The organism is Gemmatimonadota bacterium (assembly GCA_040882465.1).
In the GTDB taxonomy this organism is placed as follows: domain Bacteria; phylum Gemmatimonadota; class Gemmatimonadetes; order Longimicrobiales; family Gaopeijiaceae; genus JBBEBG01.
In genome coordinates this window covers 1-44,885 of record JBBEBG010000003.1, presented here as the reverse complement: position 1 = coordinate 44,885, position 44,885 = coordinate 1, and the positions used below count along the sequence as shown (strand labels likewise).

At 64.2% G+C, this 44,885-nt stretch carries 38 protein-coding genes and 1 pseudogene; 24 read left to right on the top strand and 15 right to left on the bottom strand.

Annotation, left to right across the window (positions count from 1 at the left end):
* On the bottom strand, positions 1-302 hold a 302-nt coding region (locus tag WEG36_01270), incomplete at its 3' end, for a PadR family transcriptional regulator (protein MEX1256222.1).
* A gap of 222 nt (positions 303-524) precedes the next feature.
* On the opposite strand from WEG36_01270, the gene WEG36_01265 reads away from it, so the two are divergent.
* From WEG36_01265 to WEG36_01240, 6 genes are all read left to right on the top strand, one after another.
* The gene (locus tag WEG36_01265; protein MEX1256221.1) at positions 525-1,397 is read left to right on the top strand and encodes an alpha/beta hydrolase; all 873 of its coding nucleotides are present in this window, start codon (positions 525-527) and stop codon (positions 1,395-1,397) included.
* A gap of 35 nt (positions 1,398-1,432) precedes the next feature.
* Positions 1,433-1,984, top strand: coding sequence for a DinB family protein (locus WEG36_01260; protein ID MEX1256220.1), 552 nt, complete (start codon positions 1,433-1,435; stop codon positions 1,982-1,984).
* Positions 1,985-2,390: 406 nt separating this feature from the next.
* Positions 2,391-2,957 (top strand): OsmC family protein, encoded by a 567-nt coding sequence (locus WEG36_01255; protein ID MEX1256219.1) that lies wholly within the window; start codon positions 2,391-2,393, stop codon positions 2,955-2,957.
* A gap of 86 nt (positions 2,958-3,043) precedes the next feature.
* A complete protein-coding gene (locus WEG36_01250; GenBank protein MEX1256218.1) occupies positions 3,044-3,763 on the top strand; it encodes a sigma-70 family RNA polymerase sigma factor in 720 nt (239 codons plus the stop codon).
* Positions 3,760-4,014, top strand: coding sequence for a zf-HC2 domain-containing protein (locus WEG36_01245; GenBank protein MEX1256217.1), 255 nt, complete (start codon positions 3,760-3,762; stop codon positions 4,012-4,014). Before WEG36_01250 ends, WEG36_01245 begins: the two co-directional genes overlap by 4 nt.
* 79 nt (positions 4,015-4,093) lie before the next feature.
* Positions 4,094-4,879, top strand: coding sequence for a methyltransferase domain-containing protein (locus tag WEG36_01240; GenBank protein MEX1256216.1), 786 nt, complete (start codon positions 4,094-4,096; stop codon positions 4,877-4,879).
* 665 nt (positions 4,880-5,544) lie between these two features.
* On the opposite strand, the gene WEG36_01235 is transcribed toward WEG36_01240, so the two are convergent.
* The 7 genes and pseudogenes from WEG36_01235 to WEG36_01205 form a co-directional block, all read right to left on the bottom strand.
* Entirely contained in the window at positions 5,545-6,015 is a 471-nt protein-coding gene (locus WEG36_01235) for a hypothetical protein (GenBank protein MEX1256215.1), read from the bottom strand.
* Positions 6,016-6,082: 67 nt separating this feature from the next.
* Complete coding sequence (locus WEG36_01230; protein MEX1256214.1) at positions 6,083-9,271, bottom strand: CusA/CzcA family heavy metal efflux RND transporter; 3,189 nt, start codon at positions 9,269-9,271, stop codon at positions 6,083-6,085.
* A gap of 6 nt (positions 9,272-9,277) precedes the next feature.
* Positions 9,278-10,597 carry an efflux RND transporter periplasmic adaptor subunit gene (locus tag WEG36_01225; protein MEX1256213.1) on the bottom strand — a complete coding sequence of 440 codons (1,320 nt, stop codon included), beginning with the start codon at positions 10,595-10,597 and terminating at the stop codon, positions 9,278-9,280.
* Entirely contained in the window at positions 10,594-11,943 is a 1,350-nt protein-coding gene (locus tag WEG36_01220; protein MEX1256212.1) for a TolC family protein, read from the bottom strand. Before WEG36_01220 ends, WEG36_01225 begins: the two co-directional genes overlap by 4 nt.
* Before the next feature lie 174 nt (positions 11,944-12,117).
* A complete protein-coding gene (locus WEG36_01215; GenBank protein ID MEX1256211.1) occupies positions 12,118-12,513 on the bottom strand; it encodes a hypothetical protein in 396 nt (131 codons plus the stop codon).
* Between the two features lie 120 nt (positions 12,514-12,633).
* Positions 12,634-12,921, bottom strand: a complete 288-nt coding sequence (locus WEG36_01210) for a hypothetical protein (protein ID MEX1256210.1) — start codon at positions 12,919-12,921, stop codon at positions 12,634-12,636.
* 134 nt (positions 12,922-13,055) lie between these two features.
* A pseudogene (locus WEG36_01205) lies at positions 13,056-13,843 on the bottom strand (multicopper oxidase domain-containing protein).
* 314 nt (positions 13,844-14,157) lie between these two features.
* Here WEG36_01205 and WEG36_01200 point away from each other — a divergent pair.
* Positions 14,158-14,667 carry a hypothetical protein gene (locus WEG36_01200; GenBank protein ID MEX1256209.1) on the top strand — a complete coding sequence of 170 codons (510 nt, stop codon included), beginning with the start codon at positions 14,158-14,160 and terminating at the stop codon, positions 14,665-14,667.
* A 496-nt stretch (positions 14,668-15,163) separates the two neighbouring features.
* Positions 15,164-16,195 (top strand): transposase, encoded by a 1,032-nt coding sequence (locus tag WEG36_01195; protein MEX1256208.1) that lies wholly within the window; start codon positions 15,164-15,166, stop codon positions 16,193-16,195.
* A gap of 680 nt (positions 16,196-16,875) precedes the next feature.
* Here the strand turns inward: WEG36_01195 and WEG36_01190 are convergent.
* The 7 genes from WEG36_01190 to WEG36_01160 all read right to left on the bottom strand — a co-directional run bounded on the left by WEG36_01190 (position 16,876) and on the right by WEG36_01160 (position 25,837).
* A complete protein-coding gene (locus WEG36_01190) occupies positions 16,876-17,430 on the bottom strand; it encodes a hypothetical protein (GenBank protein MEX1256207.1) in 555 nt (184 codons plus the stop codon).
* 444 nt (positions 17,431-17,874) lie between these two features.
* Entirely contained in the window at positions 17,875-19,431 is a 1,557-nt protein-coding gene (locus tag WEG36_01185) for a nitronate monooxygenase (protein MEX1256206.1), read from the bottom strand.
* 269 nt (positions 19,432-19,700) lie between these two features.
* A complete protein-coding gene (locus WEG36_01180; protein ID MEX1256205.1) occupies positions 19,701-20,162 on the bottom strand; it encodes an Rrf2 family transcriptional regulator in 462 nt (153 codons plus the stop codon).
* Between the two features lie 161 nt (positions 20,163-20,323).
* Positions 20,324-21,838 (bottom strand): B12-binding domain-containing radical SAM protein, encoded by a 1,515-nt coding sequence (locus WEG36_01175; GenBank protein MEX1256204.1) that lies wholly within the window; start codon positions 21,836-21,838, stop codon positions 20,324-20,326.
* A 1,371-nt stretch (positions 21,839-23,209) separates the two neighbouring features.
* The gene (gene ric, locus WEG36_01170) at positions 23,210-23,893 is read right to left on the bottom strand and encodes an iron-sulfur cluster repair di-iron protein (protein ID MEX1256203.1); all 684 of its coding nucleotides are present in this window, start codon (positions 23,891-23,893) and stop codon (positions 23,210-23,212) included.
* 9 nt (positions 23,894-23,902) lie between these two features.
* Positions 23,903-24,541 (bottom strand): TetR/AcrR family transcriptional regulator, encoded by a 639-nt coding sequence (locus WEG36_01165; GenBank protein ID MEX1256202.1) that lies wholly within the window; start codon positions 24,539-24,541, stop codon positions 23,903-23,905.
* Positions 24,542-24,730: 189 nt separating this feature from the next.
* Positions 24,731-25,837 carry a ferrous iron transporter B gene (locus WEG36_01160; protein ID MEX1256201.1) on the bottom strand — a complete coding sequence of 369 codons (1,107 nt, stop codon included), beginning with the start codon at positions 25,835-25,837 and terminating at the stop codon, positions 24,731-24,733.
* Between the two features lie 89 nt (positions 25,838-25,926).
* Here WEG36_01160 and WEG36_01155 point away from each other — a divergent pair, with 89 nt between their 5' ends.
* The 16 genes from WEG36_01155 to WEG36_01080 all read left to right on the top strand — a co-directional run.
* Complete coding sequence (locus WEG36_01155) at positions 25,927-26,349, top strand: hypothetical protein (GenBank protein ID MEX1256200.1); 423 nt, start codon at positions 25,927-25,929, stop codon at positions 26,347-26,349.
* A 534-nt stretch (positions 26,350-26,883) separates the two neighbouring features.
* Entirely contained in the window at positions 26,884-27,381 is a 498-nt protein-coding gene (locus WEG36_01150; protein ID MEX1256199.1) for a DUF4149 domain-containing protein, read from the top strand.
* 155 nt (positions 27,382-27,536) lie between these two features.
* Positions 27,537-28,826 (top strand): TIGR04053 family radical SAM/SPASM domain-containing protein, encoded by a 1,290-nt coding sequence (locus tag WEG36_01145; GenBank protein ID MEX1256198.1) that lies wholly within the window; start codon positions 27,537-27,539, stop codon positions 28,824-28,826.
* Positions 28,827-28,914: 88 nt separating this feature from the next.
* On the top strand, positions 28,915-29,772 hold the full coding sequence (locus WEG36_01140; GenBank protein MEX1256197.1) for a c-type cytochrome: 858 nt from the start codon (positions 28,915-28,917) through the stop codon (positions 29,770-29,772).
* A 97-nt stretch (positions 29,773-29,869) separates the two neighbouring features.
* Positions 29,870-33,487 carry a nitrate reductase subunit alpha gene (locus tag WEG36_01135; protein ID MEX1256196.1) on the top strand — a complete coding sequence of 1,206 codons (3,618 nt, stop codon included), beginning with the start codon at positions 29,870-29,872 and terminating at the stop codon, positions 33,485-33,487.
* A 29-nt stretch (positions 33,488-33,516) separates the two neighbouring features.
* Positions 33,517-35,079, top strand: a complete 1,563-nt coding sequence (gene narH, locus WEG36_01130) for a nitrate reductase subunit beta (protein ID MEX1256195.1) — start codon at positions 33,517-33,519, stop codon at positions 35,077-35,079.
* Positions 35,080-35,081: 2 nt separating this feature from the next.
* Positions 35,082-35,801 (top strand): hypothetical protein, encoded by a 720-nt coding sequence (locus WEG36_01125; protein ID MEX1256194.1) that lies wholly within the window; start codon positions 35,082-35,084, stop codon positions 35,799-35,801.
* Positions 35,798-36,541: a respiratory nitrate reductase subunit gamma gene (gene narI / locus WEG36_01120; GenBank protein ID MEX1256193.1), complete on the top strand. Its 744-nt coding sequence runs from the start codon at positions 35,798-35,800 to the stop codon at positions 36,539-36,541. The genes WEG36_01125 and narI overlap by 4 nt, the downstream gene beginning before the upstream one ends.
* 32 nt (positions 36,542-36,573) lie before the next feature.
* A complete protein-coding gene (locus tag WEG36_01115) occupies positions 36,574-38,157 on the top strand; it encodes an MFS transporter (GenBank protein MEX1256192.1) in 1,584 nt (527 codons plus the stop codon).
* A gap of 37 nt (positions 38,158-38,194) precedes the next feature.
* Entirely contained in the window at positions 38,195-39,565 is a 1,371-nt protein-coding gene (locus tag WEG36_01110) for a nitrate/nitrite transporter (protein ID MEX1256191.1), read from the top strand.
* An 81-nt stretch (positions 39,566-39,646) separates the two neighbouring features.
* Entirely contained in the window at positions 39,647-39,964 is a 318-nt protein-coding gene (locus WEG36_01105; GenBank protein MEX1256190.1) for a carboxymuconolactone decarboxylase family protein, read from the top strand.
* Positions 39,945-41,066, top strand: a complete 1,122-nt coding sequence (locus WEG36_01100; GenBank protein MEX1256189.1) for a sensor histidine kinase — start codon at positions 39,945-39,947, stop codon at positions 41,064-41,066. The genes WEG36_01105 and WEG36_01100 overlap by 20 nt, the downstream gene beginning before the upstream one ends.
* Complete coding sequence (locus WEG36_01095; GenBank protein MEX1256188.1) at positions 41,063-41,761, top strand: molybdenum cofactor guanylyltransferase; 699 nt, start codon at positions 41,063-41,065, stop codon at positions 41,759-41,761. Before WEG36_01100 ends, WEG36_01095 begins: the two co-directional genes overlap by 4 nt.
* The gene (locus WEG36_01090; GenBank protein MEX1256187.1) at positions 41,754-43,010 is read left to right on the top strand and encodes a molybdopterin molybdotransferase MoeA; all 1,257 of its coding nucleotides are present in this window, start codon (positions 41,754-41,756) and stop codon (positions 43,008-43,010) included. The genes WEG36_01095 and WEG36_01090 overlap by 8 nt, the downstream gene beginning before the upstream one ends.
* 43 nt (positions 43,011-43,053) lie before the next feature.
* The gene (locus WEG36_01085) at positions 43,054-44,334 is read left to right on the top strand and encodes an alginate export family protein (GenBank protein MEX1256186.1); all 1,281 of its coding nucleotides are present in this window, start codon (positions 43,054-43,056) and stop codon (positions 44,332-44,334) included.
* 249 nt (positions 44,335-44,583) lie between these two features.
* The coding region (locus WEG36_01080) for a PadR family transcriptional regulator (GenBank protein ID MEX1256185.1) at positions 44,584-44,885 on the top strand (302 nt) is incomplete at its 3' end.

Here is a 44,885-nt window from a genome sequence, read left to right as displayed (position 1 = left end):
GACAGGTGGGTCCGCGCAAGGCGCGCCAGCCGCTCCAGCCGCGCCGCTTCCGCCCACAGCACCCGCCGACCCTCCCCCGTCAGCGCGTAGTATTTCCGCCGGGGATCATCGCCGACGCCTCCGGGACTCGCCGTCTCCTCGATCAGCCCCGTGGACGTCAACTCCGACAGCGTGCCGTACAGCGTCGCCGGCCACAGCCGCAGCTCCCCCTCCGTCCGCGCCTCCACCTCCTGCCGGATCGCATATCCATGCATTGGCGCGGCCGCCAGAGAAACGAGGATCTGGAACGCCTTGGGGTCCATCGGGTCGGCTCCGTTGCTGGTCGGGTCAGGCTAGGTATTAAGAGATATATATACCCACGGAGATACAGCGAGCAAGGGGAACGCCACGCCTCCCCCGCCCCAGCCCCGATTCCTTGCCCCCGCGAAATCGGCTCCCCCACCTTCGCTCTAGGGTCAAAGGGCGCTTCTTTTTCCTAACCGCAGGGGCAAGGCTCCCCCCGATCAGGAGGCACCAGGATGCGAATGCCATCCCCTCTCCTCGCGGCCATCATGGTGCCGTTGGTCGGCCTGGCGGTTGCGGAGGCCGGTCAGGCCCAATCCGCCGCCGATGCCGAACACCACACCTTCGCGACGACGGACGATTGGACGCTCCACTATGCGACGATGGGCGACTCCGGCTCCCCGGTCTTCCTGATCCATGGATCCGGAGGGGCGGCCGCGACCTGGCTCGAGAACGGCGTCGCGCACCGGCTCGCGGAAAACCATCGGGTCATCGTCCCCGACATGCGCGGCCATGGCCGGAGCGAAAATCCCCGCGAGGGCGACATGCCGCTCGACGTGATCGAGCTCATGGACTACCTGGACATCGAGCGCGCGCACGTCCACGGGTTCTCGATGGGCGGGAGCATCGTGGCCCAGCTGATGGCCCGAGTTCCGGATCGGTTGATCACCGCGTCCTTTGGAGGGTCCGGAGTTCGCGAGACGGAGGAGTGGGCCGACCGCGTGCCGGCGGACGCCGAGGGAACGAGCCCCGTCGCGGCGGAGGCGAGCCGGATCTACCGCGAGCGCCTCGAGTCCCGTGAGGAGACGCAACCCACGGAGGCCGAGAGCCGGCGTCTCGCGGCGATGGAGGCCGGAACCTGGACGGAGCCCGCACGCCCCGGCCCCGAACGCCGGGACCTCGATCTCAAGACTATCGAGTTCCCGGTCCTCGCGATCGTGGGTGAGTACGACGGCTTCTATTCCCGGACGCATCGCCTTTGGAGGGAAGTCCCCAAGTTCCAGAGCATCATGCTCCCGCAGCGCGGACACCTCGATTCGTATTATCCCAGGGTGATCCACGACTGGTATCTGAACGGGCTCCAGACGTTCATCGACAGCCACGACGAGGGGTAGGGGATCTAAGAAAGTGAATCTCAGGGGAGAAAGGGTTGGCATCCTACACCAGCGGTGAGCTCGCGAAGGCTTTCAAACGTGTCCGGGGGAATACGATTCGAGTGGCCGAGGAAATTCCCGGGGAGGAGTACTCCTTCCAACCGACCCCCGAGTCCCGAAGTATCGCGCGGCACCTGGCGCACAACGCAGTAGCCCCTCGCATGCAGGAGCACATTCATCGGCATGAGATCAGAGATTTCTCGAAGGTGGATGTGCCGGCGCTGCTTCGGGAGATCATCGAGCTCGAGCTGGTGCCGCGCACAAAGGCCGAGGTGCTCGCACTCTTGAGAGAGGAGGGCGAGCGCTTCGGCTCCTTTCTCGACGGCCTGAGCGACGAGTTTCTGGACCAGCGGGTGATGACTCCCGGCGACCCGTCTCCCACAAAAAGCCGCCTGGAGATGCTGATGGGGGTGAAGGAGCACGAGATGCACCACCGCGGCCGGCTCATGCCGATTCAGCGGATGCTCGGAATCGTGCCGCGTCTGACGCGGCAGAGAGAGGAACGGCTCGGCCCCGAGATCGCTCATGCGCCTAAGGAAAGGGCGTAACCCGGGCGGGACCCCGATGATGCACGCCGATGCCGGAACGAGTCTTTCCGACCCCGGCGGCGCTGGTGCAGTAGAACGGGGGGCGATGCGGCGGCGTTCGACAAGGTCGACGCGAAGAATGAGACGTTCCGCTTCAGCCTGAGGGCCAAAAACAAGCAGGTCATCGGCACGAGCCGGAACTACGAATCCGCGAAGGCACGGGACAACGGAATCACCGCCGTCGACCACATTCTCCGCGACCGCTTGAAGCACTCGTCGCTCGGCGTGCGCCCCCGTGCAGTGCTGCGCGAGAAGGAGAATCGGGCCCCCCGGGAACTATTTCGGCCCTCACTGCGTCGCCCCCTCGAACGCACGATGAGTCCGCTCCGGGAAGCGGACCGGAACCCTGAAGATCGAGGAGGCCATCATGTCGGTCGCGACGCAGCAGCACCCCAACGGAGTCAACGTCGAGCAGCTCGTGCAGACGGTCGAAGCCATTCAAGCGCAGCCCGAGCTCGCCCAATTCCAGTTTCGCGCCCGGTCGCGGTGGATCACGGGCGGAAAGTCGGAAACCCGCATCCGGGGATTCTATGGAGCGGGAGGCGAGGACTCCTCCAGGCCCGAGTCCTTCGTGCTCGTCGGCGACGAGCCGCCGGTCCTTCTCGGCACGAACGAGGGCCCGAACGCGGTGGAGGTCGTGCTCCATGCGCTCACCTCCTGCCTCACGGTGGGCCTCGTATACAACGCCGCGGCGCGCGGGATCACGGTACACGCCATCGCCTTCGAGGTCGTGGGTGCCCTCGACCTCCGGGGATTCCTCGGGCTCTCCGACATGGTGCGCCCCGGATTCGAGGAAATCCAGCTCCGGGTCCACCTGGAGACCGACGCTTCCGAAGAGGCGCTCGCCGAGCTCTGGACACATGTTCTGCGTACGTCTCCGCTCCTCGACATCCTCAGGAACCCCGTCCCGGTGACCATCGGGCTGGCGGCCTGAGCAAGTCCGGGAACTATTTCGGAACCCGCTGCGTCCCCCCGGTGAATGGATCGCCGAGAGGACGCGGGACGAGGGAGACGAGAGAGATGTCGGCAGCCGCGACGATCGAGAGAGCCGAGATGACCGAAGAGGCCGCACAGGTGGAAGAGGCCGGGCCGGTCGGAAAGACCGGGGCCGCGAAGGAAGCGGGATCCGTCGGGGAGGTTGGCAATGCCTGGTTCGAAGGCGAGATCACGGCGCTTCTTCCGGGACTCCTCGCCACCGCGCGGCGGCTCACGAGGAACGACGCGGACGCCGAGGATCTTGTGGCTGAAGCGATGGTGAAGGCGCTCGGGTCGCTGGAGTCGCTCCGCGATCGGTCGTCCTTCCGCGGATGGATGTGCCGGATCCTCACGAACACCTTCCTCAGCCAGAAGCGGAGTGCCGCGGCGAAGGCGGAGACGCAGGAGTACGAAGAGACGGACGGCAGCGACGAGACTTTCTCGATCTTCGAACGGCTGCACCAGCCCTTCCTCCTCTGGCAGGCCAATCCGGAGCGGGACTTTCTGAATCGCCTCCTCCAGGAGGACGTCGCGTGCGCCGTGGACACGCTCCCGGAGGCCTTCCGGGTCGCCGTCGTGCTGGTCGAGATTCAGGGGCTTTCGTATCAGGAAGCCGCGGACGCCCTGGACGTTCCCGTGGGTACCATTCGCTCCCGCCTCGCGCGGGGACGGTCCCTGCTTCAGAAGTCGCTGTGGGACCAAGCCATCGACATGGGCCTGAGAACCCCGCGCAACCGGGCTCCCGAGGAGGAGGCCGAGTCATGACAAAGGAAATTCTGACCTGCAAGGAAGCGATCCGGATGCTCGTCGAATATCTGGACGAGGAGCTGGACCGGAACAGGAGCGGCGCGCTCGAGGACCATCTCGAAGCCTGCCGGAGCTGCAAGTCGCGGCACGAGTTCGAGAAGGGACTACGAGACCGCGTCTCCGCCCTCGGCCACGCCCCGGTGCGGCATGAATTCCATGACCGCATCCGTGCCCTGGTCGCACGATTCGAGAAGGAAACCGGCGAGTAGTAGATCGGCGCCGGCGCCAGGATCACGCATCGAATAGTCGCACGTTCCACGATTCACCGAGACAGGGAGCCAGTGAACCATGGTCGTCATCACCTCCGAGAACCGGGACGTCATCATCGACGCCGTGCGGGGCATGTATTCGCACCTCGCGCGGCAGCCACAGGACGAATTCCACTTCGCGACCGGGCGCTTCGCCTGCGAGTACGTCGGCTACTCCGCCGACGAGCTCGACCCGATCCCGCCGGGCGCCCTCGAGTCCTTCGCCGGAGTCGCCCACCCCTTCATCGCCGATGTGATCCGCCCCGGCCAGACCGTCCTCGACGTAGGCTCGGGCTCGGGCACCGACGCGCTCATCGCGAGCCGGATCGTCGGATTGGAGGGTGAGGTGATCGGGCTCGACATGACCTCCGCGATGCGCGAGAAGCTGGAGAGGAATGCGAGGGAGATGGGCGCGACGAACGTCCGAACCCTCGACGGAAACGCGGAAGAGATCCCCCTCCCCGACACTTCCGTGGACGTCGTCACGAGCAACGGCGTGCTGAATCTCGTCCCGGACAAGGAGTCCGCGATCCGCGAGATCTACCGGGTACTCCGTCCGGGCGGGAAGATCCAGATCTCCGACATCGTAGTGGAGATTCCGCCGTCGGAGGCGTGCCGCGCGAAGCCGGAGCTCTGGGCCGAGTGCATCGTCGGCGCCGTGACGAAGGACCAGTATCTCGAGACGCTGGCGAAGGCCGGGTTCGAAGATCTGGAGATCCTGCAGCGCGTGGACTACTTCTCGGCGAGCCCCAGTGACGAGACGAAGAAGGTCGCGTCGGGCTTCAACGCCCATGCGATCGTGATCACGGGGGTGAAGCCGGCCTGAGCCGGACTTCCGAGGAGGCGAACCGAGCCGCACGACCCCGAGGCGCACGGCAACGGAACCGGCCCTCCGGCGATCCGCCGGGGGGCCGCTCTTCGTCCTGCCGGCTCTGGCCGTCCTGCCGGCATGCAACCCGATCTACGTCGAGGATGAACAGTCGAATAACGCCACCCTCCTCGCTCCGGCGCGCCTCTCCCGAGGCGCCCAGCTCTCCTTCAGTCAGACTCCCGCATTCGATCCCACGCTCGCCGATCCCGTGCCGGCGTTACCTCCGCTCGGCGTTCGCCCTCTCCCGTGCATGCACGCGGCGCGCACGCACTTCGCGAGCAACACCGGACCCGCAGCTGTGGCAAGCGCGGCCTCATGACATGGAACATGAAAATCTTGTCCTATGGGGCCGGCTCCCCACTCTCAGAAGTAGAAGCGTACGCTGGTCTGGAGATAGTCGTCCTTCCGAAACCGGTACAGGGGATCGCCGTCGTCATTCGAGCTGAAGATCCGACCGACGAGCTCCAGCCTCCATCGGTCCCCAAGCCGCCAACTTCCCTCCAGGGTCCCCAGAAGAGTCCCTCGGGGTAACCGCCAATTCCCTTCGCCTCGCCCGGATGAAGTCTTGACGGCCACGGGTCTGGAACTGACTGTGGAACTCCGACGCTCGGAGGCTCCTGCTACATTCCCATGCGTCCCATCATCCCGCGGTGCATCTCCATGAGGCGCATGACCCGCTGACGGTGTTCGGGCATGAGGGCGAGAAGTTCCTGGGGACTCATCTCGGGCATTCGGACGAGGTCCGCGCGGAGCGCTTCCACGGTCGCGTTCCACTCCTGATCGGTCGCCATGTTCATTTCCCGCATCTCGCGGTTGAACTGCGAGATCAGGTTGGCGACCATTTGGCGATGCTGGGACATTACGGCCATCATCTGCTCACCACTGGCGCCCTCCACCTGCCGCAAGTGGGCCTCCATCTCCTCCATCATCTGACCGCTCATCTGCGTCCCGCCCATTCCCGGCATTCCCGGCATTCCATCCGTCGGCTGCGTCGCGGCCCCTTCTCTTTCTGGATCCGGCTGCTCTGGGGCACACGCTGCCATCGCGACCATCACCAAGGAGAAGGCTGTCATTTGCTTCATCGAAACCATCTGAAGTCCCTCCGTTTCGCGGCGAAGGCGACACTCCGCGCACGCCCGTACCGGGGCGCCTTCGCGTTCAGTCTGCACCGCCGACTCGCACCTCCGTGAGCACTGGCATCTGATCGAGGAGAGCGTCCGAGCGACGGCCGTTTCGCTTGACCTCCCACTCCTTCCAGAGCGAGTAAATTGCGGGAATCACCACGAGCGTCAGGATCGTCGACGATACCATCCCGCCCACCATCGGAGCGGCGATCCGCTTCATGACGTCCGCCCCGGCCCCGTGTCCCCAGAGGATCGGAAGGAGACCCGCGATGATCGCGGTCACGGTCATCATCTTTGGACGAACCCGCTCGACCGCGCCGTACTCCACCGCGGCGTCCACGTCCCCGCGGCCCCTGAGCGCGCCCGTCTCACGCCGTTCACGGTACGCATGGTCCAGGTAGATCAGCATGACTACACCCGTTTCGGCGGCCACCCCCGCCAGGGCGATGAATCCGATGGCCGTGGCCACGCTCAAGTTGAAGTCCATCAACCACATGAGCCACACGCCTCCGACCAGCGCGAACGGGAGTGAGAGCATCACCAACGCGCTCTCGGCCACGCTCCCGAACTGGAAGAAGAGGAGCAGGAATATGATGGCGAGCGTGATCGGAACGACGTAGCGGAGCTTTCGATTGGCGCGCTCCATGGCCTCGAATTGTCCCGACCACTCCAACCGGTAGCCCACGGGAAGGTCGAGCCGTTGCTGAAGGAGCTCCCGTGCCTCCTCCACATAGCCGCCGATGTCGCGTCCCCGAACGTCCACATAGACGACGTTATTCAGGTAGGCGTTCTCAGACTTGATGAGCGGTGGGCCCTGCACCACGCGCAGGTTCGCCAACTCACCGAGCGTCACCTGCGCGCCCGCGGGCGTCGCCACCAGCGTGGACGCGATCCTCTGCGGGTCGTCGCGGAGCTCGCGTGGATAGCGGACCAGCACGGAGTAACGCTCGCGACCCTCGATCACCTCACCCGCGTACATTCCGCCAACGGCAGCCATCATCCCCATCTGTACCTCGGCGACAGTCATCCCATACCGGGCAGTCGCGTGACGATCGACTTCAATGTCCAGGTACCGTCCCCCCAGCGCGCGCTCCGCGAACACCGAATTGGTCCCTTCGACCTGCGGCAGGAGGCCCTCGATCTGCTGGCCGATCCGGTCGAGGGTGGCGAGGTCCGGCCCGAAGAGCTTGATCCCGACCGGAGTCTTGATGCCCGTCGCGAGCATGTCGAGTCGGTTCTTAATCGGCATCGACCACATGTTCGCGACTCCGGGGGTCGTTACCGTGGCATTCATCTCCGCCTGGATCGAATCGAAGGTGACCCCCGGGCGCCACTGCTCCTCGGGCCTGAGGATGGCGACGGACTCGATCATCGACAGAGGTGCCATATCGGTCGCGCTCTCGGCCCGCCCGATCTTTCCCAGCACCATCTCCACCTCGGGGATCCTGGCCATCGCGGCATCCCGCTGCTGGAGGATCTGCCTGGCCTGCGCCGTCCCGGTTCCTGGGAACATCGAGGGCATGTCCATGATGCTCCCCTCGTTCAGGGGCGGCATGAATTCACTGCCGAGCTTCTTCCAGGGGAGGATGGTGATCCCCAGGACCGCCAGCGCCGCGCCGATGACCGGCCAGCGATGCCGCAAGACAAAGTGGATGACCGGCCGGTAGGCGCCGATGAGCAAGCGGCTGACCGGGTTTCTCCGCTCCGACCTGACTCCACCCCGAATGAAGAGCCCCATCAGGACCGGGACCAGAGTGATCGAGAGGAGCGCCGCCGCCGCCATGGAGAGCGTTTTCGTCCACGCGAGCGGCTTGAAGAGCCGACCCTCTTGTGCCTCCAGGGCAAAGACCGGGATGAAGGAGACGGTGATGATCAGAAGAGAGGTGAAGAGCGCCGGGCCGACCTCTTTGGACGAGTCGGCCACCATCTGCCAGTGCGTCCTGCGGCCGCCTTCGCGCCGATTCCGTTCCATGTGCTTGTGAAGGTTCTCCACCATCACGATCGCCGCGTCGATCATAGCGCCGATCGCAATGGCGATCCCTCCGAGGCTCATGATGTTGGCGCCGATCCCCAGGAAGCGCATGGCGACGAATGCGATCAGGATCCCGAGCGGCAGCGTCACGATCGCCACTAGCGCACTGCGCGCGTGGAGCAAGAAAATGACCGTGACCAGCGCCACGATCAGCGACTCTTCGATCAGCTTTTCGCGCAGGGTCTGGATGGCGCGTCCGATTAGTCCCGAGCGATCGTACCCAACCACGAACCTTACTCCCGCGGGAAGGGCCGATTCCAGCTCGGCCATCTTCTCCTTCACCCCGGCAATCACGTCGAGCGGGTTCTCGCCGAAGCGCATCACCACGAATCCGGTGACGATCTCACCCTGCCCGTTGAGGTCGGCGATCCCGCGGCGGATCTCGGGGCCGAGCTGGACGCGGGCCACGTCACCTACCGTGATCGGCACTCCCCCCGGTCCGGCGCCGAGCGACACCGATCGGATGTCTTCGAGAGAGTCAAACCGTCCCCTTCCCCGGACCACGTATTCGCTGCCGCCCAGCTCCAGCACCCGCCCGCCCACGTCGGCGTTCGACTCGCGCACCGCCTGGATCACCTTGGCCATCGGGAGGTTGAAGGCGAGAAGTCGAGACGGATCGACCTCGATCTGGTACTGCTTCTCGAAACCGCCTAAGCTGGCGATCTCGGCCACGCCCTGGACGGAAGTCAGCCCGGGCCTCACGGTCCAGTCCTGCAGACTGCGAAGCTCGGCCAGGTTCAGCCGGCCCGTGGTATCCGTGAGGATGTACTGCATCACCCAGCCGACGCCGGTAGCGTCGGGGCCGAGGATGGTCATTGCCCCCTCGGGGAGCCGGTCTCTTACGCCATTCAAGTACTCGAGAACCCGGGAGCGCGCCCAGTACAGCTCCACATTGTCTTCGAAGACGACATAAACGGCCGATCTCCCGAACTGGCTCATCCCGCGGACGAACCGGGTGCCGGGGACCTTCAGCATCTCCGTGGACAGCGGGTAGGTGACCTGGTCCTCGACCAATTCGGGTGCCTGCCCCGGCCATTCGGTCATGACGATCACCTGCACGTCCGAGAGGTCGGGAATGGCATCGACGGGAGTCTGGAGCATGGCCCAGACTCCGGCTACGGTCGCCGCGGCGGCGCCCAGCAGGACGAGGAATCTCTGACGGATGGACCAGTCGATGATTCGCTTCAGCATCGTCCGTCACTCCCTGTTAGGGGGCATGGGCATCCCGTCCATGGAGTCGTCGGACATGTCCATGCCCCCCATGTCCAAGTTTCCCATGTCTCCCGCGCCGATCATCCCGATCATGGACCTCATCACCTGGGCCATGTTACTCTCGGAGTCGAGGAGGTACTGCGCGGAGGTGACTACTCGCTGACCGGGTTCGAGCCCGGCGAGGACCTCCGTGAGATCCCCCGCCGTCAGGCCGACCTCGACCTCCTGCGGAATGAGCCTGCCGCCCCCCATCTCGATGAACACGAGTTGCCGTTCGCCGGTGTCGATCACTGCCGACGTTGGAACGGAAAGGGCCGTGCGCGTAGGTGTGCTGAGACTTACGGTCGCGTACATGCCCGGCTTGAGCCGCCCGTCGGGGTTCGGAACGGCCACGCGGGCCCTGAGCGTACGCGCGTCCTCCTGGAGCGTGGGATAGACGTACTCGATGCGGCCCCGGATGGGCCGACTCGGGAACGCGGACAACTCCACGACGGCCTCCGATCCCTCGGCAACGCCGCCACCGTTCGGCTCGCGCACCTCCGCGTTCACCCAAACCACGGAGAGGTCGGCGATCATGTAGAGGTTCGTTCCCGGCTGGAAAGCCTGGCCCTCGAGGACGTCCTTCTCCAAAACGACTCCGGAAACGGGCGCGTGGATCGTCAGCGTCCGCCGAGGCTCGCCGGATTCCAGGACAGCTTCGATCTGGTCCTCTGAGATGTCCCAGTAAGTGAGCCGCCTCCGCGCCGACTCCACGAGTTCCCGGGCTCCATCGGCGACGGCCGCTACCGGACTCCGTCCAATGGACTCGGCCATCCGAGTGGCGAGAAGCAGCTCTTCCTGCGCGGTGACGAGCTCCGGCGAGTACACGTCGAGGAGCGGCTGACCCTGCCGGACCGGCTGCCCCGTGAAGTTCACGTGCAACCGTTCCACCCAGCCGCCGAACTTCGGGGCCAGATAAGCTACGCGAGTCTCGTCGAAGGCGACGATCCCCACGGTCCGGGTGGTCCTCGAGAGGAGCCGGACCTCGGCGCGATCGAAGGTGATGCCGAAGCTGGATATCTCTCCGGGGGTGAGAAATACCGACCCATCGGGGGCCATGCCCTCAATTCCCGCACCGCTTGTACCCATCCCCCCCGTTTCCATCCCGCTCATCTCCGCGGCACCCGCTCCCGGCGCCGCCGATTCCTGGCCTGCAATTCCCACCGCCCGCGACGCCGCACCCGCCCAAAACGCGGCTGCCGCGACCACGACAGCCAGGGCTGCCGCTCCCGAGGCCATGACGATCGTCTTTCTGTTCCCGTTCATCGGAGCACCTCCGTGCCCACGGCCCGCTCGAGCCTTGCCACGTCGCGGGCGAAGTCGGCCAGAAGCCGGTGGTAGTCGAGTTCGTGTTGGTAGAGCGTGACTTGGGCATCCAGCAGCGTGAGGAAGTCCACCCTCCCCACCCGGTAGGCGGCCGTCGCGGAAGGGAGCGACGCCCTTGCCTGCGGAAGGATGCCTTCGTTCAGGAGGAGGATCTGTTCACGCCCACGCACGAGTCCGGCCACGAGGGATTCGATTTCGGCGTTCAGGTCGTTCACCATCGCATGGTGCCGGGCCTCCTCCTCCGCGAGGACGGCGGCTTCCTCAGCGACCCCCTGGTCCTGCTTCCGTCCCGCGAAGAGGGGGAGCGGCGCCGAGACCATGAGGTCCACGAAATCTCCGAAATCGGGACGCCGACTGTATGCGATTGAGACCTGGAAGTCGGGAAGCTCAGCCTTCCTGGCCAGCGAAACGGCTTGTTCCTGCGCGGCCACTCGCTGTACGTGCGCCTGGATCATCGGGTTGTGCTCGAGGGCCAGGCGCTGGAGATCGGCCGCGGAAGGGATCGTCGGGTCCTGCTCCGGTCCCCCGCCTTGGGACAGGCCGGACAGCGCGGACGACACAAATCGCGCCTCCTCACCGCCGCCCAAGACGGCTGCAGCTCCGACGTTCTCTGGGATGTCGCCTGCGAGAAGCGGCGTGTCGGTCGGCCTGGCGAGCAAGGCATTCAAGCGAGCCACCGTGCTTCGGCGGCGTTCGTGGAGGGCTACCACCTGGTTAGCGAGCCGTGTCCGTTCCACCTGAGCCTTGAGCACGTCGGACTGGGAGCCTGTGCCCACTCCGTACTGCGCGGACGTGAGTTGGGCGAAGGCGGCAATCAGTCCCTCGTTCCTGGAGGTGACCTCGATGGCCCGGTCCACAAAGTAGACCTCGAAGTAAGCGGATTTCACCTCGGCGACGACCTCGTCTCGCACCCGCGCGACCTCCCACTGCGCCGCCTCGGCCCGGAGGCGGGCGACCTCCTCCTGGAGCCCCAGCTTTCCGGGCCACGGAAACTGCCCCTCGAGCTGGAGGCGGGTCATGGTCATCATCTCACGGCCGAGGCTCGGATCCGTGATCGGGACGTTCATGAACCCCACGCCGACCATGGGATCGGGAAGCGCTCCCGCCTGGGGAACGCGCGCCCTGACAGCCTCCGCCGCTCGCTCGGCGGCTCGGATCTCGGGGTTGTTCGCTACGGCCTCGGCCAGAAGCGCCGTGAGGTCAGAAATCGGCTCCTGGGCCTGAAGCGCTGCCGAAGCAGCCAGGGAGAGGAAAGTCGCAAGTCCCAGAGAAAGGTGGTTGCGCATGATGAACGCTCTCCGTTGAGTCCTTTGCGGCGACCCGTCCCGCTTCCTTCGCGAAGGGGCGGATGATGGAACGTCGGGACGCCGGGCTCTCCCGAACGCCATGGGCGTCCGCGAGCCTGAGTCAATTCAGCTGTTCGAGAGAAAAGGACCCGGAAAACCCGGGCCCCCAACGGACTATGCGCGGGGAGGGCGGAAGAGCGAGGCTTCCAGAAGGAGGTCGTGCGAGGCGACCGTCGCCGTGACGAGCTGCGTCGGCTTAGGCGGGATCGGAATCGTGGGGGGCAAGGGCGCGATCGTCGCAACGGATACGCAGCCTCCAAAGGAGGCGCTCGCCGCGAAGGGACACGGGGCGCGATCCTCCGCGTCGGCGTGTGCCTGATCGTGCCGACCGTACCCCATCCCCATCTCTGCTGGCGAATTCATCGCGGTGGCTGGGGCGTGAGCAGCCATGGCGGCGCCGTCTTCCTCCATGGGCGCACATGTGGCCGCCCAGAGCCTCTCGGTCATGGAGGCGGACATCGCTACGAGCGAAAGGAGTCCGGCGACTCTGCGGAATGATCGCGTAGTCATGCCACGAACCTCGCCGCGGCCTGTCATCCGGTCAACAGCGTTGCGCCGCAGGGTGCTGTACGTGAAGGGCGACTCGAGCCGCGACGCCTCAGCGATCGTGAAGTCACGAGGTATCCAGCATCATCGTGGCTTCGCCGTCGTGCGCATCGGGAGACCGAAGAGCGCGGGCATCCGCAGGTACCGGCGGAAGTCCTCCTCGACGCACGCCGGAGCGCCCCATCCCGTGGGATCCGCCTCTTCGGCGCCGGCGAGGAACGTCTCGAGGTGATGCTGGACCACGGGGAAGAGTGGCGTGGCGGTCGGGCGCCTCGGGCGGTAGACGGCACCGGCGGCACGATTTCCCGGCGCGACGGCCGCGGGGGCCCAGCGGCGGGTGGTGCGCGAAGGGGGTGGGATGAGCCCGGCCATCTCTCAACCCGCGGGACCACCGCGCGCCATGCCATGGCTGGATCGGCCATGCGCACCTCGCCCGGCTCAGCGACTCAGAGAGCGGTTCGGATCTCGACCATTGCTGCTCCGCCGGCCGGGACCATCGTAATCTAGACGTTCTGGTTGACCATGGCACCGCCTTGGTGCCAGACGCGGTCGAAGATCTCTCCGATCACGTGGAAGGACGAAACGAAGTTGGGTCCGCCGTTCCCCACGAAGAGGCGAACCACATCGCCCGTTTCGGCGGTCATCGCCGCCGCACTCATGAGGGATCCCACGGATCCGTTGAAGACCACGTACGTAGGATCTTCGGCCAGCGCCCTCCGCATGTCGAAGGGTTGATGTCCCGGCTGACCGTATTCGCCGGCCGTGTAGGCCTCTCCCTGCATCACGTAATACTAATGATCCACGGCCGGAAGGCCGCCCGCGGGCTCCACGAGGATCAGTCCGTACATCCCGTTCGCCACGTGGGGGTCCCCACTGGAGCGGTCGCGCAATGGTACACGTAGAGGCCGGGGTTCAAGGCCGTGAACTTGAAGGTGGCCGTCTGGCCCGGTGCCACGACGGATGAATGCACTCCCCCGCCCGGGCCGTTGACGGCGTGGAGGTCCATGTTGTGCGGATTCTGGCTGGACGGATGGTGGCTGAGGTGGAACTCTACCAGGTCTCTCTCGCCGACCCTGAGGAGGGGTCCGGGAACGCTTCCGCCGAGGGTTCAGAACGTGTAGTCCACTCCCTCGGTCACCGCCCAAGTCTGCTCATTGGTCTCAAGTTCCACCACGATCCTTGCCGGCTGGTCCCTCGTGAGCGTTGGTGGGACCGTCGGTGGCGGAAGCAAGAGCGCCGTCTCCCGCTCCATCTCGGTCGTTGGAGCGCTCCCCGTCGACTCGCAGGCCGCCAGCGCGAGGCCGAGGAGGAGGACAACGGCGGTTCCGGGTGCCCCGTGAGTTGCCTTGGGCGGTGGACACGAGGGGATCATCGGCAGAACCTCCCGCTGCGGGGATGGACCAACTGGGGGAAAGCTAGCGCAGACTGTGCCCTTGCATAGCGGAGCGTCAGGCAGACCCCGAGGTCTTTCGGGTCGCGCGAGCCCCGGCCCGCCGCCGCCGCGGATGATATACTTGTATTTTGGATCTACAATTATTAAACTACCACTACGGCCCATCTCGTTTGGTGTAGTTGGGCTCAATTCACCTACGTTTCATGGAGGCGACGATGTCCACTTACGGAAGGTCTCGGATCATCGCGGCGATGTTCGGCTTCGCTCTGTCCATCCTGCCTGCGGTGGCATACGCTCAGTCTCCTGCACAGGCGGCGGTGGAGGCCAATCGCCTGCACGCTCAGGCCGAAGCCCTGGCCAATGCTGCCTCCGCGGACATCGGCAAGGCACTTCCGGCGGTCGCTCGGCTACACGGTGAAGCTTTGGCCTTGCGGCAGTCGGGCGATCCTCGCCACGCGGAGTGCACCGAGTTTCAGGCCAGCCTCCTCTTCCTGATCGGAGACTACGAGCAGGCCCAGGGTCTCATGGAGTGGGCGGCATGGCTACGGATCTCCGAGGAGGAGTACGTGGAGGCGGCGGTCGATTACGTCGCCGCGGCCGAGGCGGCGCAGGTCCAGGGTCGGCCCGAGGAGACCGTGAGACTCGCTAAGCAGGTGGCGCGGATCCCGGAGGCGCATCGGTTGACGCCGGAGGACCGGGCGGCCATCTACACGCTGGTGAACTGATCTGTGGGGTGGTCGTAGTCGCGACGGTGAAGCCCCGCGTTCCACTCGGAGCGCGGGGCCTGTCTTAGGAGCGGGGGACTCCGCTTAGCGCGGGTCGGTGCCTGCGGCCCTCCCGGGTGCGGTCAGCGCCAGTGGTGCTCGAGACCGGAGAACGCAAGGATGCCCGGGCTGCAACAGGTTTCACTCAACGGAAAGGCATCATAGGGGCAGCGCGTCCGTAAGCGGAGGCGGTGCGATGGGACGGCTGGCCCGGGAACAGAGGTGGCGTTCTCCCGAGGGGCGGGACAATCTGGGATTTGCGAGTGTCCAGGAGGTCACACCCCAACAGGAGAACGCGCATGGACAGGTATATCGGGCTGGACGCGCATGCGTCGAGCTGCACGTTGGCGGTCCTGAGCCCGAGCGGAAAAACAGGTCGGAACGCAGATGGTGGAGACCAACGCGGGGTGCCTGATCGAGGCGGTGCGGCAGATCCCGAAGCCCCGGAACATCTGCCTTGGAGGAAGGGACGCTATCGGAGTGGCGGTACGAGATGCTGTCGCCCCACGCCCAGAACGTGGTGGTGGCGGCGGTGCGAGAGAGCTGGGGGCCGAAGGACAACCGGCGCGATGCCTTCGGGTTGGCGGAGGGCCTCCGGCTGGGGGTGATCAAGCGGAAGGTGTACAAGGAGCGGGGCGGGTTCGGGGCCCTCGGCTACCGGGCGAAGGGGTACCGATGGGCGAGTGGCGATGTGGTGCGGGTGAAGGACCGACTGAAGAGCCTGTACCGCTCGCGGGGAGTGCCGGTGGCCGGACCATCGGTGTACGCGGCGTCGAAGCGGGGGAAGTTCCTGGGTCGACTTCCGAGGCCGGCAAAACCTCTGGCCGAGCTCCTGTACGAAGAGCTGGACGCCTTGGAGGCACTGAAGAGCCAGGCCAAGAAGGCGATGCTGGCCGAGGCGCAGCGGCATCTGGAGTTCCGTCTGGTCAAGAGCTGTCCCGGCCTGGGTCCGGTGCGCACGGCCGAGCTGCTTCCCATCGTGGTGACCCCGTATCGGTTCCAGAGCAAGCGCGGGTTCTGGTCGTACTGTGGACTGGGGATCGTGACCAGGAGTTCGTCGGACTGGGTGAGAACCCGGACGGACGAGTGGGTGAAGGCCGAAGTGAAGCGGACCAGGGGCCTGACCCGGAACCTCAACCACACGCTGAAGGCAATCTTCAAGGAAGCGGCGACGCCGGTGATCGGTCGGGCCGAGGACGAGCCGATCTACCGGCACTGCCTGGGGCTCCTGGATGGGGGCACGAAACCGAACCTGGCGAAGCTCACGATCGCCCGGCAGATCGCTTCCGCCGTGCTGGCGGTGTGGCGAACGAAGGAGGTGTACGACTCGAAGAGACTCGAGAGCGCCTCGAAGAGCGGTCCTCGATCGGTGAGGTGGCGAGGGAGGATGACGGCCTGCGATCGATCGCTTCGGATCGCCGAACGGTTCAGGGGAGCGCCTCCATTGGAATTCCGGTCCGGGCCTCCGGGTCCGAGTCCCCCGGGATAAGCTATGCCCTCCTTGGAGAGCCGAACGAAGCAATGGGCCTCAGAGCTTCCCGATAGAAGGATGGCTCCCCCTCACCTCGGGAGAACGCGCCGGCTGCACCGGGATCTGTACTCTGGCCGACGTTGGCCGGAGAGCGACGATCGAGCCCCCAAGCCCCTGCCCAGAAATGCCGATCGAGGCGTCAGAAACAACGGACGCTGGTCGCCATGGATGTGGTTGCCGTGGGTCGGGACGAGGGTGGGCCCAAGCGCCATGGCGGCCGGAGCCGGACGGATGCGAACGGGGGCGGGTTAGGTTTCCCAGCAATCCGGCAGGGATTGGTCGAGGGAGAACTCAGCCCGAGGTGGAATCCGTGCAAACGTTCTCCACCCGATGCCGGAACCATGTCGAGAGGTACACAGCCGTCCCTTCTTGGGACCGACGGGGGTGGAGAACTCACTACTTCCTCGTAGGGCGAACGGCACCGCCCTCTGGAGCTCACCGCGGTGCCCTTGTTCTGGGTCTGGTGTGCCCGGCGGAGTTCGAGCCGGGCCGAGAGGAGACCGGGAACCCCATGATGCGCTCTCCCGGACTGTCGGTCCCAGATTTCCCCTGATCCTTCCCAGTGCTGCCGCAAGGCGGCGGGGGAGGGGACCAGGTGACGGGGAGCGCATCAAGGGGAAAATTCTGCCCCTTTCGCCTTACCAGGCGGCCGCCACTCTTTCGGGGCCTCCGATCCTACTTAGAACCGTCGCCCGTTCCTCGGCGTTCAACGACGGCGACCGCGCCATCATGCGTGCCACATCAATCAGGTTCACCGCTTGAGCATTGCGTTCGGGCGCCTGGGCCAAGAGGACCGCCGCGTCGATGTAGCCATTGGCTGCACTGAGGGCGTCCCCCGTAATGCGGGCATGATTCGCTGCTCGGATCGAGTACTCCACAGCCCCTTCGAGATCTCCGATTCCCTCGAGCAGCGCCGCCTGCGTCGAAAGGCATGCGAACGTCATGGGATCGCTTTCGGTTCGGAGGTCGGCTACCGCGCCATGCTGGGCGGCGGCCACGATCAATTCGTCAAAAAACCGGCCCGTGCTTCCCACGACCGCGATCGACTCGTCATGCATTCGATTCAGCTCCAACTCCGACGCTTCCGGGCCCGGCTGCTGGGCCTCGACACCACTCGGAAGGATCGCCGCCAAACTTAGCAGGGCCCCGGTGACCAGGGCGGTCGGTCGAGCGACTTCGATTGAGTGTCTCATGGCATGTCCCTCCTCTCCCATCCGAGTGAAAGCCAGCCTACCCTTCGGGCGAGCTATGGACCTCGAAAGCTCGCCGGGTCTCCAAAACCAGTCGGATGCTCCCGAGGTCTAACAAAAAGTAATTTAAGACTAACAACTATGCAATACCTTCGTTCGACGGATCGTTCGCGTTGAGTCGAGCTCCACGGTGGGTGCGCGGGGCGACCTTTAGATCCGGCCCCCTCGCCAGTCGGGTCGGTGTTTCTGGAACGGCTATCGGGGCCCGTACATGGCCATGATTGGTTGCGGGGATCGGCATCGACGGCCGGAACCATCCCACACCTCTCAATGCGCCAAGCGACTCGCGGTGTCTGGGCCCTACCCCTGAGGGAGCTCGGCCTCACCGACGGGGCCGGACCTCGGACGGGACGTTCGAGAGGTCGATTCGAAGCGTTCGGGCTCCATCTACCCCTCCCGAAATCCGGATACGCTATTCCCAGGTCCCGAAAGGAGAAATCGTGTCGCGTTCGGCCATCTCCCTTCCAACTGTGCATCCCGATGCTCGGAGTCTTGCGTGCGGGCGGGATTCGACGATAGCAGGTAGTCGACCGCCTGAGCCGCCGTGAAACGCGCTCGGCCGTTGAGAAAGACACCGAGCTCCTCCAGCTGATCTCCACTGGTTACGAGCGGGGGCTCCAGGATACCGCCGTGGAGCTGAGCGAGCCCGATCGTAGACAGCAGGCTATTGCAGAGACAGCGACGCCCCTTCGTGTCTTCCTCCAGCCCCCCCTTCCTGGCAAAGGTATTCACGGGTTCGGCTGGACATCTGTACTGTATCCGTCCGTCCTCGCTCCGGAACGGAGTGCGCAGGTAGCCCAGGTCGCACTTTCTTCGTTCCCGTGTGCCCGACGCCACCCCGTCTCCAGGCCACTCGACGATCTTGAAGGGGAATCCTGTCGGAGAGGCCCTCGAGTCGGTGCGGACCGCCACTTCCCCGCGTGCCACCGCGGCCAACACGCAGCGCTTGAGCGTCTCGTCCATCCCGGACTCCTCGCAGTACGCGAACAGAGTCCCGACCTGGATACCGACGGCTCCCAGGCGCTCTGCTAGAGAAAGCGATCCGGGTCGACCCATCCCTCCCGCCAGCCAGAAGGGCAAGCCGAGCGCGGCCAGCTTCTCGAGATCCGCCTCGTCGCGGGCATCATAAATCAGCTCACCGCTAAGCTCGGCCCATCCCTTGTTTCGCGGCGGGGCATTGTGTCCCCCCGAGACATGGCGTTCGACGATGAAGCCATCCACGCGGCCTGTCGCCTTTCGCGCGAGGGCGGTGGCCAGCGTGTCGCTCGCTACGATGGCCAGGAAACGAGGACGATCGACGAATGGCGGGGGCCCGCTCCAATACTCGGCGGGGTCGAGGTCCAGTGTCGCTGTCTCCGGGGATCGGACTCCCTCCGAATCGAACCGCAATGACGCGCGCTCATGCGCCGCGAGGCGGTCCAACGCCCCCGGGATCTCTCGGGGGATGCCCGCGCCCATCAGAATGACGTCGACGCCGGCCAGCATCGCGCCGTAAAGGGCCGACAAGTTCGGAAGCTGGACCTTGGTCAGGAGGTTCATGCCCACCTGGCCGCAGTGACCCTCTTTCGAAAGGGAGACCTCCACGAAGGCCGCCAGCATGTTGATCGCCTTTCGGGCCTTGCCAGACCGGTAGGTCCACATCGGGAGGAGCGCATACCCCTCTCCCGGGCTGCGACCTTTGCTGCGGAAGTATTTCCTCAAGACCTCCGCCGCGACGTCTGCGAAAGGGAATCGCGCCATTGCCCGACGAACATGGCCCCCCGGATCCCCGTCCTGAAGTCGCCGCACCATCACCGTATCGATCAGGGTTCCGGATACGACTCCGAGTTGGCCGGTCTGCGAAACTGCCCGCGCCAGCTTCCACCCGGAGACTCCAACGCCCATCCCTCCCTGAATGATTCTGGGAACCGGCATCACTTCGACCATGAACAGCCCCTCAGTCATGGAAACACCGAGGAGGCTCGGCCTCGGCACCGGAATGAAGGCGAATTAACGATCATAAACTACTCTTTAAAACGCGGCAACCGGCCGGGCCACGAGTCTGAGGTAAGGATTGGTTGTCCGAGGGGCCGCGCGTCCTCGACCGGAGGGAAGACAAGCACTCCTCGTGGTCAAGCGAAGCCGGGGCTCCGACAAAGGCTCGAGTCCCACGAATGTAGGGCGGCGGCCTCCGAATCGGGTGTCCCCCGATCCGCGGCCTGGGTAAAACTTGTCTAACGCCTGCGAACCACCGGACGTTGTCCAGAGCGAGCGAGCATCTCTCGCTTGGCAGTGAGGGCCACGGCCATGTCCTGGAGTGTCGTCCGGCGGAGGTACTCCTTGATTTGTGCTCGGATTGGTTTCCATGTCTCGTGCAGTGGGCAGGGCATATCGTCCGAACACTTGCCGAGTCCCACGCCACACTCATCGAGTTCCGCAGTTCCGTCGATGGCGGCCTTGATGTCGTGCAGACTGATTCCTTCGGGAGGACGCGCCAGGGAGTAACCGCCCGTGGGCCCGCGGGCGGATCGAAGAAGACCGCTCATGACGAGTCGTTGCAGGATGGAAGAGAGGAACGGTGCCGGAATGTCTTCTTCTCGCGAGATGTCTCGCAACCTCACCCAATCCTCGTCCTTATGGAGAGCCAGGTGCGTGGCGGCCCGGATGGCGTACTCACACGCTGAGGAATAAACCATCTCACCTATCCGGTTTTCTCATGATCATATCTAGAACCTGTTCCTTAACCTGCCCAGGAGGCCGAAAGAGGTCAATACAAAGGTGGGATTTGCCCTCCAGGGGGACTTGGGGGAATTCCCTCGAATCAGGAGTGCCCTTCGGGCCACAGCGGCTGACAGATCTACCGATCGGTGGGCATCGCGGAGGCCACCGCCGCCTCGCCCAGGAGACTCTCGGATACCCTGCGAAAGTGGTGTCCATAGATGGCGAGCGTGACTGCGGTAGGAAGCAGGCGCGGTCGGCTGAAGAGCGTCGAGAACAGCAGGAACCAATACTGAACTCTCTCCTCTCCTCGAATCCCCAAGCGATAGATCGACCTGAGGAAGGGAAGGAGGCGCGGCTGCCCACCGGCTTTCCGGAGCGGTGGCTGCCGATACTCCCGTAAGAACGTCCGGACGCGTTCATAGAAGTGTTGAGGGGCATAGATGTGCTCCAGAATGCGACGGTATCCTTGGCACAGAGTTCGCCCATCCATCAGCGGCAGAATATTGGACGTTCCATCCGAGTTATCCCCGGTGATGCGGCCGAGCAGCCGGCCCTCGCGCTTCAGTCGCTCGAAGAGTCTCGTGCCTGGCGGCGCCTGGAGAAGTCCCACCATGGCAGTCACGATTCCGCTCTCCTGGATGAACCGGATCTGCCGATCGAAGATGGAGGCATCATCGCTGTCGAATCCCACGATGAATCCGCCCTGTACCTGGATCCCGGCCCTATGTATTCGCTTCACGTCCCCAATCAGATCTCGGTTAAGATTGTGCTTCTTGTTGGATTCCATAAGCCCCCTTTCGTCCGGGGTTTCAATCCCTACGAAGACGGACTCGAAGCCGGCGGCAACCATCATTTCCAACAACCCGTCGTCATCGGCCAGATTCACGGAAGCCTGTGTGTAGAACCGAATCGGTCCTCGGAGACGCTGCCAGCGAATCAGGGCGGGAAGGAGCTCCGTCTTAACGCTTTTCCGGTGACCGATGATGTTGTCGTCCGCGAAGAACACAGGCCCTCGCCACCCCTCGGCGAGCAATGCGTCTAGTTCTCCAACGACCTGTTCCGCGGGCTTGATGCGGGGCCGGTGACCGAAGAGGGCGGTCACATTGCAGAACTCGCAGTCGTAAGGGCAGCCCCTTGAGTACTGCACGCTCATGGACTGGTAGCGGTCGAGCCTCGCGAGTGACCACATGGGCACCGGACTTTCCGTAAGGTCGGCGAAGCCGGATGCCTCATAGAGGCGCGCGGGAGTTCCCTTGGCGAGATCGGATAAGAAACGCGGAAGGGTCAGCTCCGCCTCGTTGAGGAGGAGGTGTTCCACCTCCGGGACATCGCCGGGATCGCTTGTGAAAAGGGGTCCGCCCGCGACCACCGGCACTCCGGCTGCTCTGCAGCGCGCCACGAGGTCGAGGGCAGACTTCCTCTGAACCGCCATCCCCCCGAGGAAGGCGTAGTCTGCCCACTCCAGGTCCTCCGGCGTCAGGTCCTCGACATTCAGGTCCACGAGACGCTTCTCCCACGTGTGAGGAAGGAGGGAAGCAACCGTAAGGAGCCCCAGCGGCGGCAAGGCCGCTCGTTTCCGCACGAATGAAAGGGCATGTTGGAAGCCCCAGAATGTGATGGGAAACTTGGGGGAGAGAAGGAGAGCGTTCATAACCTATGCTTAAGGGAGTGCACGGAATGGGATCCATCGCGGGGGTGGCATAGGTGCCCATCCAGTATCGGCCGGAGTGCATGCCCGACCGCAAGCTGGCCGACCGGCGGGTCGGCCTCTGCGATATTCGCCTGCACGGCACCGGACTTGGGAAGACCTCCTTCCACCTCAGGCGACCGATGCAAAGCGATCGATCTTGAAGGGCGCCCACGGGATGGGGGATATCCCTTCTGCCATGAGGTCCGCCACGAGGTGTGCCGTGAGCGGTGCGAGAACGATCCCACTGCGCCCGTGGCCGGTCGCGTAAAACAGACCCTCGAGCTCCGGATCGGGACCGATGGTCGGCAAAGGCGCCCCGGAAAAACCAGTCTTAGGATTTGACCCTTCACTGGACGAACCGGGATTGCCCGGGGGAGGCCGGCGATCGCTCCGATCCATGCGCCAGGCGCCAGCACGATCGCTTCGGCGCGGATCTTTCCGCCGTCCTCTAGGCGAACGCCCTCCAATCGTCCACCGGTGTGGATAATCCTCGTCACGCGGCGCCCGTTCACGAGCTCGACGCCCGACGACCTCAGGGCTGGATTCAGCGATCGAGCAAGGAGTTGCGCGTCTACCTGGGCTTCGTCCGGAAACCAAAGCCAGAACGGCACTGCGGGGGAAAGGCCATGATGCACCTTCACCGCTTCGTGAAAGTCCAGGACCGCCGCCCGGATCCCGCAGCGGGCATAAACGTCAGTGAGACGGGGAGATCTCTCCGCGGTCGACGGGGTCAGGTCGGCAATCAGCATCCCATCGCGTCGGAATCCGACCGACATTCCCGAAAGCCGCTCCATTCGCCGGGCAAAACCCTCGACGATTTCCTCGCTCCGGAGACCAAATCCCACAACCTCGGGATCGGGGTCCAGCGTGTGCCCCGCTGACAGCATCCCCGCGGCCGCGCCACTGGCACGTGTCCCCATGCCCGTAGCCTCCACGATGGCCGCTCGGAAGCCTCGCGCAGAGAGCTCGATTGCGATCGAACACCCTACCAGACCACCACCGACTACGACAACTCGCGCCCGGAACGAACGCCCACGCACTCCGGGGGCATGTCCCATCGATTTCCTCGTCTTTCCGCGGCGGATGGGGCTTCCCCGTCGAGAGTCTCCTCAACCGCTGGACTTCAGTCGTAATCGCGGTGGAGCGGTACTCCGCGCATAATATAATGGAAGTTTACCATGAACTACACAATATGGCCAGCACCACGAATCGGCCGTCCCTGTGCCACTTCCTGTGAGGTCAACCCCGAAAGGCGCTTCGGGGCCTGGCGGAAGGCCACGACGAACTCGAACCGGGACTTCTTCCCCGCGATCGCGCCGGCCTGAAAACTCCTCAGCTGGCCAGGGCCCTCGGAAAGAGAATGTTGTTCTCGAGGTGGATGTGCTCCTGCATGGATTTCTCGAGGGATGCGAGCCCGTGCCACAGCGCACGCCACGTCGTGCATGCGCCCTCCGGGGCCTCATAATCATCCGTAAGCGCACGGAGGCGGCGAAGCGCCGAGGCTACATCGTCGTGTTCGTGCTCCATGACGGAGATGGGGGAAGCTGCAACGCCTCCTGCTCCATTCGCGATCATGGGAAAGAGCACGGTCTCTTCCTTCGACATGTGATCCTCGAGCTCGGCCCGCAGTTTCAGGACGATGGACACCAACTCGGCGAGCCGCTCCGGGTCTCTTTCACCGTGGACCTTGTGGACTTTGCGCGCCATGGTCTCCAGGCGCCCAAGCTCCTCGGTAAGAGGATCATGGTAAGTCTGGATGATGTGCCCGATGAGATCGACCAGCGGCGCGTCGCCCCAGTTCACACCCGGATCGCGGGGCTCCCGAATCTCCGCGTGGACCTCGTCAATCACCTGGTCGAGGTCGAGCCCCTTCTTCTTACAAACCTCCCCAAGGGGTCGTCCCCCGCCGCAACAGTAATCGATGCCGTACCGAGCGAAGACTCGGGTTGTCGCGGGATACTCGGCGGCGAGCTGGCCTACTCTGGCCTCAGCGAGATTATTGGTGTCAGTGTCCATTGTCCTTCATTACCTCGGGTTGGGACGGCGGATCGCGGGCTTCCCGCGGGGTCGTCGGGATTGAGTTGCCACATGCGGCGTGGCGGGAGCGAACATCATCTTCAACGTAGCGAGCACGTCCGTTGGTCCGGTCCTTACTTTGGCGCCTGCAGCGCCATGGGCGCCGGGCAAGCGCACGAGGGCATGGATGGTGCCCATGACGATGAGGAGGAGGGCGTCGGGGTCGAGGTCGCCGCGAAGGCTTCGCTCGGAGATGCCGTCCCGGATGGCTTCCTGCAGATATCGCTTCGACCGCCCGATCACCTCCCGAAGCTCCTCAACGGCCTGGGTCGGTAGACTCAGATGGGCTTGGTCCGAGCGAAGAAGCCAGGCGAGGCCGGGATCGGAGCGAAGCAGATCGACTCGATCCGCGGCCAACCTGAAGAGCCGGTGACCGGCTGGCTCGGATCGACTCGGGAAGGTTGACTCCACGCGCCTGATGGCGTGGCGCACCGCCTCCAGCAGAATTGCATCGAGGGATTCGAAGTGCCTGAAGAGGGCGCCAGGCGTGAGGCCTACCTCTCGCGCCAGACGGTTCGTGCTCAACGATTTGAAGCCCTCGATCCCGATGATCTTCAGTGCCGCCCTCGCGATCTCCTCTCGGCGCACCGCCGTTGACTTCCGAGTTCCTGGGCTCATGGCCTAAAGTAAGTAACCGTTTACTTACTTAGCAAGTCCTGTGAAGCAAGCCGTCGGCTCAGATGAGCCAGTTTGCCACGAATGCTCCCATGTAAGCGGGGGCCAGCATGTACCCAAACTGCAGAGCGGGCCACCGCCAGCCCGCAATCTCCCGGCGCATCACGGCGACCGTGGACATGCACTGGAGCGCGAAAGCAAAGAAGACGAGTAGAGCCCCACGGCCCCACCAAGGTCGAGATCCGCCTTGAGCGCGTCTTGGAGCTCGAGGGACCTCGCGCGCGCGTCCTCAATTCCGTGGATCGTGCCGAGCGTCCCGACGATGACCTCGCGAGCCGCGAGTGAAGAGACGATCCCCAATCCCACCTTCCAGTTGAACCCGAGGGGGCGAATGACCAGCTCGATCATCTGCCCCGCCCGGCCGAGTGCGCTTTCCGCGATCGGAGGGCGAGATCCGTCGACGCGGGGAATCTGCGTGAGGAACCAGAGTGCGACGGTGACGGCGAGGATGACCCGTCCGGCCCTTCGCAGGAAGACCTTGCGCCTGTCGAGCAGCCGGAGACCGAGAGAGCGGAGGGAGGGAACGCGGTACGACGGCAACTCCATGACGAAGGTCGAGGGCGGGCCTCGAAGAATCGTCCGCCGGAGCAGCAAAGCGGTCCCGACCGCGGCAACAATGCCCAAGGCATAGAGTCCGAGGAGTGTCGCGCATCGTGTCCCAACAAGCGGGCCGAGCAGGGGGCGCTCGGGGATGAACGCCGCGATGAGTAGCGCGTATACGAGAAGCCACGCAGAGCACGTCATGAACGGCGTCACGAAGATCGTCGTGAGGCGATCGCGCTCGTCCTCCACCGTGCGTGCCGCGAGAATCGCCGGTACGGCACAAGCATAAGCGGAAAGTAAGGGGAGAAAGGCGCGGCCCTGCAGCCCGACGCGGTACATCATTCGGTCCGCGATCACGGCGGCTCGGGCCAGGTACCCCGAATCCTCAAGAACACCGATGAAGAGGAAGAGAATTAGAATCTGCGGGAGAAAGACAATCACGGACCCGACTCCTGCCCAGATCCCATCGATCAGGAGCGAGCGAAACCACGAGTCCGGGAGCTGCGCACCGATCCACATGCCCAAAGTCGCCACCATCCACTCAACGCCGTCGATGAGAGGGGTGGCCCAGGTAAACATTGCCTGGAACACCAAGAGCACGACCCCGAGGAACCCGAGCGGCCCCAGAAACCTGTGGAGGAAGAGCGCATCTGATCGCTCCTGCAATCTCGAGGGGCCGGGCGGACGCTACCCCGCGCGGAGTGCCAGCTCGTGGACACGCCGTCGTCGCTCGGTGAAGAGGTCCACCATGGGTAGTGTGCGGTACCGTGTACCGCGCGAAGGGTGCGCTCTGGGAAGGAGTCGCGATCAACGAGCTCGCTGAGAAAGTCGCGGACTTCGGAGAGGCCCTGGCCCGACCGAATCGAGGCCCGCACGACGCTGACTCCCAGCTGGTCCGCGACGCGTTGGTGCTCGATGGTGCCACCGCGCCTTTCCAGCTCGTCCGTCATGTTCAGGACGAGCTGAACCGGGATGCCCCGCTGCAGAAGCGGCTCACAGAGCATCGTATGCTGCTCGAAGCGCTTCAGGTCCACGATCAGGATCAGTGCGTCCGGCACGCCCATGTCGGTCCCGCGTCCCTCCAAAACGTCGCGAGTGATCCGCTCGTCCGGAGTGCGTCCCGAGGATCCGTGAATGCCGGGGAGGTCGACGAGATCGATCTCCCGGCCCCCGTCTAACCGGATGCGTCCGACTTTCTTCTCGACCGTGACCCCCGGATAGTTTGCGAACTTCTGTCGCAGCCCGGTAGGTGCGTTGAAGAGAGTGGACTTACCTGAGTTGGGTGGGCCCATGCGCGCCACCAGAGGGCGGCACGCACGAACGCGGCCCCCCGACGAATCCGGGCTTCCTGGAGGCTGGTTGGACGGAGCGGGCCTCGTGGACACCGGCCGCGCTTGGTCAGCCCCCTTGGGAGCTGCTTCCATTACCCTCTTCCCCGGATCGTGGCAACGGCTTGGTGAGATCGGGGCGCTGACCCCAGGGCTGACCAAGGGAAGATCCGTGGCCAACTCAGCCAGGCGGAAGACGGGAACCCTCGCCCCGAAGTAGCTCCACTCTCCCCCGGATTGCCGACTGTGGGCTCCAGGAGTAGGATGGGCCTGCACCGTTCTCGTCAGGGTTGCTTGCGAGGCCGGACTTCTTGACTTCGGAGCGCCCGTCGCCGAGGCGTCTAGCCTGATAGAATCTCCGCACTCCCGCCCGGAACCCCGTCGGTGCCCATCCTCCGCCAGCTGTCCGTCACCTTCCACGTGCTCGCTGCCATGGTCTGGCTCGGCGGGATGTTCTTCCTCGCCCTCGTCGGCGCTCCCGTGCTCCGAAAGTTGGAATCGCCGAGTCTCCGTGCCCGGCTCTTCCGGGAACTAGGCGAAGGTGCCCGGCGGGTCGGGTGGGTTTGCATCGGAGTCCTCTTGGTGACCGGAGTGACGAACCTCCACTTTCGGGGCGTCCTGTCCCTCGCGACGCGGGGCGAGGCCACCTTCTGGAATGCTCCGTTCGGGCATGCCCTCGCATGGAAGCTCGTGGCAGTTGGAGTCATGGTGGGAGCGAGCGCGGTGCATGACTTCTTCCTGGGGCCATTGGCCGGGCGGCTCCCCGAGGGGACGGACGGACGGGAGCGGGCGCGACGATGGTCGGCCATCGTCGCGCGGCTGAACGCTGGCATCGGGGTCTTCCTCGTCTACTGGGCCGTCCGACTCAGCCGCGGAGGGTAGGGGGGACCGCGTCTTCCATGGAGCCATGACCCGCCAAGGACGGTCCCAATTGTGGATTTGTATATGAGAAATTATACTTTTGGCGAGGTCCCTCGATCGCAAGTGCTTTTTGGCCGTTGGCGAGGGCGCCCTCGCGGCCTGGAGGAGGAGGAACTATGAGCGAATCGTCCCATCTCGCGGTCCCGACATCAGGTCGTCCTGACATTCTCGCGAGCGACTTTGATCGGGCCCCCTTCCTCGTGATATGGGAGACGACCCAGGCCTGCGATCTGGCCTGTATCCACTGTCGAGCCGGGGCGCGTCCCTACCGGGACTGTGGGGAACTTTCGACTCTCGAGGCCATGAACATGATGAACCGGATCCGGAGGTTCGGACGGCCCCTCTTTGTCCTCACGGGAGGGGATCCCGCAAAGCGTCCGGATCTCGTCGATCTCGTGGCGCACGGAGCCCGGCTCGGCCTTCGGATGGGGCTCACCCCCTCGGGCACGCCACTGGTCACGGCCGAGTTGGTTCGCGAGTTGCGGGATGCCGGCCTCTCCCGGTTGGCGGTGAGTCTGGACGGCCCCACTCCGGAGAGTCATGACCGCTTCAGAGGCGTCGCGGGGTCTTACGATTGGACGATCGGGATGCTCGAGATGGCGCGGGATCTCGGGATCTCGACCCAGGTCAACTCGACCGTAAGTCGAGGTACGCTCTCCGACTTCGATGCGATGGGGGCCCTCGTGAGAAAGCTCGGGATCGCCCTCTGGTCCGTCTTCTTCCTGGTCCCGATCGGACGTGGTCGTTCCGGGGATCTCCCATCCCCCGATGAGCTCGAGCGGGTCTTTCATCGAATGTACGATCTCTCCCTCGATGCGCCCTTCGATGTGAAGAGTACGGCAGCTCCTCAGTACAGGCGCGTCGTGCTCGAACGGCAGGTGGCATCCCGCAGGCAAGGCGAGCGAAACCAACTTCCTTCTCCTTTGACCGGTGGCGTCGGGTTCAGCCTCGCGGACGGCGTAGGGCGGGCGCGCGGAGTGAACGACGGAAATGGATTCCTGTTCATAAGCCACCGCGGGGATCTGTTCCCTTCAGGCTTCCTGCCCGTCTCTGCCGGGAACATCCGGACGGACGACCCCGTCGCCGTCTATCGAGACCACGAGCTGTTCCGGGCCCTTCGTAATCCGGACCTCCTAAAGGGAAAATGCGGAATCTGCGAGTACCGATCGGTGTGTGGGGGAAGCCGGGCGCGCGCCTGGGCCCTCACCGGCGATGCACTCGAGGCCGATCCTTCCTGCGCTCACGTTCCGGCGCAGTATCTGCGCATGGTGGGGCGAGGAGAGGCCCAAGAGGTGGACGTCTACTTCAGGCAGCGGATCCCAGGATGGGGAGCGCGGCCGCGCGTCGGAGAACTCCCCACACCTGGTTCCGGGAATTCCCGACTGCCTACCCTATGCTCTCGTTGACACATTCCTGGGAGCGAGCTCCGGGACCCGGATGTCTTAGCCCCGATCCTTGCCCATGTGCCTGACCCGACACGGTTGGAGCTTTCTCATGTCGATGCGATCGCCGCCCGGAAGAAGGATCCGTCACCTGATCCTGTTGGCCGGTATCGGAGCCCTCCCGGCCGTATCTCTCGAAGCCCAGACGGCGGGAGAGGCACTTTTTCAATCCACCTGCACGGCCTGCCACTCAGTCGGGTCCGACCGCGTCGTCGGTCCGGGGCTCGCGGGGGTGCTCGATCGGCGGGAGACGAGCTGGCTGATTTCCAAGATCACGGGGCCGGACCGTCTATTGGCTTCCGGTGACACGATCAGCACACGGCTCGCTGCCGAGCACAGTATGGCGATGCCGAACATGGGCATCACCGAAGACCAGGCCGAATCCTTGCTCGCATACCTCTTTACGGCTGCACCCGTCGATGTGGCGGCCGCTCCCCCGGTATTCACTGCGCCGCCGCGCGAAGCTGATGTCTTACTGGGGCGCGCACTCTTCGAGGGGAGGACGCGGCTCGACGGCCGGGGACCGAGCTGCGCCTCGTGCCACGGCCTCACGGGAGCCGGCGTTTCGTGGGGCGGTAACCTCGCGGTGGATCTGACCGGGGCTTACGAGCGCCTCGGAGGCCCCGCAGTCCAAGCGATCCTCAGCAGTCCTCCATTTCCAGCGATGCGGGGCGCGTATGAAGGCCGGCCGCCCACACAACCTGAGGTCGCTGCGCTGACGGCTTTCATGATCGGAGCGGGCACCGATCAGGCGGCCGCCGCGTCTCCGCGCAACGTCGGATTTTGGTTCTTTGGGGCGGCGCTGCTCGGTACCGCACTCCTCATCGGCATCAGCTCCCTTGCCTGGCGTGGAAGACGGACGGGTCCGGTTTATCGAGAGATGTTCGAGCGGCAGATCAAGAGCCGGTGAGGCAGGCACGGGCGCGATAGCGAGTCGCTCCCGTCCGATCGAACCAGAACTCGCGGAAGACGGACGGAACGAATCCCTTCATTGGAGCGCCACGGTCATGGGCTGGATCAAGGACATCATCTCCCCGGAGACTCGGAAGTGGGAGGAATTCTACCGGAACCGCTTCCAGCACGACAAGGTCGTGCGGAGCACCCACGGGGTGAACTGCACGGGAGGCTGCTCCTGGCAGATCCACGTAAAAGACGGAATCGTCACCTGGGAGACCCAGCAGCTCGATTATCCCCTCCTCGAGGATTCCCTCCCACCGTACGAACCGCGTGGGTGTCAGCGAGGAATCTCATTCTCCTGGTATCTGTACAGCCCACTTCGCATCAAGTACCCGCTCATCCGTGGCGCGTTGCTTGACGCCTGGCGGGCCAAGAAGCGCGAGACGGGCGGCGACCCGATGGCGGCGTGGAGAGCGCTGCAGTCGGACGAGAGCGCACGCAAAGCGTACCAACAGGCCCGGGGAAAGGGCGGCTTCAGGAGGGCTACGTGGGACGAGGTCCTGGAGATCATGGCCGTTGCGAACATCAGCACGGCGGAGAAGTACGGTCCCGACCGGGTGGCAGGCTTCAGCCCGATTCCGGCCATGTCGATGCTCAGCTACGCGGCCGGCTCCCGCTTTCTCCAGCTCTTCGGCGGGTTCAATCTGAGTTTCTATGACTGGTACTGTGACCTCCCCACTGCCTTTCCCGAGATCTGGGGAGAGCAGACGGACGTTTGCGAGAGCGCGGATTGGTACAACGCGAAGATGATCGCGGATATGGGTGCGAATTTGAACATGACACGCACCCCCGACTGCCACTTCTTCGCGGAATCACGACACAATGGCACGAAGACAGTCGTGTTTAGTCCCGACTTCAGCCAACTCTGCAAGTATGCGGACCAGTGGGTTCCGCTCCATGCTGGAAGCGACGGCGCCTTTTGGATGGCCGTGACCCACGTGATCCTGAAAGAATTTCATTATGAGAGGAAGACGCCGTCCTTCATCGATTATGTGAAGCGATACAGCGACGGTCCTTTCCTAGTGAAGCTCGAGCAGGAGGGCGATGTTTATCGGCCGGGCCGACTGCTCCGCGCGAACGAGGTCGAGCCGTATCGGAGCATCGAGAAGGGCGACTGGAAGTTTCTAAACCTCGATGCAACGAGCGGGGACCTGGTCGTTCCCAAGGGGAGCGCGGGTGGTCGCTGGGACGGGAAGAAGGGAAACTGGAACCTGAAGTACGAGAGCGATGTGGACGATCGCCCCTACGACCCGGTCCTAACTCTTCTCGATCGCAGCGAGAAGGTCGCCCAGGTGGCCTTCACGGACTTCGGACTCGACAGCACCGTGACGCGGGGGGTCCCCGTGATCGAAGTCGAGACGACCGAGGGCCCGGTCCTCGTCACGACGGCGTACGACCTCATGATGGCTCAGTTCGGCGTAGGCCGCGGACTCGCCGGCGCTTATCCAACGAGTTACGACGACAAGGATTCCGCCTACACCCCGGGATGGCAGGAAATCTTCACCGGGATCTCGGGAGCTACGGTCCTCCAATTTGCCCGCGAGTGGTCCAACACCGCCGACGCCACGGGCGGAAAGTGCATGATCATCGTGGGGGCGGGGATCAACCACTGGTACCACTCCAATCTCATGTATCGCGCTGGCGCGATGGCTCTGATGCTCACGGGGTGCGTAGGGAAGAATGGCGGTGGACTCAACCACTACGTAGGACAGGAGAAGCTGGCCCCTGCAGACTCCTGGGGCGCGATCGCCTTCGCGAAGGACTGGTATCCCGCCGCCAGGCTCCAGCAGGCCCCGATCTGGCATTATCTGAATACCTGCCAGTACCGGTACGACGGTCAGTTCTCCGGCTACAACACGGTGCCGGACAACGATCTCACCCGCCAACACACGGCCGACCTGATCTTCAAGTCGGTGCGGATGGGATGGATGCCTTACTACCCGCAATACAACCGGAATCCGCTGGATCTATGTCGGGAAGCGGCGGCGAGCGGAGCGGCGGACGACGAGGCGATCAAGAAGTACGTCGTACAGAAGCTCAAAAATCGAGAGATCAGTTACTCGGTGAGCGATCCCGACGCCGAGGAGAACTTTCCTCGCGTGTGGTACATCTGGCGAGGGAACGCCATCATGGGGAGCATGAAGGGGCACGAGTACTGCCTCAGGCACTATCTCGGCACCCACGACAACGTCATTGCGGAGGACTCGCCAGAACGCCCCAAGGAAGTCGTGTGGCACGACGTGGCTCCAGTCGGGAAGATGGACCTCGTGGTGGACCTCAACTTCCGCATGGATTCCTCGGCGCTTTACTCCGATATCGTGCTCCCGGCCGCATCGTGGTATGAGAAGGCCGACTTGAACAGCACGGATCTCCACTCCTTCATCCATCCGCTCTCGGCTGCCATCCCACCGGTCTGGGAGTCGAAGACGGACTGGGCCATCTTCCGCGACCTCGCGAAGGCCACGAGTGCGGTGGCGAAGAAGTACTTCCCAGGCGCCAAGAAGGATGTGATCGCCACGGCCATCGCGCACGATTCCCCTGGGGAGGTATCCCAGCCCACCATGCGCGACTGGTATCTGGGGGAGTGCGCGCCCGTCCCGGGGAGCACGACCCAGGGGCTCTCCGTGGTGGAGCGCGATTACGCGCAGATCTACGAGAAATTCATTTCCCTCGGTGACCGCGTGCGAACTGCTGGCCTGGGAGCGCACGGAAATTCATACCAGTGTGCCGACGTCTACGACGAGATGGTCGGGTCCCGGCACTTCCCCGCGGAACGGCGGAACGGGAGCACCTACCCGTCGCTCAAGGAGGACGTGTCCGCGGCTAACGCGGTCCTGAAGCTCTCCACGATGACGAATGGGAAGCTCAACCGTCGCGCTTACGAGGGGGCCGAGGAGCGGGCTGGCGTGCCACTCACCGACCTCGCGACTAACACGGACAGCGTCGAGCTCACCTACGCCGACCTCCAGGCCCAGCCTCGTCGCTACAACACGTCGCCCCTCTGGTCGGGTGACATGAACGGTGGCAGGGCCTACGCCGCCTATACCGTAAACATCGAGAGGCTGCTCCCGTGGCGGACGCTCACGGGCCGGCAGCACTTCTATCTCGATCACGAGATGTACCTGGCTTTCGGGGAGAACCTTCCGACGTATAAGCCCTCTCCCAAACCGGAAGCCTACGGCGACCTGCGGGAAACCCTAAAACGGGGAGAGGCGCGCGTTCTCAACTGCCTCACACCCCACGGGAAGTGGCATATCCACTCCACTTACGGCGACAACCACCGCATGCTGACGCTCAGTCGAGGGTGCGAGCCCGTGTGGATGAGTGAGCCGGACGCCGCCGAGATGGACATTCGCGACAACGACTGGGTCGAGGTCCACAACGACCACGGTGTCTACTCCGCACGCTGCACGGTCAGCGCACGGATCCCGAAGGGCGTCTGCATCGTTTACCACGTCCCCGAGCGCACCATCGGTATTCCGAAGTCGCAGGTGAGAAACGGCAAGCGAGCGGGTGGGCACAACAGCCTCACGCGCATCCACCTCAAGCCGAACTTCCTGGCGGGCGGATACGGCCAGTTCAGCTACGGGTTCAACTATTGGGGGCCCATCGCTCCGAATCGGGACACGCACGTCGTGATCAAGAAGATGGACAGGGTGGAATTCTGAGGCCGCCCCCACGCTAAGGGAGAATGAAGATGGATGTGCGCTCACAGATTTCGATGGTGTTTCACCTGGACAAGTGCATCGGGTGCCACACCTGCTCGATCGCCTGCAAGAACCTCTGGACGGATCGAAAGGGCGCCGAATACATGTGGTGGAACAACGTCGAGACGAAGCCCGGCACCGGCTATCCCTCGAACTGGGAGGATCAGGACACTTACAAGGGCGGGTGGGAGAAAGATGGAGCCGGGATTCGGCTGAAGGGAGCAGGGAAACCGAAGAGTCTCACGAACATCTTCCACAACCCCCATCTCCCGATGATCGATGACTACTATGAGCCCTTCACCTTCAAGTACAGCGATCTGATCGAGTCCCCGGCCGGGGACGTCCAGCCGACAGCGCGGCCCATCTCGATGATCACCGGCGAGCCGATGGACATCCGGATGGGTCCCAACTGGGACGACGATCTAAGCGGCTCGCCCGACCATGCCCGCAAGGATCCCAATTTCCAGAACCTCTCCCAGGAAGAGCAGGAGGCCATGTTCGAGTTGGAGCGACTCGCCTTCTTCTATCTCCCGCGGATCTGCAATCATTGCCTGAACGCATCCTGTGTGGCGGCCTGTCCCTCCGGAGCGATCTACAAACGGGGGGAAGACGGTGTGGTCTTGATCAATCAGGACGTTTGCAGGGGATGGCGGATGTGCGTGACCGCCTGTCCTTACAAGAAGGCGTACTTCAACTGGAGCACAGGAAAATCAGAGAAGTGCATCCTGTGCTACCCCCGTATCGAATCCGGCCTCGCGCCCGCCTGCATGCACTCGTGCGTGGGCCGGATTCGATACCTGGGCGTCATGCTCTACGATGCGGACCGGATCGAGGCCGTCGCATCGGCGCCCGAGTTCGAGTTGGTCGACCGACAGTTGGACATGATCCTGGATCCCTTCGACCCAGAGGTCATCGCGGCGGCGAAAGCCAATGGAGTGGCCGATTCCACGATCGAATCCGCCCAGAAGTCCCCCACCTACAAGTTCGTGAAGGTGTGGAATTTGGCGCTCCCGCTCCATCCGGAATTTCGCACGCTCCCGATGCTCTTCTACGTGCCCCCCCTCCTCCCGGTGATGGCTGCAGTTACCAAGACCGCGGACTCCGAACAGGCGGGGAAGATCAATCCGATCGCGAAGGACTGGTCCGACGGTTGGCTCTACAACACGACAACGCGGGAGCTGTTCGGAACGATCGATGACGCGCGATTCCCGCTCAAGTACATGGCCAACCTCTTCAGCGCGGGGGATACGGCGGCGGTGGCCGATCGTCTGAAGAAACTCATGGCCGTGCGGTTGCATCGTAGGCTGGCGACCGTGGGAGACGTCGACGAAGCAACGGTCAGCTCTGCCCTGGCGGACACACGACTGACCCCAGAGCTCGCCGAGGCGATCTACTATCTGACTTCACTGGCCAAGTTCGACGATCGCTTCGTGATTCCCGCAGCGCACCGGGAGCAAGCCATCGAGCTGATGGACGACACGGGGGACGTCAACAGTGTCAAAGGCGAAACCGGCTTCGGATTCAAGGTCGGCTCCGCCTCGAGGGGGCTCTGATCATGCACCCATTTACGCACTACGAGCATCTGGCGACCCTCTTCGACTATCCTCGCCGCGACTATCCCTCCTGGGTCCAGGCGACCTACGACCTGCTGGCCGGGCGGTACGTCGTGGGGGCCGCCCATCTCGATGCCTTCGCCAAGCTCCTTCCGACGGAAGGGGGTCCCTTCACGCCGGAGGCCCTCGACGAGGTCCAGGAGATCTTCACAAGGTCCTTCGATGTTCAGCCGATCACGACGCTCAGCGTCGGCTATCTCGTATTCGGAGATGATTACAAGCGGGGAGAGCTCCTCGCGAATCTGAACCGAGAGGGGCGAGCCCTGGGGATCGACTTCGGGAGCGAACTCCCGGATCATCTCCCGAACGTCCTGCGGCTCCTGGCCCGGTGGGAGGACCGTGACCTGGCGGGGGAATTGGTCACGGAAGTTTTCCATCCGGCGCTAAGGCAGATGATCGAGGAGTTCGATCAACGACGCATCTCCGGGCGGGACGAGCTGTACCGCAAGCACTTCGGCACGCTGATCGTCACTTCGACGGAGCGGGGCACCATGTTCCGCCACCCGCTCGAATCGGTTCTGGCGGTGCTGGAAACGGACTTCAAGGTTTCCTCGGATGCGTCGTCTCCCGCCCCTTCGCACGACTTCCTGAATGGAATCGCCCGGGAGTTGGAGATCGAGCCCTCCGACCAACCAAGCTACGCATTGGGAGAGGCGCCATGAGCCTACTCGACACCTTCACGCTGGTCGCCTTTCCGTATGTGGCGGTATTCGTGTTCGCGATCGGAACTTTCCAGCGATATCGCAAGAAGGGTTTCACCGTTTCTTCGCTCTCTTCGCAATTCCTCGAAGGACGGACCCTCTTCTGGGGTTCGATTCCGTTTCACTTCGGAATCTTGGCTCTCTTCTTCGGGCATCTCATCGCGCTCCTCATCCCGCGCGCCGTCCTCGCGTGGAATGGTCAGCCTCTGCGAATGTTGATTCTCGAAGTGTCGGGCCTCGGGTTCGGCCTTGCGACGCTCATCGGGCTGTCCGCACTCGTCGTTCGCAGGCTCACCAACCCCAGGATCCGGGCCGTCACGACGAAGATGGACGTGGCGATCGAGCTTCTCCTTCTCGGCCAGGTGATCCTGGGCGTATGGATCGCGGTCGGCTTCCGATGGGGCTCCTCATGGTTCGCGGCCACGCTCACGCCCTACCTCTGGTCGCTTGCCGCCTTTTCGCCGGACATCAGTGATCTCACGGGGATGTCATGGGTGATCAAGCTCCACGTGATCGGAGCCTTCGCCATCCTCTTCATGATCCCCTTCACCCGCCTGGTTCACATGATCGTGGCGCCACTCAACTACCTCGTGCGGCCGTACCAGCAGGTGATCTGGAACTGGAATCGACGGAAGGTGCGGGCCGTGGAAGGCGGGTGGGCTCAGGCCGCGGGACAGTCCGGAACACATGGTCAGTCTTGAGCGGTTCGGGATGACAGCGAGATGAGGCACTCATGAAACATCGAAGCCGTTCTCTGATCGTTCTCGCCGCGAACACATTCGCGTTTGCGGTGTGCTTCGCCGTCTGGATGATGAACGGCGTACTGGCGACCTTTCTCGACCGGAACGGAGTCGTTCCTCTGACGAGCGCTCAGATCGGGTGGTTGTTGGGCGCACCCGTCCTGACCGGCGCCATTCTTCGCCTTCCGGTGGGGTTGCTCACCGACCGTTACGGAGGACGGCCGGTGTTCACGGCGGTGCTGCTGCTATCGGCAGCGGCAACCTTCCTGATCAGCTTCGCGAACGATTTTACCGGTCTCCTTCTCGGCAGCTTTGGCTTCGGCATCGCCGGAAGCAGCTTCGCTGTCGGCGTGGCTTACTCCTCGGTCTGGTTTGAGCGAAAGCGACAAGGCACTGTGCTCGGCGTCTTCGGCGCTGGGAATGCCGGAGCCGCGTTTACGGCGATGGTGGGTCCGACCCTCCTGGGCCAGCTGACCGCGGGGGGCACAGTTCTCGAGGCCTGGCGTGGATTCCCGCGCATCTACGCCGCCGCGCTCGCGGGCACGGCGATCATCTTCTGGCTGGTCACCGAGAACCGTCGACCGGATGAGCCGGTGGTGCGCACCCTGGGCCAGCGTCTCGAACCCCTGAAACAGGTTCGAGTGTGGCGGTTTGGGCTCTACTATGCCCTCGTCTTCGGGGGGTACGTCGCACTCTCCCAATGGCTCATTCCTTATTACGTCGGCGTCTACGCCATGAGCCTGGTCACGGCGGGTCTCATCTCCTCCATTTTTTCCCTTCCTGGAGGGGTAATTCGCGCGCTCGGGGGCTTTTTGTCGGATCGTTTCGGGGCGCGAAACGTGACGTACTGGGTCATGGGTGGATGCACGATTTGTTTCCTCCTTTTGATCGTGCCTCGCATGGAGATCAGCATGCCCGGAAGGAGCGTGCTGGCCAATGAGCCGGGAGTGGTGGCGTCGGTCAGCGCTGAAGCAGTGGTGGTCGGCAGTCAGACGTACTCACTGCGAATGGGCCCTACCGGCGGGGCGGAGCTGCCTCGCGGACGCATTGGCCCCGTATGGCGGACCTGGCACGATCCGGCGGTCTCCGTTGGAGATCAGGTAGGGCCGAATACCGTGCTCGCCCGCGGAACGACCCATTACTACTTCGAAGCGCATGTGGCGGTGTTTACGGCGCTTGTCCTTCTCGTTGGTGTGCTCACCGGAATCGGGAAGGCGTCGGTTTACAAGTATATCCCCGACTATTTCCCCAAAGATGTGGGCACCGTCGGAGGGATGGTGGGGGTGGTGGGCGGTCTCGGGGGATTCTTCTTGCCCGTCGCCTTCGGATATGCGCTGGATTGGACCGGTGTGTGGACCAGCGCATGGGCCATCCTGTTCGCCCTCTCGGCCGCATGCCTGTTGTGGTTGCATCTCACCGTGCGGGCTCTGACCAAGGCCAGCGCCCCCGCGGTCTTCGAGGACATCGAGCACCGCCCTTCGCGCGCACGGCACGGCACCACCGAGTCTCAACACCTCGCTCCGTCGTCCCGGGGCGCAAGCGGTTCCTGGTCCCCCGACCCTGTTGGCGATCGGTGATGGCGACCTGGGGATTCCTCTGCGGGAGGCAGTGAACGTGACCCAAGTTACGGAGGTCATTCCAGAAGCTGCTCCGGATTCAGGGACCTGGCTAAGCCACTGGGAACCGGAGGATCCAAAGTTCTGGGCCTCCGTGGGCCGGCGGATCGCCTGGCGCACGCTGACGCTCACGACCATCAGCCTCGTGCTCTCCTTCGCGACCTGGTTCGCGATGAGCGCCATCGTGGTGCGCCTCCCAGAAATCGGCTTCACCTACACGGATATGCAGCTCTTCTGGCTCGCGGCCCTACCGGGGCTGGCCGGCGGGACGCTTCGCATCGTGCACACCTTTCTGGTACCTATGTTCGGCAGTCGGCACGTCATTACGGTGGCAACCTTCTTGAAGCTGCTTCCCTGCATCGGGATCGGGCTGGCCGTGATGAATCCGGACACTCCGTTCTGGCTCTTCGCCGTCCTCGCTCTATCCGCGGGCTTCGGAGGAGGGGACTTTTCATCGTACATGCCGAGCACGAGCCTCTTCTTTCCAAAGCGTCTCCAGGGCACAGCGCTCGCGATCCAGGCCGGTGTTGGGAACTTCGGCGTGAGCGTTGTTCAGTTCCTCACCCCTTTGATCATCGGGGTTGCTTCGATTGGAGGCCTGGTCGGAGCATCACAGGTGTTGGACCGGGGGGGGCAAATCGAGGAGGTCTGGCTCCAGAACGCCGTCTTCATCTACGTGCCCTTTCTGGTCGCCATCGGTGTGCTCTGTTGGATCTTTCTGCGAAGCGTCCCGGTCCGGGCATCATTTCGAGAGCAGTTCGACATCTTTCGAATCAAGCACACCTGGATCATGACCTCTCTCTATGTCATGACCTTCGGCTCGTTCGCAGGATTCGCCGCGGCCTTTCCGCTTCTCATTCGGACCAGCTACGGAGGCTTCCCTGACGCTCCGGATCCTCTGCATTTCGCCTATCTCGGGCCACTCGTGGGCTCCCTTATGCGCATCGTCGCGGGCCCTCCCAGCGATCGCTGGGGAGGCGCGATCCTCACGACCGTTTCCGGCGTCGGACTCGTTATCTGTGCCCTCGGGGTGATTCCATTTCTCGACCCCACATCGGTGGACCAGTTCGGGTGGTTCGTGGCCCTGATGCTCGGGATCTTCTTCTTCTCCGGGGTCGGAAATGCGTCAACGTTTCGGCAGATACCCGTCATCTTCTGCGAAAACCCTCGGCAGGGTGCATCGGTGATCGGATGGACTGCCGCTGTGGCGGCCTATGGACCGTTTGTCTTCGCCTCGCTGATCGGTTGGGTGATCAGCGCCACGGGCTCCCCCGCACCTTTCTTCTACGGCGCCGCTGTCTTTTACCTCATGAATATCGGGCTCAATTGGTGGTTCTATAATCGGAGGAGGGCCGACTGCCCCTGCTGAGGAATGAGATTGCCACGAGCTGTGGCTCCCCGCAGCCCAATCCCTGGCGCTGCGACTGACCCCCGATGGAAGGACCCCCTGATGAGCTCAATACCAGAGCCGCCGCAGACGTTCAAGGAGTTCGCCGCGCAATATCCCAAGCTGGCGGAGGCGTGGGAGAAGATAGCCCAGGCGGGCGGCGATGGCCCGCTGGACAAGAAGACCGCTCGCCTGGTGAAGCTGGGGGTCGCCATGGGTGCGATGCGGGAGGGTGCCGTGCACTCGAGCGCCCGGAAGGCGCGGGCGATCGGAATTACCCAGGAGGAAATCGATCAGGTGGTCGCCCTCGCTGCCGGCACATTGGGACTGCCGTCGACCGTGGCGGTGTGGAGTTGGGTCAATGAGCGCGACCGCCGGTAGGGAGGGACTTTCGGCGGCGGTCGGCGGTCCGGTCCGGCGACTGGTGCGAGCCGGATTGCGGATCCCTCTGTTCTACAAGCTTCTCGTAGCGAACGTCGGAATCGTCGGGAGCGCGGTGATTGGCACGGCCAGGCTGGTCGCGGTCGGCGGTCGTGTCCAGGCTCAGGGGCCCTCGACGATGGAGTGGACGACCCTTGTGGTCGCGGTCGGTATCGCTTCGATCGTCGCGAACGCCGTCTTGTTGCGCCTCGCGCTCTCACCATTGAGGGGAATCGAGCAGGCGGCTCGAAGGGTTTCCGAAGGGAAACCTGTTGGGGGAGCACCGCTTTCGATATTCGCCGACCGTGATGCGGAGCGCGTGATCCGGGGCTTCAACGCCATGCTGGAGAGCCTGACCCAATACCGCGAGCGATTGAGGGAACTGGCCGCCCGGGCGTTGCATGCGCAGGAAGCAGAGCGCGAGCGCGTCGCGGGTGAGCTACACGACGACACGGCCCAGCGGATCACAGCCGTCGGCTTTCGCTTGTCGGCCATTCAGAAACGGCTCGGCTCGGGCCCGCTCGCGGATGAGTTGACTGGAATCCGAGCGGAGCTACTGGACGCGGCGGAGGGTGTGCAGAGAACGGCACGTGGACTCCGGCCTCCTGCCCTCGACGATCTCGGGCTCGCGGCCGCGATCGAGGGCTATGCGCGGGAGATGCGAGAGGAGTGCGGCTTTCGGGTGGAGGTAACCAGGCGTGGTCTGGAAATGGCGCTGTCTCCGGAGGCTGAGCTTGCCGCCTACCGCATCGTGCAGGAGGCGATCACGAATGCTCGGCGGCATGCCGATGCAACCGGGGTGCGGGTCGTAATGCGGGGCGCGGCCGACTTCGTTCTCATCACCGTAGAGGACGACGGATGTGGCTTCGACGTGACGGCTACGGGGGGGCCCGGCGCCAAAGGGGAGAGGCTCGGACTCCTCGGGATGCAGGAGCGGGCGAGTTATGTCGGTGCGCAGGTGGAAATCGACAGTCGGGTGAGCCGAGGTACGCGCGTCGAGATTCTCCTCCCCACCGAGAGCAAGGTCCTGGCAGGGCCCGTTTTGGTTTCGAGCCGGCCATGAGCACCGCGAACCCGATCGGCCCGAAACAGATGCTCGGAGCCGTTTTGGGGGGAGGCCAGAGCTCCCGGTTCGGGACTCCCAAGGCGCTGTTCCCCTTCATGGGTGAGCCCCTGGCGCGCCGAGCCGCGCAGACCCTGGGTTCAGTGTGCGGAGAGGTCGTTCTCGTGACGAACCTCGCCGGAGCTGGAGAGGCCCTTGGGTTGCGGGCTGTCGGCGACACGATCCCGGGCTCCGGTCCTCTCGGAGGACTCCATGCCGGGCTGCTCCTGGCGGATCGCACTGGAAGTGACGGCGTATTCGTGCTCGCGTGTGACATGCCCCTGGTCGGCCCCGAGCTGATTTCGCTTATCGCTGAAGCGGGTCGCGCTTCAGGGGCTCGAGCCGCAGTCGCGGTGACGGGTCCTCGCGGCATTGAGCCCCTGTGTGCCTGGTACGCGATCGAGTGCCTTGACCCTGTCGAGAAAAGGATCGCTCGGGGGGAGCTTTCCGTCATCGCACTCGCCGAGGCCGTGAATGCACATCGCGTGCCCGCGCGCCAGCTGAATTCGGTCTGTGATCCGACCCGGGTCTTCCGAAGCGCGAACACCCGTTCCGAGCTTGCCGACCTCGAGCGGATCGCTGGCTCGAACCCAGAGGTCGGGGTCAGGACTCCAAGCGCGCGCAGGGGAGATCTAGAAGGGAGTCCCCATGCTTGATTCCGTGGGGGCCCCGATGATGTCCTACCGCCAGGCAAGTCGTCGGATTCTTCGGCATGCGCAGTCGCTGGACGTTGAATGGGTGGCTCCGGCGGCCTCTCTCGGTCGCACGGTGGCGGCACCCCTTCCGAGTCCGACTTGCCACCCCCGGTTCGCCAGCTCCGCAATGGACGGCTTCGCCCTGGCCACGCACGGAAAAGAGATTCCTCCGGGAACTTTGCTGCGCGTCGTGGGCCGGGCACGGTGCGGGGACGAGCCCTCTGTCGCCGGGGAGGAGGGGACGTGGGAAATCAACACGGGCGCGCCCCTGCCCCGGGGCCTCGATGCGGTTGTACCATGGGAGGAGGTCGAAATCGTGGAGGGCGGAGGCGGCCTTGCCACAAGGATCCGCCTGACGGTATCCGCTCGGCCTGAGAGGCATGTCCGCCGTGAGGGGGACGACTTCCGAGCCGGCGCACCGATCCTGGCCGCAGGGGATCGAGTTGGGCCCGCGCAGTTGATGGCGATCACGGCCTTGGGGGTCGAGAGAGTTGCAGTCGTGAGGGTCCCCAGGGCGAGCGTGATCTGTACGGGCTCGGAGCTCGCCCGGAGCTCGGCGGAAGCTGCGCTTCCGGGGCGCATTCGAAACTCGAGCTTGCCCTATTTGGAGGGCGCGCTCGCATCTCTCGGCGTAGAAATCGTATCCTCTGGGACCGTGGCAGACGATCCTCGGTGCTTCACCGAGTTGTTGAAGCACGCGATCGATGAACAGGCAGACTTCGTCGTGTCCACGGGAGCGGTCTCCAAGGGAAGCACCGACTTCGTTCCCGAGGCGCTCCACTCATTCGGGGCACGCACTCTTCTCCACGGGGTCTCCGTGCGACCGGGGAAGCCCCTCTTCGTCGCCCAGCTTCCCGGTGGAGGAATCTTCTTCGGGCTCCCTGGCAACCCCGCCGCCACGGCGGTGGCGTTCCGATTCTTCGTCCACCCGTACATCCGCGCAGTCTTGGGGCGGCGGGCTGAGACCCCGATGTGGTTGCCCTTGGTGGGAGAAGAACGGAAACGTGCGGGACTCAGGTACATCCAGAGAGCTCGTGTCGAGAGCGATTCCGGCTTGGGCGTCCACGTCCGAGTGCTGCCGGGGCAGGAGGCTTTTCGGATCAGTTCGCTTCTGAAAGCGAATGCATGGGCCGCACTCCCGGAGGAAGCCGAGCACATTTCCTCGGGCACGCGCGTCGAAGTCTACGGACTGCAGGAGTGTGACTTATGATGGGATTCCCGGCACTTCGTTGCCCTCCCGGAGGGGGCGACTCATGAGCGTCCCAATATTTGAACCTTCCAACACGACTGCGGCCTGTCGACCTTCGCTCGCCCGGCGTGTGAAGGGTCGCCATTCCCTGGGCGCAGTCTCGGCGTTATGCCTGGGCGCCGGCCTCGCGTTCTTCCCCTTCACGGCCACCAGCCAGGAGGGCATCTCCCTCGGCGGGCAACTCCGGACCCGGTACGAAAGTCTCGAACCGGGGAGCGGTGCATCCCGCGCGGCGTTCGTTTCCATGCGCACGCGCGTCCATATGGCGGTCGCCCGCGAGGAAGGGCTCAGTGCGTTTGTGCAGTTCCAGGATGTGCGACGCTGGGGAGAGGAACTCAGCCCGCTCAGCGACTTCGATGCGGACCACCTCGATCTCCATCAGGCTTACGCGGAGTTGAGGTTGGGGACGCAAGAGGAGGCAGTCGCGAGAGTGGGCCGTCAGGAGATTGTCCTGGGTGAGGAGCGGCTCCTCGGCTCCGTCGATTGGACGCAGCAGGGGCAGAGCCTCGATGGGATACGCGCCTGGCTGGAACAGAGCTGGGGACGCGTCGAGCTCTTCGCACTATTGACTCGAGAGAAGGATGTCGCGGAGAGTGACGGGGATGCCCACTTCCTGGGAGCTCAACTTGATTTGGGTCCGCCCGACGGCGACATGCTTGAGACCTACGTTCTTCACGACCGCGACGCGCGGGACGGTGGCACTCGACAGACTACGTTGGGCGCCCGTTGGGTCGGTTCCGTCGCCGGGTGGCGTCTTCGGGGCGAGGGTGCCTTCCAAACGGGTACGAGGGACGGGGAAGAAGTTTCCGCCTACCTTGCCGCCCTTCGCCTGAGCCTCCCGATCAGCGGGAATCGGATCCTCGCCGAGCTCGGATACGACCACCTTTCTGGAGACGCCACGCCGAGCGAGGGCCGGCTCAGGGTGTTCGACACGCTCTATGCTACGAACCACAAGTTTTACGGGGCGGCGGACCTGTTCCTCAATATCCCGAGAGATACCGGGGCCGGCGGTTTGCAGGACCTCATGGCACGGGTGACCCTGTCCGCGGGCCCCCGTCTTTCCCTCACCACGGACTTGCACACCTTCCACCTTTCAGGGAAGGCTGCAGGCGCTCCCGGACATCTCGGTGACGAACTAGACCTGACCGCACGCGCCGTCGGCCCAGCTGGGGTTGTGTTCACCGGCGGCATGTCCATCGTGCGCGGTGGAACTGCGTTAGAAGACCTCGGACGCCTGGAGGGCAACCTAGTCTTCGGATACGTCATGATGGATGTGAGGTTCTAGGGCGCGGCACCGCCGGGAGCTCGCGGAAGGCAAAGGCGAGGACCGTCATCTCCCCTTCACTCCCCTGGCGGGGGATCGGGGAGCCCGGGCGGACCCGGAGGATCGGGCGGCTGAAGGAGCGGAAGCCCCCACCCTCACCGGTGGGGTTCTTTTTTCACCCGCGTCGCCTTCTCCTTGCCCGCTGTATCTCCTTGGGTATATATATTGTTTCATATCTAGCCTGACCCGACCAGCAGAGGAGCCGACCCGATGGACCCCAAGGCGTTCCAGATCCTCGTTTCTCTGGCGGCCGCGCCAATGCATGGATATGCGATCCGGCAGGAGGTGGAGGCGCGGACGGAGGGGGAGGTGCGGCTGTGGCCGGCAACGCTGTACGGCACGCTGTCGGAGTTGACGTCGACGGGGCTGATCGAAGAGACGGCGAGTCCCGGAGGCGTCGGCGATGATCCCCGGCGGAAGTACTACGCGTTGACGGGGGAGGGCAGGCGAGCGCTGGGGGCGGAAGCGGCGCGGCTGGAGCGGCTGGCGCGCCTTGCGCGGACCCACCTGTC

Bases quoted from the DNA above. Each gene is read 5' to 3' on its own strand.
- WEG36_01230 (MEX1256214.1), bottom strand. From the start codon at position 9,271: ATGCTGAAGCGAATCATCGACTGGTCCATCCGTCAGAGATTCCTCGTC.
- WEG36_01190 (MEX1256207.1), bottom strand. From the start codon at position 17,430: ATGAGACACTCAATCGAAGTCGCTCGACCGACCGCCCTGGTCACCGGG.
- WEG36_01265 (MEX1256221.1), top strand. From the start codon at position 525: ATGCCATCCCCTCTCCTCGCGGCCATCATGGTGCCGTTGGTCGGCCTG.
- WEG36_01090 (MEX1256187.1), top strand. From the start codon at position 41,754: ATGCTTGATTCCGTGGGGGCCCCGATGATGTCCTACCGCCAGGCAAGT.
- WEG36_01135 (MEX1256196.1), top strand. From the start codon at position 29,870: ATGGGCTGGATCAAGGACATCATCTCCCCGGAGACTCGGAAGTGGGAG.
- WEG36_01200 (MEX1256209.1), top strand. From the start codon at position 14,158: ATGTCCACTTACGGAAGGTCTCGGATCATCGCGGCGATGTTCGGCTTC.
- WEG36_01115 (MEX1256192.1), top strand. From the start codon at position 36,574: ATGAAACATCGAAGCCGTTCTCTGATCGTTCTCGCCGCGAACACATTC.
- WEG36_01255 (MEX1256219.1), top strand. From the start codon at position 2,391: ATGTCGGTCGCGACGCAGCAGCACCCCAACGGAGTCAACGTCGAGCAG.
- WEG36_01175 (MEX1256204.1), bottom strand. From the start codon at position 21,838: ATGAACGCTCTCCTTCTCTCCCCCAAGTTTCCCATCACATTCTGGGGC.
- ric (MEX1256203.1), bottom strand. From the start codon at position 23,893: ATGGACACTGACACCAATAATCTCGCTGAGGCCAGAGTAGGCCAGCTC.
- WEG36_01215 (MEX1256211.1), bottom strand. From the start codon at position 12,513: ATGACTACGCGATCATTCCGCAGAGTCGCCGGACTCCTTTCGCTCGTA.
- WEG36_01210 (MEX1256210.1), bottom strand. From the start codon at position 12,921: ATGGCCGGGCTCATCCCACCCCCTTCGCGCACCACCCGCCGCTGGGCC.
- WEG36_01235 (MEX1256215.1), bottom strand. From the start codon at position 6,015: ATGGTTTCGATGAAGCAAATGACAGCCTTCTCCTTGGTGATGGTCGCG.
- WEG36_01185 (MEX1256206.1), bottom strand. From the start codon at position 19,431: ATGACTGAGGGGCTGTTCATGGTCGAAGTGATGCCGGTTCCCAGAATC.
- WEG36_01140 (MEX1256197.1), top strand. From the start codon at position 28,915: ATGTCGATGCGATCGCCGCCCGGAAGAAGGATCCGTCACCTGATCCTG.
- WEG36_01095 (MEX1256188.1), top strand. From the start codon at position 41,063: ATGAGCACCGCGAACCCGATCGGCCCGAAACAGATGCTCGGAGCCGTT.
- WEG36_01145 (MEX1256198.1), top strand. From the start codon at position 27,537: ATGAGCGAATCGTCCCATCTCGCGGTCCCGACATCAGGTCGTCCTGAC.
- WEG36_01105 (MEX1256190.1), top strand. From the start codon at position 39,647: ATGAGCTCAATACCAGAGCCGCCGCAGACGTTCAAGGAGTTCGCCGCG.
- WEG36_01250 (MEX1256218.1), top strand. From the start codon at position 3,044: ATGTCGGCAGCCGCGACGATCGAGAGAGCCGAGATGACCGAAGAGGCC.
- narH (MEX1256195.1), top strand. From the start codon at position 33,517: ATGGATGTGCGCTCACAGATTTCGATGGTGTTTCACCTGGACAAGTGC.
- WEG36_01240 (MEX1256216.1), top strand. From the start codon at position 4,094: ATGGTCGTCATCACCTCCGAGAACCGGGACGTCATCATCGACGCCGTG.
- WEG36_01100 (MEX1256189.1), top strand. From the start codon at position 39,945: ATGAGCGCGACCGCCGGTAGGGAGGGACTTTCGGCGGCGGTCGGCGGT.
- WEG36_01245 (MEX1256217.1), top strand. From the start codon at position 3,760: ATGACAAAGGAAATTCTGACCTGCAAGGAAGCGATCCGGATGCTCGTC.
- WEG36_01220 (MEX1256212.1), bottom strand. From the start codon at position 11,943: ATGCGCAACCACCTTTCTCTGGGACTTGCGACTTTCCTCTCCCTGGCT.
- narI (MEX1256193.1), top strand. From the start codon at position 35,798: ATGAGCCTACTCGACACCTTCACGCTGGTCGCCTTTCCGTATGTGGCG.
- WEG36_01180 (MEX1256205.1), bottom strand. From the start codon at position 20,162: ATGGTTTATTCCTCAGCGTGTGAGTACGCCATCCGGGCCGCCACGCAC.
- WEG36_01085 (MEX1256186.1), top strand. From the start codon at position 43,054: ATGAGCGTCCCAATATTTGAACCTTCCAACACGACTGCGGCCTGTCGA.
- WEG36_01225 (MEX1256213.1), bottom strand. From the start codon at position 10,597: ATGAACGGGAACAGAAAGACGATCGTCATGGCCTCGGGAGCGGCAGCC.
- WEG36_01125 (MEX1256194.1), top strand. From the start codon at position 35,082: ATGCACCCATTTACGCACTACGAGCATCTGGCGACCCTCTTCGACTAT.